Source organism: Nonomuraea sp. NPDC049152 (genome assembly GCF_040648355.1).
GTDB lineage: Bacteria > Actinomycetota > Actinomycetes > Streptosporangiales > Streptosporangiaceae > Nonomuraea.
The window spans coordinates 56,140-110,368 of the sequence record NZ_JBEZDO010000021.1; the positions used below are offsets into that span (position 1 = coordinate 56,140).

Annotated in this window: 59 protein-coding genes (2 of these 59 running past the window's edge); 21 read left to right on the forward strand and 38 right to left on the reverse strand. The window is 70.5% G+C overall.

Going from position 1 to position 54,229, the window contains the following annotated elements:
- The 7 genes from AB0B45_RS32505 to AB0B45_RS32535 all read right to left on the reverse strand — a co-directional run.
- On the reverse strand, positions 1-374 hold the 5' end (the start) of the coding sequence (locus AB0B45_RS32505; protein WP_358138382.1) for an urease accessory protein UreD. Its footprint begins 544 nt before the window's first position; the window shows 374 of its 918 coding nt (coding positions 1-374); it begins with the start codon at positions 372-374; its stop codon lies off the left edge, out of view.
- Positions 371-1,042, reverse strand: a complete 672-nt coding sequence (gene ureG, locus AB0B45_RS32510) for an urease accessory protein UreG (RefSeq protein WP_358138384.1) — start codon at positions 1,040-1,042, stop codon at positions 371-373. Before ureG ends, AB0B45_RS32505 begins: the two co-directional genes overlap by 4 nt.
- A gap of 22 nt (positions 1,043-1,064) precedes the next feature.
- Positions 1,065-1,784, reverse strand: a complete 720-nt coding sequence (locus AB0B45_RS32515; protein WP_358138386.1) for an urease accessory UreF family protein — start codon at positions 1,782-1,784, stop codon at positions 1,065-1,067.
- On the reverse strand, positions 1,784-3,481 hold the full coding sequence (locus tag AB0B45_RS32520) for an urease subunit alpha (RefSeq protein WP_358138388.1): 1,698 nt from the start codon (positions 3,479-3,481) through the stop codon (positions 1,784-1,786). Before AB0B45_RS32520 ends, AB0B45_RS32515 begins: the two co-directional genes overlap by 1 nt.
- Positions 3,474-3,785 carry an urease subunit beta gene (locus tag AB0B45_RS32525; protein ID WP_358138390.1) on the reverse strand — a complete coding sequence of 104 codons (312 nt, stop codon included), beginning with the start codon at positions 3,783-3,785 and terminating at the stop codon, positions 3,474-3,476. Before AB0B45_RS32525 ends, AB0B45_RS32520 begins: the two co-directional genes overlap by 8 nt.
- Positions 3,782-4,084 carry an urease subunit gamma gene (locus AB0B45_RS32530; protein ID WP_358138392.1) on the reverse strand — a complete coding sequence of 101 codons (303 nt, stop codon included), beginning with the start codon at positions 4,082-4,084 and terminating at the stop codon, positions 3,782-3,784. Before AB0B45_RS32530 ends, AB0B45_RS32525 begins: the two co-directional genes overlap by 4 nt.
- A gap of 63 nt (positions 4,085-4,147) precedes the next feature.
- Entirely contained in the window at positions 4,148-5,677 is a 1,530-nt protein-coding gene (locus AB0B45_RS32535) for an endonuclease/exonuclease/phosphatase family protein (protein ID WP_358138394.1), read from the reverse strand.
- Between the two features lie 178 nt (positions 5,678-5,855).
- On the opposite strand from AB0B45_RS32535, the gene AB0B45_RS32540 reads away from it, so the two are divergent.
- Entirely contained in the window at positions 5,856-6,767 is a 912-nt protein-coding gene (locus AB0B45_RS32540; RefSeq protein WP_358138396.1) for a TAXI family TRAP transporter solute-binding subunit, read from the forward strand.
- On the opposite strand, the gene AB0B45_RS32545 is transcribed toward AB0B45_RS32540, so the two are convergent.
- The 5 genes from AB0B45_RS32545 to AB0B45_RS32565 all read right to left on the reverse strand — a co-directional run bounded on the left by AB0B45_RS32545 (position 6,746) and on the right by AB0B45_RS32565 (position 11,544).
- A complete protein-coding gene (locus AB0B45_RS32545) occupies positions 6,746-8,092 on the reverse strand; it encodes a HAMP domain-containing sensor histidine kinase (RefSeq protein ID WP_358138398.1) in 1,347 nt (448 codons plus the stop codon). The genes AB0B45_RS32540 and AB0B45_RS32545 overlap by 22 nt on opposite strands.
- Positions 8,089-8,751, reverse strand: a complete 663-nt coding sequence (locus tag AB0B45_RS32550; RefSeq protein ID WP_358138400.1) for a response regulator transcription factor — start codon at positions 8,749-8,751, stop codon at positions 8,089-8,091. Before AB0B45_RS32550 ends, AB0B45_RS32545 begins: the two co-directional genes overlap by 4 nt.
- Before the next feature lie 13 nt (positions 8,752-8,764).
- On the reverse strand, positions 8,765-10,078 hold the full coding sequence (locus tag AB0B45_RS32555) for an MFS transporter (protein ID WP_358138402.1): 1,314 nt from the start codon (positions 10,076-10,078) through the stop codon (positions 8,765-8,767).
- Positions 10,079-10,226: 148 nt separating this feature from the next.
- Positions 10,227-11,225, reverse strand: a complete 999-nt coding sequence (locus AB0B45_RS32560; protein WP_358138404.1) for a GNAT family N-acetyltransferase — start codon at positions 11,223-11,225, stop codon at positions 10,227-10,229.
- A gap of 73 nt (positions 11,226-11,298) precedes the next feature.
- Complete coding sequence (locus tag AB0B45_RS32565) at positions 11,299-11,544, reverse strand: DUF2630 family protein (protein ID WP_358138406.1); 246 nt, start codon at positions 11,542-11,544, stop codon at positions 11,299-11,301.
- 38 nt (positions 11,545-11,582) lie between these two features.
- On the opposite strand from AB0B45_RS32565, the gene ddaH (AB0B45_RS32570) reads away from it, so the two are divergent.
- Positions 11,583-12,356, forward strand: a complete 774-nt coding sequence (ddaH, locus tag AB0B45_RS32570; RefSeq protein ID WP_358138408.1) for a dimethylargininase — start codon at positions 11,583-11,585, stop codon at positions 12,354-12,356.
- 139 nt (positions 12,357-12,495) lie between these two features.
- A complete protein-coding gene (leuA, locus tag AB0B45_RS32575; protein WP_358138410.1) occupies positions 12,496-14,202 on the forward strand; it encodes a 2-isopropylmalate synthase in 1,707 nt (568 codons plus the stop codon).
- Between the two features lie 52 nt (positions 14,203-14,254).
- Here leuA and AB0B45_RS32580 read toward each other — a convergent pair whose 3' ends face one another.
- Positions 14,255-14,953: a TetR/AcrR family transcriptional regulator gene (locus tag AB0B45_RS32580; RefSeq protein WP_358138411.1), complete on the reverse strand. Its 699-nt coding sequence runs from the start codon at positions 14,951-14,953 to the stop codon at positions 14,255-14,257.
- Between the two features lie 114 nt (positions 14,954-15,067).
- Here AB0B45_RS32580 and AB0B45_RS32585 point away from each other — a divergent pair, with 114 nt between their 5' ends.
- From AB0B45_RS32585 to AB0B45_RS32595, 3 genes are all read left to right on the forward strand, one after another.
- On the forward strand, positions 15,068-15,421 hold the full coding sequence (locus AB0B45_RS32585; protein ID WP_358138413.1) for a YrdB family protein: 354 nt from the start codon (positions 15,068-15,070) through the stop codon (positions 15,419-15,421).
- Positions 15,422-15,513: 92 nt separating this feature from the next.
- A complete protein-coding gene (locus tag AB0B45_RS32590; protein WP_358138415.1) occupies positions 15,514-16,425 on the forward strand; it encodes an NAD-dependent epimerase/dehydratase family protein in 912 nt (303 codons plus the stop codon).
- Between the two features lie 68 nt (positions 16,426-16,493).
- Complete coding sequence (locus tag AB0B45_RS32595) at positions 16,494-17,405, forward strand: Gfo/Idh/MocA family oxidoreductase (protein WP_358138417.1); 912 nt, start codon at positions 16,494-16,496, stop codon at positions 17,403-17,405.
- A gap of 10 nt (positions 17,406-17,415) precedes the next feature.
- Here the strand turns inward: AB0B45_RS32595 and AB0B45_RS32600 are convergent, their stop codons facing one another.
- Genes AB0B45_RS32600 through AB0B45_RS32615 form a run of 4 tightly spaced genes read right to left on the reverse strand, consistent with a single transcriptional unit; the run spans position 17,416 to position 21,799 of the window.
- A complete protein-coding gene (locus tag AB0B45_RS32600; protein ID WP_358138419.1) occupies positions 17,416-18,300 on the reverse strand; it encodes a trypsin-like serine protease in 885 nt (294 codons plus the stop codon).
- 29 nt (positions 18,301-18,329) lie between these two features.
- Positions 18,330-19,337 (reverse strand): acetamidase/formamidase family protein, encoded by a 1,008-nt coding sequence (locus AB0B45_RS32605; protein ID WP_358138421.1) that lies wholly within the window; start codon positions 19,335-19,337, stop codon positions 18,330-18,332.
- Positions 19,334-20,716 carry an APC family permease gene (locus tag AB0B45_RS32610; protein ID WP_358138423.1) on the reverse strand — a complete coding sequence of 461 codons (1,383 nt, stop codon included), beginning with the start codon at positions 20,714-20,716 and terminating at the stop codon, positions 19,334-19,336. Before AB0B45_RS32610 ends, AB0B45_RS32605 begins: the two co-directional genes overlap by 4 nt.
- A 27-nt stretch (positions 20,717-20,743) precedes the next feature.
- Positions 20,744-21,799, reverse strand: coding sequence for a substrate-binding domain-containing protein (locus tag AB0B45_RS32615; RefSeq protein WP_358138425.1), 1,056 nt, complete (start codon positions 21,797-21,799; stop codon positions 20,744-20,746).
- A 48-nt stretch (positions 21,800-21,847) separates the two neighbouring features.
- On the opposite strand from AB0B45_RS32615, the gene AB0B45_RS32620 reads away from it, so the two are divergent.
- Positions 21,848-22,294 carry a MarR family winged helix-turn-helix transcriptional regulator gene (locus AB0B45_RS32620; RefSeq protein ID WP_358138427.1) on the forward strand — a complete coding sequence of 149 codons (447 nt, stop codon included), beginning with the start codon at positions 21,848-21,850 and terminating at the stop codon, positions 22,292-22,294.
- Between the two features lie 40 nt (positions 22,295-22,334).
- Positions 22,335-22,706 carry a VOC family protein gene (locus AB0B45_RS32625; protein WP_358138429.1) on the forward strand — a complete coding sequence of 124 codons (372 nt, stop codon included), beginning with the start codon at positions 22,335-22,337 and terminating at the stop codon, positions 22,704-22,706.
- A 20-nt stretch (positions 22,707-22,726) separates the two neighbouring features.
- Here AB0B45_RS32625 and AB0B45_RS32630 read toward each other — a convergent pair whose 3' ends face one another.
- Entirely contained in the window at positions 22,727-23,206 is a 480-nt protein-coding gene (locus AB0B45_RS32630) for a cupin domain-containing protein (RefSeq protein ID WP_358138431.1), read from the reverse strand.
- Between the two features lie 56 nt (positions 23,207-23,262).
- Positions 23,263-24,540 (reverse strand): Glu/Leu/Phe/Val dehydrogenase, encoded by a 1,278-nt coding sequence (locus AB0B45_RS32635; RefSeq protein WP_358138433.1) that lies wholly within the window; start codon positions 24,538-24,540, stop codon positions 23,263-23,265.
- Positions 24,541-24,742: 202 nt separating this feature from the next.
- On the opposite strand from AB0B45_RS32635, the gene AB0B45_RS32640 reads away from it, so the two are divergent.
- The 4 genes from AB0B45_RS32640 to AB0B45_RS32655 all read left to right on the forward strand — a co-directional run bounded on the left by AB0B45_RS32640 (position 24,743) and on the right by AB0B45_RS32655 (position 28,827).
- Entirely contained in the window at positions 24,743-26,251 is a 1,509-nt protein-coding gene (locus AB0B45_RS32640) for an alkaline phosphatase D family protein (RefSeq protein WP_358138435.1), read from the forward strand.
- Positions 26,241-26,942, forward strand: a complete 702-nt coding sequence (locus AB0B45_RS32645; RefSeq protein WP_358138437.1) for a class I SAM-dependent methyltransferase — start codon at positions 26,241-26,243, stop codon at positions 26,940-26,942. The genes AB0B45_RS32640 and AB0B45_RS32645 overlap by 11 nt, the downstream gene beginning before the upstream one ends.
- A 66-nt stretch (positions 26,943-27,008) precedes the next feature.
- The gene (locus AB0B45_RS32650) at positions 27,009-27,584 is read left to right on the forward strand and encodes an RNA polymerase sigma factor (RefSeq protein WP_358138597.1); all 576 of its coding nucleotides are present in this window, start codon (positions 27,009-27,011) and stop codon (positions 27,582-27,584) included.
- Positions 27,577-28,827: a CU044_5270 family protein gene (locus tag AB0B45_RS32655; protein WP_358138439.1), complete on the forward strand. Its 1,251-nt coding sequence runs from the start codon at positions 27,577-27,579 to the stop codon at positions 28,825-28,827. Before AB0B45_RS32650 ends, AB0B45_RS32655 begins: the two co-directional genes overlap by 8 nt.
- 48 nt (positions 28,828-28,875) lie before the next feature.
- Here the strand turns inward: AB0B45_RS32655 and rocD are convergent, their stop codons facing one another.
- Genes rocD through AB0B45_RS32670 form a run of 3 tightly spaced genes read right to left on the reverse strand, consistent with a single transcriptional unit; the run spans position 28,876 to position 31,448 of the window.
- The gene (gene rocD, locus AB0B45_RS32660; RefSeq protein ID WP_358138441.1) at positions 28,876-30,084 is read right to left on the reverse strand and encodes an ornithine--oxo-acid transaminase; all 1,209 of its coding nucleotides are present in this window, start codon (positions 30,082-30,084) and stop codon (positions 28,876-28,878) included.
- Positions 30,085-30,086: 2 nt separating this feature from the next.
- A complete protein-coding gene (gene ddaH / locus AB0B45_RS32665; RefSeq protein ID WP_358138443.1) occupies positions 30,087-30,884 on the reverse strand; it encodes a dimethylargininase in 798 nt (265 codons plus the stop codon).
- A 51-nt stretch (positions 30,885-30,935) separates the two neighbouring features.
- The gene (locus tag AB0B45_RS32670) at positions 30,936-31,448 is read right to left on the reverse strand and encodes an Lrp/AsnC family transcriptional regulator (RefSeq protein WP_358138444.1); all 513 of its coding nucleotides are present in this window, start codon (positions 31,446-31,448) and stop codon (positions 30,936-30,938) included.
- 167 nt (positions 31,449-31,615) lie between these two features.
- Between AB0B45_RS32670 and AB0B45_RS32675 the strand changes: the two genes are divergently transcribed.
- Positions 31,616-32,785, forward strand: a complete 1,170-nt coding sequence (locus tag AB0B45_RS32675) for a hypothetical protein (protein ID WP_358138446.1) — start codon at positions 31,616-31,618, stop codon at positions 32,783-32,785.
- Here AB0B45_RS32675 and AB0B45_RS32680 read toward each other — a convergent pair.
- Positions 32,769-34,130 carry a glycoside hydrolase family 16 protein gene (locus AB0B45_RS32680; protein WP_358138448.1) on the reverse strand — a complete coding sequence of 454 codons (1,362 nt, stop codon included), beginning with the start codon at positions 34,128-34,130 and terminating at the stop codon, positions 32,769-32,771. The genes AB0B45_RS32675 and AB0B45_RS32680 overlap by 17 nt on opposite strands.
- A gap of 116 nt (positions 34,131-34,246) precedes the next feature.
- Here AB0B45_RS32680 and AB0B45_RS32685 point away from each other — a divergent pair, with 116 nt between their 5' ends.
- Positions 34,247-35,176: a beta-1,3-glucanase family protein gene (locus tag AB0B45_RS32685; RefSeq protein ID WP_358138599.1), complete on the forward strand. Its 930-nt coding sequence runs from the start codon at positions 34,247-34,249 to the stop codon at positions 35,174-35,176.
- Between the two features lie 86 nt (positions 35,177-35,262).
- Here AB0B45_RS32685 and AB0B45_RS32690 read toward each other — a convergent pair whose 3' ends face one another.
- Entirely contained in the window at positions 35,263-35,874 is a 612-nt protein-coding gene (locus tag AB0B45_RS32690) for a hypothetical protein (protein ID WP_358138450.1), read from the reverse strand.
- A 98-nt stretch (positions 35,875-35,972) separates the two neighbouring features.
- On the reverse strand, positions 35,973-37,247 hold the full coding sequence (locus tag AB0B45_RS32695) for a hypothetical protein (RefSeq protein ID WP_358138452.1): 1,275 nt from the start codon (positions 37,245-37,247) through the stop codon (positions 35,973-35,975).
- A 280-nt stretch (positions 37,248-37,527) separates the two neighbouring features.
- Here AB0B45_RS32695 and AB0B45_RS32700 point away from each other — a divergent pair, with 280 nt between their 5' ends.
- The gene (locus tag AB0B45_RS32700) at positions 37,528-38,808 is read left to right on the forward strand and encodes a serine hydrolase domain-containing protein (protein WP_358138454.1); all 1,281 of its coding nucleotides are present in this window, start codon (positions 37,528-37,530) and stop codon (positions 38,806-38,808) included.
- A gap of 211 nt (positions 38,809-39,019) precedes the next feature.
- Entirely contained in the window at positions 39,020-39,205 is a 186-nt protein-coding gene (locus AB0B45_RS32705; RefSeq protein WP_358138456.1) for an alpha/beta hydrolase fold domain-containing protein, read from the forward strand.
- A gap of 380 nt (positions 39,206-39,585) precedes the next feature.
- On the opposite strand, the gene AB0B45_RS32710 is transcribed toward AB0B45_RS32705, so the two are convergent.
- The 4 genes from AB0B45_RS32710 to AB0B45_RS32725 form a co-directional block, all read right to left on the reverse strand.
- Positions 39,586-40,107 (reverse strand): type II toxin-antitoxin system RelE/ParE family toxin, encoded by a 522-nt coding sequence (locus AB0B45_RS32710; RefSeq protein WP_358138458.1) that lies wholly within the window; start codon positions 40,105-40,107, stop codon positions 39,586-39,588.
- 3 nt (positions 40,108-40,110) lie between these two features.
- The gene (locus AB0B45_RS32715; protein ID WP_358138460.1) at positions 40,111-40,419 is read right to left on the reverse strand and encodes a type II toxin-antitoxin system prevent-host-death family antitoxin; all 309 of its coding nucleotides are present in this window, start codon (positions 40,417-40,419) and stop codon (positions 40,111-40,113) included.
- A gap of 318 nt (positions 40,420-40,737) precedes the next feature.
- Entirely contained in the window at positions 40,738-41,442 is a 705-nt protein-coding gene (locus tag AB0B45_RS32720; RefSeq protein WP_358138461.1) for a DUF5941 domain-containing protein, read from the reverse strand.
- Entirely contained in the window at positions 41,439-42,950 is a 1,512-nt protein-coding gene (locus AB0B45_RS32725; RefSeq protein ID WP_358138463.1) for a CDP-alcohol phosphatidyltransferase family protein, read from the reverse strand. Before AB0B45_RS32725 ends, AB0B45_RS32720 begins: the two co-directional genes overlap by 4 nt.
- Positions 42,951-43,068: 118 nt before the next feature.
- On the opposite strand from AB0B45_RS32725, the gene recO reads away from it, so the two are divergent.
- Together recO and AB0B45_RS32735 are read left to right on the forward strand one after the other, a co-directional pair.
- On the forward strand, positions 43,069-43,806 hold the full coding sequence (recO, locus tag AB0B45_RS32730; protein ID WP_358138464.1) for a DNA repair protein RecO: 738 nt from the start codon (positions 43,069-43,071) through the stop codon (positions 43,804-43,806).
- Positions 43,803-44,579, forward strand: a complete 777-nt coding sequence (locus AB0B45_RS32735; RefSeq protein WP_358138466.1) for an isoprenyl transferase — start codon at positions 43,803-43,805, stop codon at positions 44,577-44,579. Before recO ends, AB0B45_RS32735 begins: the two co-directional genes overlap by 4 nt.
- A gap of 32 nt (positions 44,580-44,611) precedes the next feature.
- On the opposite strand, the gene ligD is transcribed toward AB0B45_RS32735, so the two are convergent.
- The 6 genes from ligD to AB0B45_RS32765 all read right to left on the reverse strand — a co-directional run bounded on the left by ligD (position 44,612) and on the right by AB0B45_RS32765 (position 49,176).
- Entirely contained in the window at positions 44,612-45,562 is a 951-nt protein-coding gene (gene ligD / locus AB0B45_RS32740) for a non-homologous end-joining DNA ligase (RefSeq protein ID WP_358138468.1), read from the reverse strand.
- 7 nt (positions 45,563-45,569) lie between these two features.
- Entirely contained in the window at positions 45,570-46,118 is a 549-nt protein-coding gene (locus AB0B45_RS32745) for a CGNR zinc finger domain-containing protein (protein WP_358138470.1), read from the reverse strand.
- 118 nt (positions 46,119-46,236) lie between these two features.
- Entirely contained in the window at positions 46,237-46,626 is a 390-nt protein-coding gene (locus tag AB0B45_RS32750) for a transcriptional repressor (RefSeq protein ID WP_358138471.1), read from the reverse strand.
- A complete protein-coding gene (locus AB0B45_RS32755; RefSeq protein WP_358138601.1) occupies positions 46,623-47,459 on the reverse strand; it encodes a metal ABC transporter permease in 837 nt (278 codons plus the stop codon). Before AB0B45_RS32755 ends, AB0B45_RS32750 begins: the two co-directional genes overlap by 4 nt.
- Positions 47,456-48,211, reverse strand: coding sequence for a metal ABC transporter ATP-binding protein (locus AB0B45_RS32760; RefSeq protein ID WP_358138603.1), 756 nt, complete (start codon positions 48,209-48,211; stop codon positions 47,456-47,458). Before AB0B45_RS32760 ends, AB0B45_RS32755 begins: the two co-directional genes overlap by 4 nt.
- Positions 48,212-48,225: 14 nt before the next feature.
- Entirely contained in the window at positions 48,226-49,176 is a 951-nt protein-coding gene (locus AB0B45_RS32765) for a metal ABC transporter substrate-binding protein (RefSeq protein WP_358138473.1), read from the reverse strand.
- Between the two features lie 122 nt (positions 49,177-49,298).
- On the opposite strand from AB0B45_RS32765, the gene AB0B45_RS32770 reads away from it, so the two are divergent.
- Positions 49,299-50,831: a molybdopterin molybdotransferase MoeA gene (locus AB0B45_RS32770; protein ID WP_358138475.1), complete on the forward strand. Its 1,533-nt coding sequence runs from the start codon at positions 49,299-49,301 to the stop codon at positions 50,829-50,831.
- A 55-nt stretch (positions 50,832-50,886) separates the two neighbouring features.
- On the opposite strand, the gene AB0B45_RS32775 is transcribed toward AB0B45_RS32770, so the two are convergent.
- From AB0B45_RS32775 to AB0B45_RS32785, 3 genes are all read right to left on the reverse strand, one after another.
- Positions 50,887-51,762, reverse strand: a complete 876-nt coding sequence (locus AB0B45_RS32775) for an alpha/beta hydrolase (RefSeq protein ID WP_358138477.1) — start codon at positions 51,760-51,762, stop codon at positions 50,887-50,889.
- A gap of 75 nt (positions 51,763-51,837) precedes the next feature.
- On the reverse strand, positions 51,838-52,176 hold the full coding sequence (locus AB0B45_RS32780) for a DUF6703 family protein (RefSeq protein WP_358138479.1): 339 nt from the start codon (positions 52,174-52,176) through the stop codon (positions 51,838-51,840).
- A 9-nt stretch (positions 52,177-52,185) separates the two neighbouring features.
- Positions 52,186-52,731 (reverse strand): hypothetical protein, encoded by a 546-nt coding sequence (locus AB0B45_RS32785; protein WP_358138481.1) that lies wholly within the window; start codon positions 52,729-52,731, stop codon positions 52,186-52,188.
- 38 nt (positions 52,732-52,769) lie between these two features.
- Here AB0B45_RS32785 and AB0B45_RS32790 point away from each other — a divergent pair, with 38 nt between their 5' ends.
- Both AB0B45_RS32790 and AB0B45_RS32795 read left to right on the forward strand, forming a co-directional pair.
- Positions 52,770-53,060, forward strand: a complete 291-nt coding sequence (locus AB0B45_RS32790; RefSeq protein ID WP_358138483.1) for an antibiotic biosynthesis monooxygenase family protein — start codon at positions 52,770-52,772, stop codon at positions 53,058-53,060.
- An 86-nt stretch (positions 53,061-53,146) separates the two neighbouring features.
- A protein-coding gene (locus AB0B45_RS32795) for a glycine--tRNA ligase (RefSeq protein WP_358138484.1) crosses the window boundary here: on the forward strand, positions 53,147-54,229 show its 5' portion. It continues 303 nt past the right edge of the window; 1,083 of the gene's 1,386 nt are visible here — the first part of the coding sequence; its start codon is at positions 53,147-53,149; the stop codon falls past the right edge of the window.

A 54,229-nucleotide genomic window follows, 5' to 3' on the forward strand; every position in this document is an offset into this window, starting at 1 on the left:
ACTACCATCCGGTGCGAGCAACCGGCGGCCAGGACGGTCGGTTCGGGCGCGAAGGACAGTGTGGCGCCCTCGCCGACCCTCGCCGTGATCACCGAAAGCGACTCGCCCCGGCCCGGCAGCACCAGCGTGCCGGCGATCGAGCCGACCTCCAGGCGGGTGTGGGGGGCGACGTCGAGCTCCAGCTCGAAGCGGTCGCCGCCGAGCGGGCCCGCCGCCGTGGAGACCAGGTGTACGGTGTGCGGCCCGGTCTGGCGCAGCGTGAGCGGCGGGGCCGAGCGCAGCACGGGCAGGATGGTCTGCCCACCGGCCCGGGCGGTCGCCACGACGGCGCGGGCGTGCATGGCCCGCCGGCCGGGCAAGGCGGCGACCATCATCCGACGGGGGCGTGATCGTGCGCCCACTCGTGGACCTGCTCGGCCACCCACGCGGCGACCTCGGCCGCGCCGCCGTCCTGCCTGATGGAGGTGAAGACCACGGGTCTGCCCTCCCGTACGGCGGCCGCGTCGCGCTCCATCACGCCCAGGTCGGCGCCCACGAGGGGAGCGAGGTCGGTCTTGTTGACCACGAGCAGGTCGGCGGCGGTCACTCCAGGACCGCCCTTGCGCGGCACCTTGTCCCCGCCGGAGACGTCCAGGACGAAGATCTGCCTGTCGGCCAGCCCCCTGCTGAACGTCGCCGTCAGGTTGTCGCCTCCGCTCTCCACGATCACCAGGTCGAGCGGCCCGAACCGTTCCTCCAGCGTCTCCACCGCGTCGAGGTTCGCGGCGATGTCGTCGCGGATCGCGGTGTGCGGGCAGCATCCCGTCTCGACGGCGAGGATACGTTCGGGGTCGAGCACGCCCGCCCTGCGCAGGAATTCGGCGTCCTCGGTGGTGTAGATGTCGTTGGTCACCACGCCGAGGCGCAGCCCCGGTCCGAGCGTGCGGCACAGCGCCGCCACCAGTGCGGTCTTCCCGCTGCCCACCGGCCCGCCGATGCCCAGGCGCAGGGCGCGGCCGTGGCCGTCGGGTGCGTGATGGTGGTCCTCGTGGTCGGCGCCCATGCGGGTCCTCTCTGTCGCGGTGTCATGAGACGAACAGACGTTGGCCGGCCTGCGCGTGCCGCTCGGCGAGCAGGTCGAGCGCGGGAGCGGACGGCGCGGGGAGCGGGTCGGCGCGCGCCGCCCTTTCGGCGACGGACTCCAGGTCCGGCGCCAGGCCGGCGAGCAGGCGATGCACCTCGACCGGGTCGAGGCCGAGCAGCCGCACCGCCGCTGTGGCCGGCCCGGACACCGCGTGGTAGGCCGCCGCCGTGGCGGCGTCCTCGGGTGGCACGCCCGCCGCGTGCGCCGCCGCGCCGAGGGCGACGGGATGGTGCGGGTGCGGTACGGCCAGCGCCAGCGCCTCCAGCGGCTGCGACGGCCAGATCCGTCTGGCCACCCGGAGCAGGAGCCTGCCCTGGTGCCTGGCCGCGTCCCGCTGGGCAGGCGAGGCGGTGACCGCGTCGGCCTCGGCATCGAGCTCGGCCCAGCTCAACGGGTCACCTGGCACGCCCGCCGTGCCGTCCGCGGGGCCGGCGCCCGCTGTTCCGTCCGCGGGGCCGGCGCCCGCCGTACGGCATGCGGCGGCGGTCAGGGCCGCTGCGACCAGGCCCGTCGTGCGCAGGCGGCCCACGAGGAAGGCGCGCAGGGACGCCACGTCGTGCACGGCCCCCGTCCTGACGGCCTGTTCCGTGCCTCCGGAGTGCGCGTGACCACCGGCGGGCAGCCGCGAGTCGGCCAGGAGCAGGAGGGCGGCGGCGTTCATCAGAACAGGAAGTAGCGCTGCGCCATGGGCAACTCCACGGCCGGCGCGGGCTCGATCAGCTCTCCGTCGACCCGCACCTCGAAGGTGTCGGGCGACACCTCGATCCTGGGCAGCGCGTCGTTGAGCGGCATGGCGTCCTTGCCGCGCCGCCGTACGTCGGCGACGGGGACCAGGCGGCGGCCCACATTCAGCCGGTCGGCCAGGCGGGCCTCCAGTGCGAGAGGGGAGACGAAGTGCACGGAGGTGGCGGCGGCCGTCACGGGGGCGGCGCCGAACATCGGCCTGGGCATGACCGGCTGTGGCGTGGGGATGGAGGCGTTGGCGTCGCCCATCTGCGCCCACGCGACGACGCCGCCCTTGAGCACGAGCGTCGGCTTCACCCCGAAGAAGGCGGGGTCCCACAGCACGAGGTCGGCGAGCTTGCCCACCTCGACCGAGCCGACCTCCGCCTCCAGCCCGTGCGCGATGGCGGGGCAGATCGTGTACTTGGCGACGTAGCGGCGGGCGCGAAGGTTGTCGTCCATGCCGCCGCGGCGCCCCTTCATGACGTGCGCGGTCTGCCAGGTACGGATGATCGTCTCGCCGACGCGGCCCATCGCCTGGGAGTCCGAGCCGATCATCGAGATCGCGCCCATGTCGTGCAGGACGTCCTCGGCGGCCATGGTGGACGGCCTGATCCGCGACTCGGCGAAGGCGAGGTCCTCGGGGATCGACGGGCTCAGGTGGTGGCAGACCATGAGCATGTCGAGGTGCTCGTCGAGCGTGTTGACGGTGTGCGGCCTGGTCGGGTTCGTGGAGGAGGGCAGGACGTTGCGATGGGCGGCCACGCGGATGATGTCGGGCGCGTGCCCGCCGCCCGCGCCCTCGGTGTGGTAGGCGTGGATCATCCGGTCGCCGATGGCCTTCAGCGTCGACTCGACGAACCCGGCCTCGTTGAGCGTGTCGGTGTGGATCGTCACCTGCACGCCCGTCGCGTCGGCGACCGTCAGGCAGGCGTCGATCGCGGCCGGCGTGGTGCCCCAGTCCTCGTGCAGCTTGAAGCCGGACGCGCCGGCGCGCAGCTGTTCGAGCAGGCCCTCCGAGCTGACCGTGTTGCCCTTGCCGAGCAGCGCGATGTTGATCGGGAAGGAGTCGAGCGACTCCAGCAGGTGGCGCAGGTACCAGGCGCCGGTGACCGTGGTGGCCTTGCTGCCCTCGACGGGGCCCGTGCCGCCGCCGACGATGGTGGTGACGCCCGAGCCGATCGCCTCGGTGAGGATCTGCGGGCAGATCAGGTGGACGTGGGAGTCGACGGCACCGGCGGTGAGGATCTTGCCGTTGCCGGCGAGGATCTCCGTCGAGGGGCCGATGACGATGTCGACGCCGTCCATGGTGTCGGGGTTGCCCGCCTTGCCGATGGCGGCGATCCGGCCGTCCCTGACCGAGACGTCGGCCTTGATCACGCCCCAGTGGTCGAGGATGACGGCGCCGGTGATGACCAGGTCGGCGGCGCCCTCCGCGCGGGTGGCGCGGGACTGGCCCATCGACTCGCGGATCACCTTGCCGCCGCCGAACACCGCCTCGTCCCCGGCGCCCGCGGGGCCCAGGGAGCGGTCCTCGGTGACCTCGATGAACAGGTCGGTGTCGGCGAGCCTGATCCTGTCGCCCGTGGTAGGGCCGTACAGCGCCGCGTAGCGGGCGCGGGAGAGCTCAGGCATCGAGCGGCCCCGCCCACTCGGGACGCAGCCCTGCCACGATCCGCCGCCCCGCCAGCGGGACCAGCGTCACGTCGCGTTCGACACCCGGCTCGAACCTGATCGCGGTGCCGGAGGGAACGTCGAGCCGCATGCCCCATGCCGCCTTCCTGTCGAAGTCCAGGCCGGGGTTCGCGGCGGAGAAGTGGTAGTGCGAGCCGACCTGGATCGGGCGGTCGGCGGTGTTGACCACGCGCACGGTCAGCCGGTCCCTGCCGGGGTTCAGCGGGACGCCGCCCGCCGGGTGCTCGTACTCGCCGGGGATCACGGGATCGGCCTGTGCACGGTGACGAGCTTGGTGCCGTCCGGGAAGGTGGCCTCGACCTGCACCGAGTCGAGCATCTCCGGCACGCCGTCCATGACGTCGGAGCGGGCCAGCACCTGCCGGCCCGCCTGCATCAGATCGGCGACGGTGCGTCCGTCTCTTGCCCCTTCCATCAGGAACGACGCGATGAGCGCCGTGGCCTCGGGGTGGTTGAGCCGCAGGCCTCTGGCCCGCCGGTCGCGCGCGACCCCGGCGGCGACATGGATGAGCAGGCGTTCCTGCTCGTGTGGGGTAAGCCGCATGGCCGGACATTAGAAACGCGCGGTTTCCTGAGCGTTGCGCGACCGTGTCGGGCAGGTTTCCGGCTACTCGAGTGTGAAAACCGTCACCACCGCCGCGTGGTCGGAGGTCCAGGCGTTGTCCTTGTGGCCGGGGATCGGCGCGGGAGTGCCCTCGACGACCGCGGCCGAGCTCCGGACGCGCAGGCCGCCCTTGTAGTGGATGAAGTCGATGCGGTCCTGCGGCTCAGGCTCGCCCTTGTGGGAGTCGTGCCCGTAGCCGCCGGTGAACGTGGTGTAGATCGGCGACCAGGTGGTGCCGGGCTCGGCCACGGGGTCGGGGTGGGCGACGCGGAAGGAGTCCTGCAGCCCGGCCCGCTCGGGGACGACGGAGGTGGGCCACGCCACCGAGTCGTAGCCGCACTTCTTCGCGGCGGGCGTCCAGTCGAGGTGGGACGGGGCGTTGAAGTCACCCATGAGCAGGACGGGGGTGCGCCTGGACGCGGCCAGGTCGCCCTGCATCGCCTTGATGACGCCCTCGATCTGCGCGGTACGGCCGGACTCGGCCTCCCTGGCCATGAGCCTGTCGACCGGGTACTTGCCGAAGCACGCGTCGTAGGGGCCGTAGGGGGTGTAGCCGAGGTGGACGTTCCACAGCGCCACCTCGCCGCCCCGCCGGTCGTCGACCCTGACCTTCACGTTGGAGGCGGGCAGTCCCGACTCCGACGGCAGCGGGCCGCGCGAGGTGATCGGGTAGCGGCTGATGACCCCGACGTCGGGGCCGGCCTGGTGGTAGTCCCAGCCGAGCGCCTCGCCCAGGTCCCTGGCCGAGCCGCCCTCGCTCTCCTGCACGCCCACCACGTCGATGTCGTGGTCGAGCAGGAACTTCAGCTGCTTCTCCCTGCCGCCGCGCACCTGGGTGCCGCCGTGCCACAGGTTCCAGCTGAGCGCTTTCAGCTCGGGCACGAGTGGCGCGCCAGGCGGCCTGACCTGCACGCTGACCTGGGTGGTTGCGGTCTCGCCCGCGGCGTTGGCGGCCTCGACGGTGGCGGTGACGGTCTTGGCCGAGGCGGAGGCGGGCGGGGCGCCGGTGATGGCGCCGTCCTGGCCGACGTCGAGCCAGCCGGGCCCGCTGACCTTGCGGAAGCCGGTCGCCTCCCCCCTGACCAGGCCGTGGACGGTCGCGCTGTAGGGGCTTCCCGCGCGGGCGTTGCGCAGCGGGATCGACCCGGTGACGAAGTGAAGGGGTTCGCTGCTCACGATCCTCAGCTTGGCGGGATCGGCCAGCCACTGGTAGCCGTCCTTGGCCAGCGCGTAGGCGACGTAGTTGCCCGGCTCGAGACCGTCGGTGTCGAGAGAGGCCGTGCCGCTGCCCTGCGGAACGTAGACCCACTTCAGCGAGGGGCCGACGTACTTCTGGTCGACAGGGCCGTTGCCGGGGTCGGTGTAGAGGCCGATCCAGTTCTTCGGGTCGGGCGCGGGGGTGGAGTAGCGGAGCTGGATGGGGTCGCCCGCCTTCACGGAGGCGGAGACGGGGGTCAGCGTGCCGTCTGGGGCGGCCGCGGTGAGGGAGACGGCGGCCAGGAGGGAGGCCGCGATGGAGAGAGTCCTGCGCATGGAGGAAGCATCCATGACCAGAGTAAAGCCCAGATGTACGCAAATTGACCAGACTCCCTTGCCTCCACCGGGACAAGTGTGCACAGCTTGTCTGAACAAGCCCTGGTAGTTGTGTTCCGGCGCCGCGAACGGGCCGAGCGGAGAGGAGGTCAGCCGTCTGACCGGATACCTTGGGGACATGTCCGTCACCCGCCGCGCCTTTCTCGCCATGGCGGCGGGGCTGGCCGGGGGCTGTGCGGCCGGCACCGACGAGACGGCCAGGCTGCGCTTCGCCACCGGACCCGTCGGCGGCCCCTACGAGGTGCTGGGCGACCGGCTCGCCACCGAGCTGCGCCGGCGTGGCTTCGGCGTCACGGTGCTGAGGACCGCCGCCAGCATCGAGAACCTCGCGATGCTCGCGGACGGCAGGGCCGACCTGGGCCTGTCGCTGGCCGACAGCGCCGACGAGGCGGTCCGGGTGCGCCACGAACCCGTCTCCGCGCTGGCCAGGATGTACATGAACTACGTCCACCTGGTCGTCCGCAAGGACTCGGGCATCACGCGGATTCAGGACCTGGCGGGCCGGGCGGTCTCGACGGGCGCGGACGGCTCGGGCACCGCGTTCACCGCTGAGCGCGTGCTGGCCAAGGCCGCGCTCAAGGAGCGCGCCCGGACCTCGCGGCTCGGCCTGGACGAGTCGCTCAGGGCGCTGGCCGTCGGCGGCGTCGACGCCTTCTTCTGGTCGGGCGGCGTGCCCACGCCCGCACTGGCCACCAGCGCGCTCCCGATCAGGCTGCTGCCGCTCGACTCGCTGGTCGGGCCGCTGCGCAGGCAGTACGGCCCGCTCTACGAGAGCGCGATCGTCCCGGCGGAGGAGTATGCCCAGCCGGGCCCCGTGCCGACCGTCGGCACCCCCAGCTACCTGGTGTGCAGGACCGGGCTCGCCGACGAGATCGCCTTCTCCGTCACCGAGACCCTCTTCGCCAGCCGCGACAGGCTCGAAGCCCCGGACGCGCCCGGCGGGCGGCTCGACAAGCGCTACGCGATCGGCACGGGCGCCGTCTCCCTGCACGAGGGCGCCGCCCGCTACTACAGGTCCGTGTACGGCTGAGCCGGCCGCAGCTCCACCACCAGCCCCCGCGGCTCGTTCGCCTCCAGCGCCAGCGTGGCCCCGCACGCCCTGGCCAGCTCGGCCGCGATGGCCAGGCCGAGCCCGCTGCCCGGCACGTTCGCGTGCGCGCCGGCCCGCCAGAACCTGCCGAGCGCCTGCGCCCGCTCCTCCTCCGGCAGTCCTGGGCCGTCGTCGGCGATGCGCAGCACGCCGTCCCTCAGTGTGACGGTGACGGAGCCCCCCGGCGGGACGAACTTCTGCGCGTTGTCCAGCGCGATGTCGGCCACCCTGGCGGCCGCCTCGGGCACCGCGGCGTCGTCCTGCCCCAGATCGACGTCGAGTCTGAGGTCCTTGGCCGTGTAGACCTCCCGCCAGCCCGCCAGCCGCGGGCCCAGCGGGGTGACCGCGTCGAGCCGCAGGGACACCGCGCCCGCCTCGACCCTGGCCAGCGCGAGCAGGTCCTCCACGAGGCCCGCCAGCCGGTCCACCTCGGTCAGCGCCTCCTCGAACTCCATCGAGCCCTCGTCCTTGAGGTGCGGCTCCAGGTTCTCCAGCCGCAGCGACAGCACGGTGAGCGGGGTGCGCAGCTCGTGCGAGGCGTCGGCGACGAAGGCCCGCTGGCGGTCGAGCGTCGTGGAGACCGCGTCGGCCATCGCGTTGAACCGCTCCTCGAGCCGCCGCAGCTCGGTGGGGCCCACCCCCGGGTGGGCGCGGGCGTCGAGATGACCCTCGGCGATCGCCTGCGTGGTGCGGTCGAGCTCGGTGACGGGCCGCAGGATCCACCTCGCCAGCCCCCTGGCGGCCAGCACCGAGTAGCCGAGCGCCACCAGCGCGCCGAGCGCGAGCCCCGCCCACACCAGCGACACGTCGGCGCGCGCCTGCGTGGTGGGCGCGCGCAGCAGCACCACGCCCGACAGCTGCGCGTCGCGGCCCGCGGGTTCGGCGATGAGCACCTGGTCCGGCCCGAACGGGCTGATCGTCGGCAGGTCCTCTGTCGTCTGACCCGACAGCGCAAGGCGGACCGCGGCCGAGGTGTCGGCGCTCATGCCGCCCGCGTCGACCAGGCTCGTGCCGTCGCGGTTCTTGACCTGTACGGCGGCGCCGTACAGGTCGGCGTAGCGGATGACCTCCGCCGTCAGCGCCGTCCTGTCGCCCTCGCGCGCAGCCTGGTCGGCCAGCTCGGCGAAACGGGTGGCGTCGGCGCGGCGGTCGAGCAGCAGCCGGTTGGTGCGGTGCGAGGCGTAGGCCATCCCCAGAGGGACGGCGAGCGCCGCGATCATCAACACGATCAGCGTGGTGAACGTGACGACCAGGCGGTGTCTCACTGCCCGCCCAGCCGGTAGCCGGTGCCCCGCAGGGTTTCGACCAGGCCGGGCCGACCGGTCTTGGACCGCAGGCCTGCGACGTGGACGTCGAGCGAGCGGGACGCCGACAGCAGCGGGTCGCCCCACACCTCGTCGAGGATCTCCTCGCGGCTGCGCACCACGCCGGGCTGTCTGGCCAGCAGCGCGAGCACGTCGAACTCTCGCCTGGTCAGGGTCACCGGCTCGCCGCCCACGCTCACCTGGCGGGTCTCCAGGTCGATCCGCACATCGCCGACCGTGACCACGTCGTCCCTGGCCCGCATGGGGCGGGTGCCGCGGCGCACGACGGCCTCCATGCGGGCCATGAGCTCGGCCGTACGGAACGGCTTGACCAGGTAGTCGTCGGCGCCGGAGCGCAGGCCGCGCAGGATCTCGCGCTCGTCCGTGCGGGCGGTGACCACGATGATCGGCACTGCGGAGACCCGGCGGACGCGGCGCAGCGCCTCCAGCCCGTCCATGTCGGGCAGGCCGAGGTCGAGCAGGACGAAGTCGACGCCCCCCGCCAGGCGGAGGGCGTCGACCGCGAGCCCCGCGCGCACGATCTGGTGACCGTGCCTCGACAGGGCCGTGGTCAGGGCGGCCGCGAGCCGGTCGTCGTCTTCGACCAGGAGCACTCGCATGTCACTCAGGGTATTAGGCGCGAACGAGCTCCGGTCCCGTCTTCTCACTGGACGACAGGGCCGCGTCGCGGGTCTCGCGCATCGTGAAGTAGACGATGAGGGAGACGGCCGCGCAGCCCGCGACGTACCAGTAGAAGCCGGACTCGATACCGGAGTCCTTGAACCACAGCGCCACGTACGGCGCGGTGCCGCCGAACACCGCGTTGGCGATCGCGTACGGCAGCGCCACACCCAGTGCCCGCACGTTCGTCGGGAACAGCTCGGCCTTCACCACCGCGTTGATCGAGGTGTAGCCGGTGATGATGATCAGGCCGACCAGCGACAGCACCAGCGCGCCGCCGAAGCCGGTGACGCCGGACAGCGCGTACATGAGCGGCACCGTGCCGAGCATGGACCCGAAACCGAAGGTGATCAGCAGGGGGCGGCGGCCGATCCTGTCGGACAGCGCTCCCGCCAGCGGCTGGATGCACATGAAGATGAACAGCGCGGTGAAGCTGACCAGCGTCGCGGTGGACTTCGGCAGCCCCGCGGTGTTGGACAGGTAGGTCGTGAGGTAGGTCGTGTAGGTGTAGTACGCGACCGTGCCGCCCATGGTGAGGGCGATGACCAGGAAGAACTCGCGCTTGTGCGTGAACAGCTGGCGCAGGGTGCCGCGCTCGCGCTGGGCCTCCTTGGTGTCCTCGTCGAAGACCGCGGTCTCCATGAGGCTGCGGCGCAGGTAGAACACCACGGCCGCGGCGAGCGCGCCGATGATGAACGGGATGCGCCAGCCCCACGAGGTCAGCGCCTCCTCCGACATCGTGTTCTGCAGGACGATCTGCAGCCCGAGGCCGACCAGCTGGCCGGCCGTCATGGAGACGTACTGGAAGCTGGAGGCGAAGCCGCGCTTGCCCGCGGGGGTGGCCTCGGTCAGGTAGGTGGCGCTGGCGGCGTACTCGCCGCCGACCGAGATGCCCTGCAGGAGGCGGGCCACCAGCAGCACCACGGCACCGAAGTAGCCGACCGCCTGGTACGTCGGGGCGATGGCGATCAGCAGCGCGCTGGCCGACATCAGCGTCACGGTCATCGTGAGGGCCGCCTTACGGCCCTTCCTGTCGGCGTAGCGGCCGAGCAGCCATCCGCCGACCGGCCGCATGAGGAAGCCGACCGCGAAGATGCCCAGGGTGTTGAGGAGCTGGGCGGTGGCGTTGCCCTTGGGGAAGAACGAGCTCGCGAAGTAGACGGCGAAGCTGCTGTAGACGAACCAGTCGTACCACTCGACCAGGTTGCCGATCGAACCGCCGAGCACCGCCTTCCAAGGGGTGCGCGCGGATGCGTGTGTCGTCAAGGGGGACCTCCTGCGAGAGCCGTTGCAGGTCGTAGGCTCTCTGCGGAAGGTTGCTCCGTCCAGGGGGATGACCGGTTATCTAACGTCCGCTTAACACAACGGAAATCACCCGAATGTAGGATGAATTCTTTTCGACCCGGTCACGAGGTCAGACCTCGCGCTGCCACTGGTTCCACTCGTCGAGCAGCTCGAAACCCATCGCCTCGTTGATCGCCAGCATGTGGGCGTTGGATCTGGCGTTCCACGTGATGACGCGTTCGACGTCCGGCTCCATCTCGCGGAGCCACAGCAGGTTCGCCAGCTTCAGCACCAGCCCGAGCCGGTGGCCCCGGTGCGCGCGCAGCACCACGGTGTCGGCCTGGCGGCCCCAGCCGTCGGGCTCGGCGAGATCGACGTAGATGCGGGTATAGCCCGCGACGGCGCCGTCGGAGACCCGTCTGGCGATCATGGAGTAGGTCTGGTGCATGAACTCGGCGTCCATCGCCTCGCCCGTCCTGATGCGCTCGGCGTCCCACTTCATGCCCTCGACGTCGTCGCTGTGCGGCGCGTCGTTCATGCCCTCCATCATCAGCGCCAGGTCCGCGTGCAGCTCGGGTTCGGCCGGACCCGCCCATCGTTCGAGCCGGTAGCCCGCGGCGCGCGGCTCGGCCTCCGCGAGCATGCGCCGGAGCTCGTCCCAGTCGGCTTCGCGCAGGTCGAACACCCTTCGCGCCTCGCCGAGCGTGGAGGTGAACCCCGTCGCGAGGGCGAACCCGTCGGCGTGATCGCTCGACTGGGCCTCGGCGGTCAGCAGGCGGCGGCCAGCCGTACGGATCCTGTCGGCGGCATGGGCGACCAGCGCCGTGCCGATGCCCCTGCGCCGCCGCTCGGGCACGACCATGGGCGAGAGCATCACCCCGAGGTGGGTGTTGTCGGTCATCGGCAGGCTCAGGCCGAAACCGGCCACGATCCTGCCGTCCTCGACCACCGCCCACGCCTCCGTCCGGTCGCCGGGGGCGCCGCGGGACACCATCCTGGTGAAGCTCCGCAGCGACATGCGAGGCCCTGGGAGATGGGCGTACGCGGCCAGATGTGCCTCGTGGAGCCCGGTCAGCAGGCCGCCGGGCGAGTCGAGGTCGATGCGCTGGATGTCCATGAGGTCAGGCAACCGCACAGGCTGGGGCCGCCGCCAGCGAATTTCGGCCGACGCCCCTTCGGCTGGAAGGCGCCGGCCGGGTGCGCTACTGCTGATAGTTCTCGACCTCGTCGACGGGGCGCGGCGCGGCGTTGTCGGGGTTCTCGCCGATGCCGCGGCGGGCCCTGCGCTGCCGCAGGAGGTCCCAGCACTGGTCGAGCGACACCTCAAGCTCCTTGACCCGGGCGTTCTCCTCGTCGGAGGTCACCTCGCCCGAGGCGAGCCTGCTGCGCAATTCGTGCTCCTCGGTCACGAGGGAGCTGATCCTGCTGAGAATCTCGTTGTCCTGCATGGATCAGACTCTAGCCACCACGTGGTAGAAATCGTCCCATGTCTGGTATTGCGCTGGTCAGAACGCCCGGCCCTCGTCTGGCCGAGGGCATCGTCACGAACATCGAGCGCGAGCCGGTGGACGCGGCGCTGGCCGCGCGCCAGCACGCCCGCTACGTCGAGGCCCTCGGCGCGTACGGCTGGCAGGTCGAGCACGTCGAGCGCGCCGACGACCTGCCCGACGGGGTCTTCGTCGAGGACGCGGTCGTCGTCAGCGCCGGCACCGCCGTGCTGACCAGGCCCGGAGCGCCCGAGCGGCGGCCCGAGGTGGAGACGGTCGCGGCGGCCGTGGGCAAGCTGGACCTGGAGATCAGGCGTATCGAGGGGCCCGGCACGCTGGACGGCGGCGACGTCCTGCAGGTCGGCTCGCGCGTCTACGTCGGCAGGTCGGCCAGGACCAACGACGAGGGCATCGCCCAGCTCGCGGCGCACCTGCCCGAGCGCGAGGTCGTGCCCGTCGAGATGCGCGGCGTGCTCCACCTGAAGTCGGCCGTCACCGCGCTGCCCGACGGGACGCTCATCGGCGACCCTGCGTGTGTCGACCTGCCCGGCCTGCTCGTCCCCGAGGAGGAGGCGGGCTCCCACCTCGTGCTGCTCGGCGGGAACCGGGTGCTGATGGCCGCCTCCGCGCCCGCGACCGCCGCGGTACTCGAACGGCGGGGGCTGGACGTGGTCCAGGTGGACATCTCCGAGTTCGAGAAGCTCGAAGGCTGCGTGACCTGTCTGTCCGTACTCGTGTCTCGCGATGTGAGACCTTGGCACAAGCGTTCCTGAGCGTCTGGTAGCGTGCTTGACATGCTGCATGGACTGCTTCTTAGCTGCCGCGGCGGGGGCCTCTAGTAGGCCGGCTCCCTCGTCGCGGAGCGAGTCATGCGCGTCGGCCGCTTCCTTCCGACCGACGAGGACCGTGAAAATGACCGCTCAGCAGCCCAGCTCCATGCCCGTCCAGCGCTACCAGCCGTTCCAGCCCGTCAGGCTGACCGACCGCACCTGGCCTGATCAGGTCATCACCAAGGCGCCCCGCTGGTGCGCCGTCGACCTGCGTGACGGCAACCAGGCGCTGATCGACCCGATGGACTCCCACCGCAAGCTGAAGATGTTCGCGCTGCTGGTACGGATGGGTTACAAGGAGATCGAGGTAGGTTTCCCCGCCGCCTCGCAGACCGACTTCGACTTCGTCAGGCAGATCATCGACGAGGGCCTGATCCCCGACGACGTGGTCATCCAGGTGCTGACGCAGGCCAGGCCCGAGCTGATCGAGCGGACCTTCGAGGCCATCCAGGGCGCCAAGCAAGCCATCGTCCACCTCTACAACTCCACCTCCACGCTGCAGCGGCGGGTCGTGTTCGGGATGGACAGGGAGGGCATCACCGCGATCGCCGTCGAGGGCGCGAAGCTGGTGCGCAAGCTGGCCGAGGCCTCCGACGTCGACGTCCGCTACCAGTACTCGCCCGAGTCGTTCACCGGCACCGAGCTGGAGTACGCCGTCGAGGTCTGCGACGCGGTCAACGAGGTGTGGCAGCCCACCCCCGAGCGCAAGGTGATCATCAACCTGCCCGCGACGGTCGAGATGGCCACCCCCAACATCTACGCCGACCAGATCGAGTGGATGCACCGCAACTTGGCCCGCCGCGACTCCATCATCCTGTCGCTGCACCCCCACAACGACCGCGGCAGCGCCGTGGCCGCCGCCGAGCTGGGCTACATGGCCGGCGCCGACCGCATCGAGGGCTGCCTGTTCGGCAACGGCGAGCGCACGGGCAACGTCTGCCTGGTGACCCTGGGCATGAACCTGTTCTCGCAGGGCGTCGACCCCGAGATCGACTTCAGTGACATCGACGAGATCCGTCGCGTCACCGAGTACTGCAACCAGCTGCCCGTGCACCCGCGCCACCCATGGGGCGGCGAGCTGGTCTACACCGCCTTCTCCGGCTCCCACCAGGACGCCATCAAGAAGGGCTTCGAGCACCTGGAGGCCGACGCGGCCATCGCGGGGGTGCCCGTCGACTCGTTCACGTGGGCGGTGCCGTACCTGCCGATCGACCCCAAGGACATCGGCCGCAGCTACGAGGCGGTCATCAGGGTCAACAGCCAGTCGGGCAAGGGCGGGGTCGCCTACATCATGAAGGCCGACCACCAGCTCGACCTGCCGCGCAGGCTGCAGATCGAGTTCTCCAAGGTCGTCCAGGCCCGCACCGACGCGGAGGGCGGCGAGATCTCGCCCGCCGCGATGTTCGAGATCTTCACTGACGAGTACCTGCCGAACCCCGCCAACCGCTGGGGCCGTCTGGGCCTCATGGCGCACCGGCACGAGTCGACCGTCGACGAGAAGGACCGCATCAGCGCCGACGTGCGGGTCGACGGGGAGATCCGTGAGGTCTCCGGCACGGGGAACGGGCCCATCTCGGCGTTCATCGACGCGATCTCGTCGCTCGGGGTCGAGGTGCGGGTGCTGGACTACGTCGAGCACGCGATGAGCGCGGGCAGCGACGCCAAGGCGGCGTCCTACCTGGAGTGCGACGTCAACGGTGAGGTGCTGTGGGGCGTGGGCGTCGACGGCAACACCACGACGGCCTCGCTCAAGGCGATCATCTCGGCGGTCAACCGCGCATCGCGCTGACCCGGCCACTTCTGAGGGGTACGGCTCGCCGAGCCGTGCCCCTCCGTCGTCTTCAGCGCAGTCCCGCGTAGTGCGCCATCGAGAGGGCGCCGTGCTCGAAGGTGGCCGCCCTGTCGGTGATCACGTTGTTGTACATCCCGAACAGCTCGAAGTTGACCGCCCCGTAGACCCACGTCCATGCGTGGATTCCCCGCAGGATCCCCTCGTCGGGCACTCCCACGAAGACCGTCTCGCGGAGGGCGGCCGCGTCGCCGTGGAACTGCGCAGGTACCGGAGTGTCGCCGGGCAGCTGGATCGTCCCCGCGGCCTGGGCGTCGGTGAACAGTCTGGCGAACATGATCCCGTCACGCGACGCGGGATCGATGGTGTCGTCCGGCGCCTGGTAGCCGGGCACGGGCGTGCCGTGGATCAACGCGTACTCGTGCGGATGCGCCAGCGCCCACGCCCTGATCGCCCTGCACATCTCCATCCAGCGCCCGATGAAGTCCTCCCGCGCGCACCCCGCGTCGGCGTGTTCGACCGCCTCGCCGACCGCGTTGTAGGCGTCGATGATGAGCGCGGTCAACAGGTCATCCTTCGTCGGGAAATAGCGATAGATGGCCGACGAGACCATCCCCATCTCCCGTGCGACGGCCCGCAGTGACAGGCCCGCCGCGCCCTCGGTGGACAGGTGGCGGCGCGCGATGTCGGTGATCTCCCTGATCAGCTCCGCGCGGACACGTTCTCTGGCGGTACGGCTAGCGGTCATCATGCGAAGCACGCTACCAGAGCGCCGCCAAAAAACGAGAGCACTGCTCTTGACGACAGCCGCTCTCTTGAGAGAGCATTGATCTCGTAAGCGAACGGCACTCACGAAGAGGTTCACATGCTCGCCATCGCCAAGGGCGCCAACCTGGCCCTGATGTTCGTCCTGGAGCTCAGCGTTCTGGTGGCGACCGGCTACTGGGGCTTCACCTTCGGCTCGAACTGGGTCCTGAAGCTGGTGGCGGGGATCGGGGCACCTGTCCTGTTCGGAGTGCTGTGGGGGCTGTTCGCGGCCGGCGGCGGGGCCAACGCCACCTACCCGCTGACGGGGATCGCCAGGGGCCTGTTCGAGGTCGCCTGGTTCGGTGGCGGCGCTCTCGCGCTCTACGCCGCCGGCGCGCTCACCCCGGCGGTGATCTTGGGCGCCGCCTTCGTCGTCAACGCGGTCCTCCGCCTGGCCTGGCACCAGTCCTGACCCTCGGCCCCGCCCGGTCGTCGGCGCCTGCCGCGCCGACGCATCCGGGAAGATCGATTATCGTACGTCTATCGTCTGGAAGCAGGTTGATCATGGGTAAGCACATCGTCGTCGGTGCGGGTCAGGTCGGTCCGCACGTCGTTCGCCGGCTGCTGGCGCAGGGCCACGAGGTCGTGGTCGTCACCCGTTCGGGCAGCGGTCCCGAGGGCGCCACCAAGGTCGCGGCCGACGTGGCCGACGCGGCCAGGCTGGCCGAGATCGCCAAGGGCGCCGACGCGATCTACAACTGCGTCAACCCGCAGTACCATCGCTGGCTCACCGACTGGCCGCCGCTGGCCGCGTCGTTCCTGGCGGCGGCGGAGGCGAGCGGCGCGGTGCTGGTGGCGTCGGGCAACCTCTACGGCTACGGTCCCGTTCGCGGGCCGATGACCGAGGATCTGCCGGCGGCCTCCAGCAACCCGAAGGCTCAGGTCAGGGCCAAGATGTGGGCGGACATGCGGGCCGCGCACGAGGCGGGCAGGATCAGGGCGGCGGAGGTGCGCGGCTCCGACTACTTCGGTCCTGGCAGCACCGACCAGTCCTACCTGGGTGACAGGTTCATCAAGCCGCTCAGGGCGGGGAAGACCATCCCGCTCGTGTGGCCCGCGGACGTGCCGCACAGCTGGACGTACCTGCCGGACGTGGCCGAGGCGCTCGTCGTCGCGGCGGCGGACGAGCGGGCATGGGGCAAGGCGTGGCACGTGCCGACGAGCGAGCCGCTGACGTTCCGGCAGATGGGCGACAGGATGGCGGCGATCCTGGGCATGCCCGCGCCCAAGCTGGGCCGGCTTCCGTGGCCTGTGGTGCGGGCGGTCGGGCTGGTCAGCCCGATGCTCGGCGAGCTGCGGCACGTCCGCTACCAGTTCGTGGAGCCGTTCGAGCTCGACTCGTCGGCCTTCACCGCCACCTTCGGGGTCAAGCCCACCCCGATCGAGGACGCCCTCCGCGCGACGCTCGGCGTGTGACGCCGCCCCTGCCCTTCCTCGTCGCACGAGGAGGTGGGGCGATGGGGCCGGCGCACTACGCTCGGTGCATGAAGATTGCCATGATCGGCCTCGGCGACATCGCGGAGAAGGCCTACCTTCCCGTGCTGTCCGCCCAGCCCGGCCTCGACCTGCACCTGTGCACGCGCAACGAGCGGACGTTGCACCGGCTCGGAGACGCGCACCGCGAGGCCGGGCGGTACACCTCGGTCGAGGAGGTGATCAAGGCGGGCGTCGACGCGGCGTTCGTGCACGCGGCCACCGAGGCGCACCCCGCGATCGTGGAGCCGCTGCTCAGAGCGGGGGTGCACGTCTACGTCGACAAGCCCGTCGCCTACACCCTCGAAGAGACCGACCGGCTGGTACGGCTGGCCGCCGACGAGCACGTCTCCCTCATGGTGGGCTTCAACAGGCGTCACGCCCCCGGCTACGCGGGGATGCTCGACCTGTCGCGGCACCTGGTGCTCATGCAGAAGAATCGCCCCGTCATGCCGGACACGCCGAGGAGGGTGGTCTTCGATGACTTCATCCACGTGGTCGACACGTTGCGCTTCCTCGCGCCGGGCCCGGTGACGGAGACGCGCATCCGCACCAGGATGCGTGAAGGACTGGTCGAGCATCTGGTGCTGGAGCTGGCGGGGGAGGGGTTCATGGCGCACGGCGTCATGAACAGGGTCGGCGCCGCCTCGGAGGAGAGCCTGGAAGTGCTGGGCGAGGGCGTGAAGCGGCGGGTGGTCAACCTGGGCGACGTCGTCGACTACGGCCCCGCGGGGGAGACGCTGCTGCGGCGGCCGGACTGGGTGCCGGTGTCGAGGCAGCGCGGGATCGAGCAGGTGACCATGGCGTTCGTGGACGCGGTGCGGGCGGGCGAGGTGCTCGGCGCGGAGGACGCGCTGGCCACGCACGAGGTGTGCGAGGAGATCGTCGCCGCCTGCGAGCGCGAGGCGGCCCCGGTCTCCTGAAAGCCGGTGGTCAGGACCGGTGGGTGAAGGTTCGGGGGCGCATGGCGCGGTCGGCGGCGGCGAGCAGCTTGCCGAACGGCCGGGAAGTCAGCCGCGTCATCACCGTGAACCCCGCAGGGTCCCGCAACGGGCTGGACGACGACACCACGCCCGCCACCGCCCCGTCGTACAGGGCGGGCCCTCCGCTCGTGCCGGGGGCGGCGTGGCAGTTGTGGGTGACGAGCACCCCTGGCCCGCCGGCGCCACCCTCGGTGGCGTCGCCGACGCAGCGGTACATGTCGGTGCCGGGGTAGGTGCCGCTGATCGGGTAGCCGAGCAGTTCGAGGCGCGACATCGAGTCGCCCTTGCGGGTGAGGTACGGCCTGAGCCCGGGCCCCGTGACCTCCTCCAGTTGCCGGGCGCCGTTGGCCACACCGACCAGGCCGACGTCGTAGGGCAGCTGGGCGGTGGAGTACCGCCTGGCACGCCACCGCTTGGGCACCCATACGCGCACGGCGGGCCAGACGCCGAGCGTCGCCTGCTTCGTGCCGTCGCTGTTGTAGGCGGGCAGGAAGGCGACGCGGTCATAGCGGTGGCCGTTGCCGTACAGGCAGTGGGCGGCCGTCAGCACCAGGCTGTGGCTGCGCGACCTGAGCACCACGGCCCCGCACACGAGGTCCGTGCCGGTGACGGGGTCGTGGCTGACCAGCATCCCCGCCAGCTGGCGCGAGCCCTCGTACGGCCTGGCGACCGGCGCGTAGCCGAGCCGGTCGCCGCCCGTGGTGAGGACCCGGCGAGTCGGCACCGAAAGGGTGGGCGCCGTGGGAGACGCCCAGCCGACCGTGTCCTTCACGTCCATGGCGGGAACCTCTCCCGCCGACAGGAACAGTCCTGCCGCCACCACGAGCCTGAGCACCCGTCCCCCAAGAATTGATCTTGCGAACTCTATCGGGCGCTGTAGCGTTTTGCCAGGTCGCGCAGCGTGGCGTGGGCCGCGCCGTAGACCCTGGGGTGCTTGAGTACCACCTTGGGGACCTTGGCGACCATTGTGTAGTTGGTGTCGCAGACGTTGCCGACGGGCGCTTCGCCCGCCTGGCTGATGAGCTGATAGGCGTCCAGCTCGTCCAGGCCCGTCAGGGAGGCGGACCAGGTGACCAGGTCGTGCTGGCTGATGCGGTAGGCGTCCTCCAGCGGCCTGGCCGAGCCCGTGGACATCAGGTGGTGGTCGTCCTCGAGGCGCGGCCACGGGGTGGCGACGCCCTTGATCAGCTCGACCGCGACGACGGTCCTCATCGCGGCCTCGATCCCGGTCCCGCAGACCTCGCCGTGTCCCTGCCGGGCGTGGCCGTCGCCGATGGAGAACAGGCCGCCCTCGACGTTGACACCCAGGTAGAGCGTGACGCCCGTGCGCAGTTCGGGAGTGTCCATGTTGCCGCCGTGGGCGTCGGGCGTGATGGTCATCCTGACCTCGTTCGCCGCGGGCGCGACGCCGACCGTGCCGTGCATCGGGTCGAGCGGCAGCTCGACGCTGAAGTCGCTGTTGCGCGCCCGGTAGACCGCCACCCCCCTGGCCAGGTCGAGGTCGTAGCGCCAGACGCGCTCCTCCAGCGGAGGCTGGAGCATGGCGGTGGTGTGGGTGCCGGTCAGCGCGCCGAAGTGCGGGAAGGTTGTGGAGACCGCCCAGTCGCGGGCCGGGGTGATGGAGACGAAGTGCAGCGCGAGCGTGTCGCCCGGCTCGGCCCCCTCGACGTGGAACGGGCCCGTCACGGGGTTGAGGTAAGGGAACTCGCACACCTGCGACGGCAGGTCGTCGACCGACACGACCCTGCCGCCGAAACAGTCCTCGGTCGACAGCTCCAAAATCGTGCCGGGCCGTACCTTGCCGACCGCCGCCCTGCCGCCGAAGGTGTAGCTCAGCTCGTCGGCGGTGGGCTGGTAGGAGACGATGTTCACGACACCTCCGATGGAAGGGTGGGCCTGCGGCCCAGGGCGTAGCCGGCGAGCAGGACGAGCAGGCCGAGGCCGAGCCACGCGAAGCCGAGCGTCTGCGCGGCCACGCTGGCGTTGATCACCACGAAGAGCAGGACGACGAAGCCGAGGACGGGCACGACGAGGTGGGCGAGCAGGTTCCTGCTGCGCTGCCGTACGAGGTAGTGGACGATCACCGACACGTGCAGGACGAGGAACGCGGTCATCGCGCCGAAGTTGACCAGCGAGCTGAGCAACGGGATCCCGTCCTCGCGCGTGCTGAGGTAGACGCCGAGGATCAGCGAGACGGCGGCGACGGCCAGCGTGGCGTTCACCGGCACCTTGTGCCGAGGGTCGACGCGGGCCAGGAAGGACGGCAGCTGCCGGTCGCGGGCCATCGCGAACAGCAGCCGCGAGGTGGCCGCCTGGGCGACAAGGGAGTTGGCGAACCCCCAGGCGACGGCGGTGGCGACGGCGGTCAGCACGCTCAGCCACGGGCCCGCCGCGTAGCGGGCGGCGTCGTAGAACGCGCTGCCGGTCGGGTCCCCCTCCGCGATCAGCTTCGGCCCGTCGACGACGAGCAGCGCCGCCACCCACGTCTGCACCACGAAGAGCACCGCGGCCAGCGCGAGAGCGGCCACCATGGACCGGCCGAGCGTGCGGGCGTCCTCCTTGCTCTCCTCGGCGAGCGTGGAGATGCCGTCGAAGCCGAGGAACGACAGCACGGCCACGGAGGCCGCCCCGAACACCACGGTCAGCGAGAAGGTGGCGGGGTTGAAGATCGGCGTCAGGAACCCGGCCGTGCCCCTGCCCATGGCCAGCGCGATCGCGCCGAACACCAGGAAGATGGCCAGCACGATGAGCTCGGCGACGAGCATGACGCGGGTGATCCGCGCGGTCATCTGGATGCCCAGGTAGTTGACGACGGTGTTGAGCAGCACGAACCCGATCAACCACGCCCACACGGGTACGGCGGGCACGAACGAGTTCATGGCCGCGCTCGCCACCAGGTAGAGCAGCGCGGGCACGAGCACGTAGTCGAGCAGGATCGCCCATCCCGCCATGAATCCCACGGGCGCGCCGATGCCGCGGCCCGCATAGGTGTAGACGGAGCCCGCCATCGGGAAGGCCTGGGCCATCTGCGCATAGGACAGGGCGGTGAAGGCCATGGCGACCAGGCCGATGATGTACGCGAGCGCCACCATGCCGCCGGAGGCCTGGTAGACGGTGCCGAAGATGCCGAAGGGCGCGATCGGCACCATGAAGATCAGGCCGTAGATCATCAAGTCGGCGAAGCTCAGCGAGCGTTGCAGCTCCTGGCGGTAGCCGAACTTCTCAATGGATTCTTCAGGGGGTGTGGTCATACCCAAAAGCTTTCCACAGAAAAGGTTTCATCGTGAAGAGACAATGTGGAAGTCGAGGCCCTCTGCCCTGGCCAGGTGCACGGGCCGGCGCACCTGCCTGCCGTACAGGGTGATCAGACCGCGCCCGCTGGTGATCGTGGTGCCGTCGGCGACCGCGTCCAGGTCGGGTACGGCGAGCGTGCCCGCCCTGGCGGCCAGTGCGGCGAGCATGGCGACCGCCTCGTAGCAGCCGTGGCCGTGGCCGTTGAGCATCGGCGCGTCGGGGCCGAACCGGCCGGTGTAGCGCTCGGCGAAGGCGAGGCCCGCGTCGGTGGTCAGCCCGTGGAAGTAGCCCATCGAGGCGTAGAGCTCGCCGGTGGCGTCACCGCCGACGCCGAGCAGGCCGTGCTCCTCAAGAGCGCCGCAGAGCCTGGCCGCGGTCAGCCCGCTCTCGGCGTAGGCGCGGTTGAACTGCACCAGATCGCTGCCGATGAGGCTGAGCAGGATGGCGTCGGGTCTGAGCCTGGCGATCTCGTCGAGGGCGGTGGTCGCGGTGCCGTACGGGACCAGGCGCTCGCCCGCGATCGCGGCGCCGAGCCTGCGGCGGGCGGCGGCGTGCACCAGGCGGGGCCACACGTAGTCGTTGCCCAGCAGGAACCACCTGCGCCTGCCGCGCAGGTGCCTCAGCCCAAGGCCGAGCTGTTGCGCGGGCGTCTCACCGAGGAAGTAGATGCCGGGCGCGCCCCCGATCCCCTCGTACGGCGGCGCGTACACGAACGGCACCCTGGAGGCGATGGCCCTGGCGACGCTCATGCGGACATCGGAGGCGTGGGTGCCGACGACGGCCTCGATCGTCCCCGTGGTGATCAGATCGCCCACCTCGCGCGCGACCTCGCGCGGCGGCCTGCCGCCGTCGATCAGCACCAGCTCGATCGGCCTGCCGTTCACCCCCGACCTGCTGGCCTCCTCGGCCGCCAGCACCGCGCAGTTGATCGCGCAGGGACCGACCAGGCCGAGCACCCCCGACACGGGGACCACGAGCCCGACCCTGAGGGCGCCGGTCTCCAAGAGCCGAGCTTCGACGGGAGCGATGGTCCCTGCCACGCGGACGAGTATCCTCCCTGGTAGGTGGCGGGCGAAAGGGGCATTCGGATGGTGACGACCGGGTTGGGCTCGTCCCTCTCCTATCTCCTCAGTCGCGCCGAACGCCTGGTCAACAGGGGTCTTGCGGCCTCGCTCGCCTCCGAGGACGTCACGGTGGAGCAGTGGCGCATCCTGCGCGCGCTAGCCGACGGTCTCGGCCACTCGATGGGCGACCTCGCGGCGGCCGTGCTGATGCCGCATCCGACGCTCACCAAGGCCGTCGACAGGCTCATCGACCGCTCGCTCGTCTACCGGGGGCCCTCGGCGGGCGACCGGCGCAGGGTGGCGGTGTTCCTGTCCGAGCGTGGCGGGGACCTGCTGGCCAGGGTGGAGGGCAGCGTGGCCGAGCACCACCGCCTCATCACCACGGCCTACGGCGACGACGGCACCGAGCAGCTGATGTCGCATCTGGAGGGCCTGGTGCGGGCGCTGGACGGCGCGGGCCCGCAACCCTGAGGGCATTGCCATGACCGGTGATCGGTGGTGCGGTGGAGACATGGCTGTCGACCTGAACCACACGATCGTGCCGAGCAGCGACAAGCAGGCCTCGGCCGAGTTCATCGCGGGCATCCTGGGCCTGAAGGTGGGCCCCCAATGGGGCCCGTTCGTTCCCGTCGAGACCGCCAACGGCGTCACGCTCGACTACCACGACTCCGCGGACTTCCGCGCGATCCACTACTGCTTCATCGTCAGCGAGCCCGAGTTCGACGAGATCTTCGCGCGGATCAGGGAACGCGGCCTGGACTACTGGGCCGACCCCGCGCACAAGAAGGCGGGGCAGATCAACCATCTGTACGGCGGCCGCGGCGTCTACTTCGACGACCCCGACGGCCACAACATGGAGGTCATCACCGCCCCCTATGCGTAGCCGCCGGGTGGGGGCGGCGCTCAGAGCCAGTAGTTGTCGTGGCGCAGGTAGAACTCGGCCTTCTCCTCGTCGCTCATGCTGGCCATGTCGAGCAGGCCCTCGAAGTAGCCCTCACGCGGCGCGCCGGGCGAGAAGTGCAGCAGCATGGAGGCGGGCTCGCCCGACTCGTTGCGGAAGCCGTGCACGCCGCCCGCGGGGACGTGGACCCAGTCGCCCGGCTTGGTGTCGAGCCAGCGGTCACCGTTGTAGATCTTGATCGAGCCTTCGAGCACGAAGAAGGACTCGGTGATCGTCTTGTGGAAGTGCGGGCCAGGCCCGCTCGGCGTGGTGCCCATGTTCCAGCGGTAGAGACCGAACAGGCCACCGGTGGAGGCGCCGGTGGCCAGGTAGTCGACGGTGTTGCCGGTCGGGTACACGAGGTCGGCCTCGGTCCCCGCCGGACGGTAGACGGCGCTGTTCTCGCCCTTGTCGTCGAAGTAGATCGGATCGGGATATGTCATAGACCAGATCCTATGAGCGGCGGCGCCGACCTCCATCCGCGCCGCCGCGACATGCGTCAGGGGTAGAGACCGCGCATCTGGTGGGCCTCGGCGACCCTGCCCACGCCGATCACGTGCGCCGCCTGGCGCAGGGTGATCCCGCGCGCCGCCGCCACCGACCTGACCTCGGTGAAGGCGCCTTCCATGAGGTCGCGCAGCCTGACCTCGACCTCGTTGGCGCTCCACGAGTAGGCCTGCATGTTCTGCACCCACTCCAGGTACGACACGATCACCCCACCGGCGTTGGCCAGGATGTCGGGGACGATCGTGGTGCCCTGCGCGGCGAGGATCTCGTCCGCCTCCGGCGTGGTCGGCCCGTTGGCGCCCTCGACGATGAGCCGCGCCTTCACCCGTGACGCGTTCTCGGCGGTGATCGCGCCCTCGAGCGCGGCGGGAACCAGGACGTCCACGTCCAGCTCCAGCAGCGCGGCGTGCTCCATCGCGTCGCCGTGGCGGTAACCGGCGACGCCGCCGGTCTCCGTCACCCACGCGCGCAGGTCGGCCACGTCGAAGCCGGAGGAGTTGTGGACCGCGCCGGTGACGTCGGAGACCGCGACGACCTTCGCGCCCGCGTCGGACAGGTATTGCGCGGCCAGCGCGCCCACCTTGCCGAAGCCCTGCACGGCCACCGTCACACCCTCGGGCGAGCGGCCGAGCGCGGACAGCGTGGCGATCTGCACACCCCTGGAGGTCGCTCCCGTACGGCCGAGCGACCCGCCCAGCGTCATCGGCTTGCCCGTGACGACGCCCGGCACGGAGTAGCCGGCGTTGACGCTGTAGGTGTCCATGATCCAGGCCATGGTCTGCTCGTCGGTGCCGACGTCGGGCGCGGGGATGTCCTTCTCCGGCCCGATGAGCGGGAGGATCTCGTTGACGTAGCGGCGGGTCAGCCGCTCCAGCTCCCTGGTGGTGAGCGCGGTCGGATCCACGGAGACGCCGCCCTTGGCGCCGCCGTACGGGATGCCGACCAGCGCGCACTTCCACGTCATCCACATGGCCAGCGCGGTGACCTCGTGGATGTCGGTGGCGGGGTGGAAGCGGATGCCGCCCTTGGCGGGGCCGCGCGAGACGTTGTGCTGGACACGGAAGCCCTGCACGACGTCCATCCTGCCGTCCTCACGACGGACGGGGACGGAGACGGTCAGCGAGCGGCGCGGCGTGGCGAGCATCGTGTGCAGGCCGTCGTCGAGGCCGAGCTGCGCGGCCGCCTGGTCGAGTTGGTGGAGAGCGGAGTCGAGGGCTTGTCGCCCGGGCGTGATCAGGGCCGGCGTCCTTGACGGCACCATGACGGTCATGGAAGGAATTCCTCCTGTTATGTACGCCCAAAAGCGGGAAAAGCGCCATTGCTTAGCCCATGGGCGGTTCTGTAGAGATCAGCGTAACCCGGAGCTGATCCTCATGGTGAAGAATCCAAGCCGGAGATCGACGCGAGGGGAACGTGCCACTCTGGCAGTCTTGAGACTCGCACCACGCCGAAACGTCACACCAAGGGGACGAATGCCTGATCTGGTCGTCGGTCCGATGCTCCGCTACGTCGATTCCACGAGGGCCTCCATCTGGATGGAGACCGACCGTCCCGGCGTGGTCACGGTGTGCGGGCGATGGGACACCCCCACCTTCTCCGTCCACGGCCACCACTACGCGATCGTCGACCTGGAGGGCTACGAGGGGGAGTACACCGTCGAACTGGACGGCGAGCGGGTGTGGCCTGTCGACAGGCCCAGCCGCATCAGGCTGATGCCGCCCGAGGGGCCCTCGCGGGTGATGTTCGGGTCGTGCCGTACCAGCGTGCCCCACGACGCCGTGCACACCGCGACGCACGGCGTGGACGTGCTGCACGCCTACGCCGGCAGCGACAAGCCGCTGCCCGACCTGCTGTTGATGATCGGCGACCAGGTCTACGCCGACAAGCCCTCGGCGCCGATGCTGGAGTTCATCGCCGCGCGCAGGAAGCCGGGCGAGGAGCCCGCCAAGGAGATCGCCGACTTCGAGGAGTACGCCGAGCTCTACCGTCAGGCCTGGACCGACCCCGACATCCGGTGGCTGCTGTCGACCGTGCCCACCGCCATGATCTTCGACGACCACGACCTGCGCGACGACTGGAACACCTCCAAGGACTGGCGGGCCGAGATGGCGCGGACGTCGTGGTGGCAGCGGCGCGTGGTCTCGGGGCTCGGGGCCTACTGGATCTACCAGCACCTGGGCAACCTGTCGCCGGACGAGCGCGCCGACGACCCGCTGCTGGTCGCGCTGAAGCGCGGCGAGGGCGCCGAGGCGCTCGACGGCTTCGCCGCGCGGGCCGACGCCGATCCGAGCAGCAACAGGTGGAGCTACGCCCGTGACCTCGGACACTCCCGGCTGATCATCGTGGACACCAGGTGCGCGCGCCAGCTGACCCCCGGCGACCGCAGGATGCTCGACCCCGGAGAGTGGGCCTGGCTGGAGGAGCAGATCGCACAGACGAGCGGTCGGCTGATCATCGGCTCGTCGATCCCCTTCCTGCTGCCCGAAGGCGTCCACTACGTACAGAACTGGAACGAGGCGCTGTGCGACGGCAAGTGGGGCAGGCTCGTCGCCTGGCTCTCGGAGAGGTTCAGGCAGGCCTTCGACCTGGAGCACTGGGGCGCGTTCCGGCGCTCGTTCGACGACCTGGCGCGGCTGCTGGTCGAACTGCGCCGGCCGGTGCTGATCCTGTCGGGCGACGTGCACTACTCCTACCTGGCGCAGGCCCCTGGGCCGATCTACCAGATCGTCTGCTCGCCCATCCGCAACCCGCTGAGCAAGGCGCTGCGGCTGGCCAACATCGTCACCCAGTTCGGCGTCGCCACGCTGATCGGCGGCGCGCTCGCCTCGCTCGCGCGCATCCCGCGCCCGCCGTTCCGCTGGCGGGTGACCAAGGGGCCGCTGTTCCAGAACGCGCTGGCGTCGCTGGAGTTCGGCGAGCGGGTGACCGTGGTGTGGCACGGCGAGTCGCTGGACCCGCTAGAAACAGTGCATGACCTTTGACCAGTACGCCGTGGCCGTACCCTTCTATGACCTGTGGCACGAGGACGGCCACGTGCCCGAGGTGCGGGAGAAGCTCCCCTCACTCGTGAGGGGGTCCGTGCTGGAGATCGGCGCGGGCACCGGCCTCATCACCGAACTGATCGCCGCCGCCACCGACGGAGAGATCTTCGCCCTCGAACCTTCGCTCGGCATGCGCTCGGTGCTGGTGTCCAGGATCGCGGGCCGTCCCGATCTCCTGGAGAGGGTGACCGTCCTGCCGTACGGCGCGCTCGAGGTCGATCTCGACGAGCCGGTGGACATGGTGGTGATGATCGCCGTCCTCTACGCGATCGAGGACAGGGCGAAGCTGTGGGAGACGCTGGCCCGCCAGCTCGTCCCCGGCGGCCGCCTGGTGTTCAACTACGCCGAGCGGCCCATGCCGACACCTGGCGAGCCCGCTCGGATGGCCGCCTACCAGGTGGGCAGGCACACCTACGAGATCTGGGGCCAGACGCACGCCGTGGAGGGCGAGAAGGTCCAGGCGAGCTTCACCTACCGGATCAGGCACGCGGACGCCGTCATCAGCGATGACGTCGTCGAGAGCGTCACCCATCGGCCCTCGGCGGCGACCCTGCGCGCCGAGCTGGCCGCCGCCGGGTTCGTGCCCGACGAGGCGCCCGAGGGACTACAGGCGTGGAGGCTGGCAAAGTAGGTGGAACCGGACTCCGGACTGCGGTCAAGTACAGGGTGACCGCAGAAAGGAATCCCTCCCGTGGTGATGGCGCAGGCGTTGGACGACGCGACGCTGGTCGGGCAGTCAGTGAGCGAACCTGAGTTGTTCGCCACCCTGTTCGACCGGCACGCCGATGAGATCTTCAGGTACGCCGCGCGGCGGCTCGGCCCCGAACTGGCCGAGGACGCCGTGGGCGAGGTGTTTCTGGCCGCCTTCCGCGGCAGAGCGCGCTACGACCGCTCGCGTTCCGACGCCAGGCCATGGCTGTACGGCATCGCGACCAACATCGTGGCGCAGCACCGCAGGGCCGAGCGCCGCCGTACCCAGGCCATGACACGCCTCGCGCCCGACCGGCCTGGGTCCTTCGACGAGCGCAGCGCCGACAGGGTCACCGCGGAGCAACTTCAGCCCAGGCTCGCCAAGGCGCTCACCCGCCTGTCGGCGGCCGAGCGGGACCTGTTGCTGCTGGTGGCGTGGGCGGATCTGACCTACGAGGATGTGGCGCTCGCACTCAACATCCCCGTAGGCACCGTTCGCTCGCGCCTTCACCGGCTCAGGACGAAGGTGCGCAGGGCCCTCGGCGGCATCGATCCCTTCCAGGAGGAGCCCGAGCATGGATGACGAGATCAGGATCTTCGCCGAGGGGCGCCCAGCCGCCCCCTCGTACCCGCAGGAGGCGCGGGAGGCCGCCCGCCGCCGCCTGCTACAGGAGGCCACGACCGGGCGCGGTTTCCGGTTCCGGTTTCCCCGGATCGGCTGGCAGGCGGCGGGAGCCTTCGGGCTGACCGTGGCACTGGTCGGCGGAGTGGCGTTCACCCTCTCCTCGACGTCGCGGGACGGCACGGCGGCCCGCCCCGCGACGGCGGTCATGGTGGGCGTGAGCGACGAGCTCACGCCGAAGCCTGGGCAGTTCGTGCTGGTGGAGTCGCAGACGATGTACGGCTCCTACTCCATGGGCAAGCAGGAAAGCCGCTACCTCTACCGGACCAAGCGGCAGCTGTGGCGTTCGGCGGACGCGAGCGCGGACGGCCTGATGTCGATCGAGGGGCTGGAGCCCAAGCCGTTCCCCGGCTGGCCGATGCCGGAGGAGGCCAAGAAGTGGCAGGGCAAGAGCTGGACTCAGCTGTCCTCCTGCCCTGACCGGCTGGGCGGCTTCCGCAACGACTACGCCTTCCTCGCCGCGCTCCCCACCGACCAGGAAGGCATGCGCGCCTTCCTGGAGAAGCGGGCCAAGGAGACCAACAACAACGTCGTCTTCGGCGTGGTGGGCGATCTGCTCAGGGAGGCGTACGCGCCGCGGGCACAGCGCGAGGCGCTGTTCATGGCCGCCAAGTCCCTGCCGGGCGTGGAAGTCGCCGAGGGCGTGGAGGACGGCGCGGGCCGCAAGGGAACGGCGCTGGGCCGCAAGTCGCAGCAGGGGACGCTCGATCAGCTCATCTTCGACCCCACGACGTTCATGTTCATGGGGGAGCGAGGGACGGTCGTCGACGAGAAGGTCGCGGGCGCACCCGTCGGGTCGCTGCTCGCGCTGACCGCGGAGACCTCCGTCTCCGTCGTGGACGCGCTACCGGCGGAGGCCGCCGGCGCCGATCAGGACAGCACCTGCGAAGACATGGATGGGCCGACGGCCAGCGTGTCGCCGACGCCGATACCGTCCGACGAGCCCACGGCGACCGTGACGCCGGTGCCGGACGGCGAGGCGGGACCGACCGACGTGCCCACCACGTCGTCCCCTCCGACGTCCGTTCCCGAGCTGCCGGCGAACGTGCCCGGCGATCCGTCGGCGGTCCCCGCTGATCCGTCGGAGGCTCCCGTCGCGACCGTGACCGCGACGTTGACCGCGACGCCGAAGCCCACCCGCTGATCAGCCGGTACGGCTCGCGCCGCGCGGCGCGAGCCGTACCGGGGGGAACTACCTGAACGAGGCGATCGCGTCGGCCAGCTGGTCGACCGCGTGCAGCAGGTCCTCCTCGGAGATCACGATCGGCGGGGCGAGCCTGATCGTGGAGCCATGGGTGTCCTTGGCCAGCACGCCACGCTCCATCAGCGCCTTGGACACCGCACGCCCCGTGGCCAGCGACGGGTCGATGTCGACGCCCGCCCACAGCCCGCGCCCGCGCACGGTCACCACCCCGTTGCCGATCATCTCGCCCAGGCGACGGTGGAGCAGCTCGCCGAGCCTGGCCGCGCGCTCCTGGTACTCGCCCGTGTTGAGCATCTCGATCACCGCGTTGGCGACCGCGCAGGCCAGCGGGTTGCCGCCGAACGTCGAGCCGTGCTGGCCTGGCTGGATCACGCCGAGCACGTCCTGGTTCGCCGCGATGGCCGAGACGGGGACCACGCCGCCGCCCAGGGCCTTGCCCAGCACATAGATGTCGGGCACCACGCCCTCGTGGTCGCAGGCGAAGGTCTTGCCCGTACGGCCGAGCCCCGACTGGATCTCATCGGCGATCATCAGGACGTTCTTCTCCGTGCACAGCTCGCGCACCTGGGTCAGGTACCCGTCCGGCGGCACCAGCACGCCCGCCTCGCCCTGGATCGGCTCGACCAGCACGGCCACCGTGTGGGCGTCGATCGCCTCGCGGATCGCCTCGACCGAGCCGTACTTAACGATCTTGAAGCCGGGCGTGTAGGGCCCGAAGTCCGCGTGAGCGTCGGGGTCGGTGGAGAAACTGACGATCGTGGTGGTGCGGCCGTGGAAGTTGTCCTCCATCACGATGATGTTGGCCTGGTCTCTGGCCACGCCCTTAACCAGGTAGCCCCACTTGCGGGCGACCTTGATCGCGGTCTCGACCGCCTCCGCGCCGGTGTTCATCGGCAGGACCATGTCCTTGCCCGTCAGGTCGCCGAGTCCCGCGCAGAACGCGGCGAACTGGTCGTGGTAGAACGCCCTGCTGGTCAGCGTGAGGTTCTTGAGCTGCTCCTGCGCCGCCTCGATGATCTTCGGGTGGCCGTGGCCGAAGTTGAGGCTCGAATATCCGGACAGGAAGTCCAGGTACCGCCTGCCCTCGACGTCGGTCACCCAGGCGCCGTGCGCCTCATGGATGACGACCGGCAGCGGGTGGTAGTTGTGGGCGCTGCGGCGCTCGCTTACCTCGATGAGTTCTGCGCTGGTGGTCATTGTCAGTTCTCCCCCCTGATTTCCAGTGTGCAGCACTTGGGACCCCCGCCTGCCTTGCGGAGCTCGTCGAGCTCGACGGGGATGACCTCGTATCCGCGCCGCTTGAGGTCCAGCTGGAGGTCGTGCGCCTCCGAGTTGATCACGATGTTCCTGCCGTCGCTGACGGCGTTCAGGCCGAGCACCTCGGCGTCGTCGGCGCCCGCGATCACGGCGTCGGGGAACATCCTGCGCAGGACGCTCCGGCTCCCCTCGGAGAACGCTCCGGGATAGTAGGCGATATTCCGCCCGTGCAGCGGGAACAGCGCCGTGTCGAGGTGGTAGAAGCGCGGGTCGACCAGCTGGAGCGAGACGACGGGGCGACCGAGGAACTCCTGCGCCTCGTTGTGCGCCTCGCGCGTGGTGCGGAAGCCGGTGCCGGCCAGGATCACCTCGTCCATCGCGAGGAAGTCGCCCTCGCCCTCGTTGACATGGACGGCCTCGTGCGTCGGATAGCCGCGCTCGGTGAACCAGCGTAGGTAGGCGGGGCCCTCCGCGGCCCGCTCGGGGAAGGCGAAGCGCGCGCCGTACACCCTGCCGCCCGCCACGAGGGCGCCGTTGGCGGCGAAGACCATGTCGGGCAGACCCTCGATCGGGTCGATCAGGCTGACCTGGTGGCCGAGCTCCTCGTAGGCGGCCTTCAATCCTTCCCACTGCCTGACGGCGACCTCGCGGTCGGCGCCCGCGTCGGGGTCCATCCACGGATTGATCGCGTATTCGACCGAGAAGAAGTCAGGACGGCACATCAGGTAGTGCTTGGGCATGCTGCGGCTCCAACTCGTCAGAGGGGGACGTCAGCAGCCTAGGAACAGCGTTTACGCAGGCCAAGCGCCCGATATTGCGTGTTGGGGCGGGTCTGTTGCGTCTTGGGGCGCTGCGGCCCCGATCCGTTGCGCCTCGTCCACCAGCCGGGACAGGACGATGGAACTCTTGGTGCGGACGACGAACGGTTCGGCCGCGATCCGCTCGATCACCCGCTCCACGTGGCGCACGTCGGTGGCCCTGATGTGCAGCAGCGCGTCGGCCTCACCGGTGATCGTGCAGGCGGAGACCACCTCCGGATGCCGGGCGATGGCCAGGCCGATCGCGGCGGGGGAGGTCTTGCCCTGGCAGAACAGCTCCACATAGGCCTCGGTGGTCCAGCCGAGCGCCTGCGGGGCGATGCGGGCGCTGAACCCGGTGATCGCTCCGGCGTCCCGCAGGCGGTCGACGCGCCGCTTCACCGCCGACGCCGACAGGCCGATGCGCTGCCCGATTTGTGCATATGTCGCTCGGGCATCGTCGACCAGCGCCCCGATGATGTCCCGATCCAACCGATCCAGTTCCACGACCCCTGTATACAGCCTGTCCTGTACGGCGAGCGGCCCGAGACCCCCACGGGGGTGCTCGCCTGGGGACTTCGCGCCGCGCCGGGCGATAACGCGGGCCGACACATCCGTCGCGGGTGCGAAGTCAGCGTTTAGCATCAAAGTACGCGGACCGCGTTGGAGGCCTGATGCGCTTCAAGGACCAGCCTGCCGAGCAAGGAGAGGTCACGCGCATCGCGCCCGCCGTGGCCTACGAAGGCGATCTCTACCACCTGCCCGACTGGGCCGCCCGCCGCGCGGAGGAACGCGAGCTCGGCAGGGCACACGCCGAAGGGGGACACCTCGACACCCTCACGCTGGAGACCGGCAGCGTCCCCCGCTTCCACGAGCTGGAGGACGAGCGGCTGGCCGAGCTGAGCAGGATCGAGGACGCCACCGAACGCGAGGTGCAGCGCGACCGCGCCGAGTTCGAGTCGCAGAAGATCAAGTTAGCCGAGTCGCAACGCCGTTTCGCCGAGGCCCGCCGTACCCTCGACGACACCCAGCACCGCGTCACCGAGCTGGAGCAGCCGAGCAGGCGGCCCGGCGACGGCAGGCCCAGCTCGATCGCCCTGTCGGGCAGCCGCTGGCCCGCGATCCGCCGCTGGCTGCCCGCCGCGGTGCTGCTCCTGCTGCTGGTGATCGTCGAGGTGCCCATCCTCTACCAGGTCATCCTGGCGTGGGGCGACAGCGTGGAGATGACCGCGCTGATCGCCACGGGCGCCGCCCTGATCATGCTGGTGGCCCCGCACATGTACGGCAGGGCGTTCCGTACCTGGCAGGAGAACGGCAGCCCCGCGCGCGGCAGGTGGCTGCTGATCGCGGTCGCGCTGGTCTGGGCAGGGCTGATCGTCGCGGTGGCGGTGCTGCGCAGGGACGCCCTGGTCAAACCGCTCGTCGTGGACGGCCAGGACATCGGCCCCACCTCCGAGGGCGTGAGCCAGCTGCCCACGATGATCCTGCTGCTCGCCCTGCTCGTCGCCACCGCGCTGATCGCCGCCGATCTCGGCAGGCGCATGCACAACCCCAACGACAGGCGGCTGCGCGAGCTGCGCGCCAAGCGCGACCACGAGCAGCGCGCCTGCGCCCAAGCCCAGTCCGACTACCAGCGCGACGCCGGCTACGCCGAGAGCATCGGACAGCACCTCCAGGCCGCCGACCGTCGCCGCGCCAGCAGGGTACGCCAGGTGGACAACGGCTTCGAGAGCCTGGCCACCGCCTACCTCGGCGGAGTGGTCGAGGGTCTGCGCGACCCGGAGGCTGCCAGCTGGGCCGAGCGCATCCTGGCCCGGCGCCGCGCCGCTAAGTCGCGAACGTGAACCAGTTGAGGTTGACGTAGTCGGCGGGCTGGCCGCTGCTGAACGTCAGGTAGACCGTGTGCGTGCCGGTCGTCGGCGCGATGTTGGCGGGCACGGTTCGCCAGCTCTGCCAGCCGCCGGTACCGGCGATCGCGAAGTCGCCGATCGGCGCCGCCGTCGGGCTGTCCAGCCGTACCTGGACCAGGCCGCTCACTCCGCCCGCCGCGCCCGAGGCGACCCTCGCGTTGAACTGCCGCGCGGGCGTCCCGCCGAAGTTCACGCCGTCGAAGCGGAGCCAGTCGCCGTTGGCGATCGCGCCGACGTTCTGGCCGCCGCCGGTGTCGGTCGTCGTCTCGACCATGGTGCCCGACTGCGCCTGGTAGCGCTCCGCCTGGATGGTGGAGCGGGCGTCGACCCCGCCAGGCGGGTCGGTCGGCGGGTCGGTGGGCTGGGTGCCGCCGCCGCTCTGCCAGACGGCCACGTAGTCGACGACCATCGGCCTGCCCGACACGGTCGCCGCGGTCGGCGTCGGCCCGGCGAGCGCGTTGGGGAAGGCGCCGCCCATGGCCACGTTGAGCAGGAGGAAGTAGCCGGCGTGACCGGTCATGTTGTTCCACGTGCCCGCGTCGAACTGCGCCTGGCTGATGCTGTGGAACTGCTGCCCGTCGACGTACCAGCGCAGCTGGTTGGGCGAGACGCTGCGGTCCCATTCGAAGCGGTAGGTGTGGAAGGCCGACTGGCAGGTCGAGCCGGGACACGCCCTGTTGGCGCCGAGGCCCGTGGTCTCGTTGCAGGGGCCGCCTGGGTTGACGCCGCAGTGCAGCACGGCCCAGACCGCGTTGATCCCGTTGACGTTCTCCATGATGTCGAACTCGCCGATGCCCGGCCAGTTCCAGTAGTTCCCCCTGTACGGCGAGCCGAGCGCCCAGAAGGCGGGCCAGTAGCCGAGCGCCGCGTCGCCCGTGACGTTGGGCATCTGGATCCTGCCCTCGATACGCAGGACGCGCCCGTCTGCGGGCTTGAAGTCGGCGCGGCGGGTCTCGATGCGGGCCGAGGTCCAGTTCTGCCCGCTGCCGAGCGGGGTGATCCGCAGATTGCCCGAGCCGTCCAGGCTGAGGTTCGCGGGGTCGGCGGTGTAGTTCTGGATCTCGCCCGTGCCCCAGTTGCCCGGTCCTCCAGGGTAGGCGTGGCCGGTGTCGATGATCCAGTTGCTCGACGACGGCAGCGACCCCGACGGGCCGTTGAAGTCGTCGGCCCACACCAGGCTCCAGCCGGTGGGGGTCGGTGGCACGGCGGCGACGAGGGCTCCGGCGCCTAACAGCGCGACCACGGTCGCGGCCAGGCGTTTGAGGTACTTCGAAGACATGGCGGTTCTCCCGGCGAACGGGGGGTGAATATTGAGAGAGCGCTCTCTTTGATTGATGTGAACATGATGTTTCGGCGCTGTCAATGCCTTATTGACAAGGATGCAGGCAGGTGCGGATGCTATGGGAGAGCGCTCTCGGGAACATGTCGTTCACGCTGGCCCAGGCCCCGACCGTGAACATCCCCAGCCGCATCGAGGGCGCCAGGATGTACATCTCGCTCGGCTCGCCGATGTACATCCCGATCTCACCCGACAACCGCGGCTGGGGCGGGCCCGACCTCGCCAACCCATCTGACCCGAACCAGGACGTCCACTTCGACTGGTACGAGTTCACCTACGCGCACGGCGCCATCCCGTTCGGCGGCAACACCACGCAGGTCGACATGTTCGGCTTCCCGATGACCGCCAGGCTCCAGCAGAGCGCCATCGGCTACGACCAGACCGTCGGCATCACCCTCACCCGCGACCAGGTGCGCTCCCGCTACACCGGCGCGGTCGGCTCGCCGTTCCGCCCGCTCGTCAACGACTACCGGATCGTCGCCCCGCGCTCCTCGCCGCTGTTCCGGCAGTCCGAGCACCTCAAGGCGGCCATCGACCAGGCGTGGAACCACTACACCGCCAACCAGTTCACGCTGAACCGCCTCGGCGTCACCTTCACCGGCCGGGTCGTCGGCGGACGCCTGCAGTTCACCAGGAACGGGGCAGGGCCGTTCTTCCTGAACAAGCCCACGACCAAGGACATCGTCGAGTGCTCGGGGGCGCTGGCCTCCGCCGGGATGAGGACGGTCGAGCTCGAACTCGGCGCGGAGTTCTGCGCCGCGTTCAACAGGGGCGTCGCGCTGAACCCGGCTGCCTGGTGGGGGCCCTCCTCGGGCTACTATCCGGCCGGGGTCGCCAAGAACGACTACGCCGGCTTCTTCCACACCGTCGGGCTCCAGGGCCGCGCCTACGGCTTCGCCTACGACGACATCAACGACCAGAGCAGCGTCAAGATCCTGCCCAACGCCAACCCGCCGACCCGGCTGACCATCGGCATCGGCTGGTGAACCCGCCCTCCCCGGTACGGCGGTCGGCTCCCTCACGGGCTCGTCGGAGAGCAGCCCGTGCCGCGAGCCGCCGCCGTACTGGGGAGTCAGAGCAGATCCACCGAGACGGCGCCCGCCGACTCGAGCGCCTCCGTCCAGAAGCTCTCCAGCAACGGGAAGCGGTCCGGGTTCGAGCCCTTCTTGCGCAGGAAGCCATGGACGGCCACCTCGTACCCGGTCAGATCGGGCAGCAACCGCGCGTCCCTGAGCTCCTTGATCTTCTGCTTCCTGGCAGCCTCGCCCAGGTCCAGCTTGTTGACGTTCAGATCGCCCCTGTTGTTGATCAGATCGCTGAACACGATGATCCGGTGCGCCTTGTCAGGCTGCCGCCGGGCGCCCATCTGCTTCACCACGTACCGGAGGGACCCGAGCACGTCCGACCCCTCGCCCTCGGCCGGGCAGTCGAACAGCTTGGCCGCGCGGGGCTGCACCTGCGTCACCCTGTGCTCGCGGATCCGCTCCTCCACGACCGGGTTGTCGTTCGGGTTCTCCCTCGCGGACGCGGCCACCGCGACCGGGTCCTCGCGGCACGTGCTGCTCTCCGACGAGCCCGTGACGGCGGCGAAGCCCACCCAGTCACACCCGTCCACGAAGGCCGGCAGCTTGGAGCTGACATCGGTACGGCTGGCCGCGGGGTCGGCGTAACTGGTGGAATCCACGATGACCCCGCACACCGCCCTCGCCTCCGTCCCACAACCCGCTACCCCCATGCCGACCAGCCCGACGGTCACCAACCCGGCAACCCACCGCCCCCGCCTCATCGCTCTCCCGCCGCCTCGCCCGCCCTGAACGCATCCCCACGCCCGCCCCCCGACTCGGGGCCGGATCCCCGCGGGTCCTCACTCCAGCCCCTCGGATCTCGGCCGGGGCCTCGCTCTGCCTCGTCTCGCGGGTTCTCGCGCCAGCCCCTCGGATCTCGGCCGGGGCCTCGCTCTGCCTCGTCTCGCGGGTTCTCGCGCCAGCCCCTCGGATCTCCGTCGGGGCCCGGGCCCGCCTCGTCCCGCGGGCCGCCGCCGTCCTTCTGCGCGGCGCCGCCCTGCGGGTGCTCGCCTACCTGTGGCCTCTCGCCACCTTCGTCTTCCGGGAGGTCGGCCGGAGCCCCCGGTGGAAGCTCGCGCCACCCCCGCCCTCGGGGAAGCTCACCCACCCCCCGAACCTCGCTGTGCCAGATCTCGATCCGGTGCTCGACCTCCTCCAGCAGCCCCCCGATCTCCTCCCTGGACGAGACGGCGGTGACCCCGTCCCCCACGGAGTCCATCGCCACCACCTCGCCCTTCCACAGCGAGGGAATCTCCTCCCGGCGCGGATGCGCCCCCATCACCCCACGCCGGTAGGCGGCGATCACCTGCTGCGCCCACGCGTGGATCGCCTCCACCTCGTGGTTGCGCTCCACGAGCATGCCGTCCCACTCCCGCGCCAGCTGCTCGATGCGCGACCGTGCCCCGTGGATCCGATCGGACGCCTCCCGCAGCGCCTCCCGCCGCGCCCGCTCGGCCCGCCGCCACCGGGCCTCGGCGATGGAGATGAACGGATCCTCCTCGGCCCCACCCACCCGCCCGCCATCGCGGGACGTACCACCGCCGCCGTCAGCAGCCGACCTCCCCACACCAGTGGCCGACCTCCCCACACCACCAGCCCCCGGATCGCCACCAGGCCCCGCATGGTCGCCCTCGGCTCCAGGACGACCACCCTCGAAAGCCCGGCCGCCTGCCGCCCAGCCGTTCGGCGACACCCCTGGGTAGAGATCCGCCCTCCCCGTCTCCCTGAACACCGTCTCCCGCGCCAGACTGACCTCCCGTAACAGGTCCGTACGGCGAGCCGCCACCTCCTGGTCCACCCGCGCGATCCGCTCCCGCGCCCGCGACCTGACCTCGAAGAGGAAGGCGGGCTGGCAGTCAGGGTCGGTGAAGTGCCGTAACGGGTGCTCCCTGGCGTCTCTCGAGCCCTGCCGGTGAGCCTCTTCCCGCTCGCGATCACGCTCGGCGAGCGGGTCGCCCGACCCCCGCTTGAACAAGCGTGACAAGAACGCCATCCGCGTCTCCCGGCTCTGCCGGAACGGTCTCCGGCCCGAGTGTCCCTAGATCCCCACACTAATCGGTCATCCTGCGCCCACAGCATGAAATTTGGCGGCTTGTCTGACGTGAAGGGTCACCCGGTGACGTGAGTGGTCCTCTCCAGGTCTTCGTCGTTTCCGCCGGGAGAGCAGCCGGTCGCGCCGCGAGCGCAGCGTGCGTATGTTGCGCGCACACATTCTGCTGCGTACAGTGTTCGCGTAAAGAGAACGGCGTACGCCGAGCTGAAGGAGAAGTGCCATGTCGAAGTCGGCCAGCTGGAACATGAAGGGCACCTGGGACCAGAAGGGCGCCTGGGAGACCCAGGGCCGCTGGGAGGAGAAGGGCACGAACGCGGGCCTGTCTCAGGCGGGGCTGCGCCGGATGCGTGAGGTGCTGGCCGGGCACGTGGACTCGGGAGCGGTCCCCGGGCTGGTCGCCCTGGTCGGCCGGGGCGACGAGACCTACGTCGAGGCGATCGGCACGATGCGCATCGGCGGCGGCGCGCCGATGCGGAGGGACACGATCTTCCGGATGGCGTCACTGAGCAAGCCGATCACCGCCGCCGCGGTGATGATCCTCATCGAGGAGTGCAGGCTGCGGCTGGACGACCCGGTCGACACCTGGCTGCCCGAGCTGGCCGACCGGCGGGTGCTGACCCGGATCGACGCCCCGCTGGACGACACCATCCCCGCCCACCGGTCGATCACCGTCCGCGACCTGCTGACCTTCACCTTCGGCTTCGGCGTGGTCCTGGCCCCGCCGGACACCCATCCCATCCAGGTCGCGATGCGCGAGCTCGGTATGGACGGCACCACGCTCGCCGCGGGACCCGACGAATGGATCGCAGGGCTCGGCAGCCTGCCGCTGATGTACCAGCCGGGCAAGCTGTGGCAGTACCACACCGGCTCCGACGTGCTCAGCGTCCTGATCCCGAGGGTGGCAGGCCAGCCGTTCGGCACGTTCCTGCGCGAACGGCTGCTCGACCCGCTCGGCATGACCGACACCGGCTTCCACGTACCCGCAGACAAGATCCACCGCCTGCCCACCAGCTACGCCCACCAGGAAACCGGCGAGCCGGTGGTGTGGGACGAAGCCGAAGGCGGCAAGTACAGCCGGCCCCCTGCGTTCGAGGCGGGCGGCGACGGGCTGGTCTCCACCGTCGACGACTACCACGCCTTCTACCGGATGCTGCTCAACAAGGGCACCCACGGCGGCGAGCGCATTCTCTCCAGAGCCTCGGTCGAACTGATGACCATGGACCACCTCACCCCCGAGCAGAAGGTCGAAAAGGACGCCTTCGGCGACCACTTCGGCAGGCACGGCGGCTACGGCTTCGGCATGGCCGTCCGCACCCACCGCCGCGACCTGGCGTCCGTGGGCCAGTTCGGCTGGGACGGCGGCCTGGGCACCACCGCCTACGCCGACCCGGCCGAAGGACTCACCGGGATCCTGCTCACCCAGGCCGCGATGGACTCGCAGGACACGCCCCGCCTGCACCGCGACTTCTGGACCACCGCCTACCAGACGCTCGACGATTGATCGTCGCTGCCGTCCGCGCACCGACAAAGGAGCGATGTCGAAGACCATGAGCCTGGTCGCGGACGGCGGGTCGGACGAGGAGAGCCCGCGGCCGTCACGGGTTCACCGAGGCGCAAGGCCGGAGGCCCGGTCCGGCGCATCGGTCGCGGCCTGGCCTGGGCGCTCTGAGTACTGATCGTTCTCGCGCCGACAGTGCCCCCTGGTTCCGCGGATGGCCGATCCAAGCGTGACCGTCTTCTCCGCCGAGTACCGCCTCGCGCCACCGCCGCGCCGGCAGGACGCGATCGAAGACGTCAAGTGCGCGCTCGGCTGGATCCGCGCCACGGCGGGGGAGTACGGCGTTGCGCCGTCGAACGTGTCGATCGCCGGTGACTCCGCGGCGGCCAGCTCGCCCTGATCGCCGCCACCACTCTCGGTCCCGGGCAGTTCCGCCCGGCCTGCGACGTCCCCGAGGCGGGCGTCCCGGCCACGGTTGTGACCATCCCCTGGGCCGAGCACAACTTCACCGGCCACTGGAGCAGCTGGGGCTCCCAGCTCCTACGGCCACTGGTCTAGAAGTTCCTGCGGGAACACGCCCTCGACCGGTCCTGAGCCAACGGCCCACACAAGCGGCCGCCGAAGAGGAGCGGACGATGATGCCCCGCACCTCGCTCTCTTCTGGTCTGCCGGGATCATGGTCAAACGTCGCCCGATCTCCCGCCCGGGACTGCGGCGGGTCTCAAGCGTTCCAACAGCATGGCGATGGAGCTGCTGGAAGCAGTTCATCTCAGGCATGCACTATTCGCGCGGCTTCGAGACGTAATTGGTCCAGAGATCGACGGCCTCTTGCAGATCGAGAGCCGCTACGGTTTCCCGGGCCATACCCACCGTGTGCACCAGTCGATCTGCGAGCCAATCCGGAACAGGCTCGCGTGTAGGCGGCTCATCTGCCGCGACGCCTCCGGCTAGTTCACCGAGCCGTTCGATCACAGTAGTTAGCTTGGCGAACTCAGGACGGTTCGAACCAGCAGCGAGCGCACGCTCAGCGGCCTCGGTGTAGATTTCCGCATCAGCGCGGGCTCCCACTGCCCATACCTCGCAGATCTCCACCGCCTTGTCCTCGGTGATGCGATAAACGATGCGCCAGGTGTTTCGGCCGACCACGCGCTTGCGATAACCCGTCAGATCTCCCCCGAGGGGGTAACCGGCTTCGGGGTTGTCGAGAAGGAGCAACACTTTCTTCAAGACCTTGGGCGCCACGTCGGGACCCAGCCGGCGAAGGTCGTCGACGGCGGCGTCAGTGAAGACGATCTCGGCCATCGGTCACTCGTCGTCAGGCAGAGACGCCAATGACTCGCGAGTATGGCCAAAGGCGGCGATCACCTCGTCAAGGGGAGTGCGGTGACCTGTGTCTGTTGCCGCGCGCGCGAGTACCAGGGCCAGGTCGCGGAGATCAGCGGCGGCCTCTTCCAGCTCTGTCAGGCGGCGGATGCTGACTACGGCCGCCACAGGCTGGTGGCGGCGGGTCACCACGAGGTCCGCCCCATGCTCGGCATCCGCTACGAGCTTGGCCACCCCACGCTGCGCCGCCTCCGTGACAGTTAGCTCGCGAGCATGATCCAGCATTGCCATGAGAGAAACTGTACAGAAATCTATACAGTTCGGCATGGGGCCCTCTGGGGCTTCCTCCCGGTCACCCGTTTCCTCAAATCCTCAAGCCCGGGATGTAGCAAGGGGGCAACTCACGCCCACCCGCGATACCCGCACACCTCATGGGAAGGGAAGCGGCATAGGGGCGGCGCGGGTAACCGGCCGCGCGACCGGGGGGTCCGGGGGCGGGCAGGCCCTCGGCGAGGGGAACGGGGGAGCTCGGCTCCCCCGTAGGACCAGCCCGAAGCGTCACGACGCGCGAAGCGCGCCTCTAGCGAAAGGCCACGCCTTGGCGGCGGGTCAGCCCTTCTCCGCCTCGCCGGTCGCCTGCTCCAACGCCTCCTCGGGCGAGGCCTCCAGGTCCTGCTCGGCGTCCGCGCTCGCCTGCGCCGAAGCCTTGTCCAGCCGTACCCAGCTGGTCACGCTCTCCACCGCGAACAGCACGAGCAGGTAGCCGGTGAGCACGTACAGGACAGGGGTCAGGATGCCCAGCGCCGCGCCGGCCGTGATGATCAGCAGGCGGACCTCCCAGCCAAGGCCGGCCATGAACACCCAGGTGGGCGGCCAGATGCTCTGCCTGGTCCGGTAGACGGTGTCGTAGGTGTGGTAGCCGACGACGTACAGCAGCACGAACAGCAGCCACTTGGGCGCGTCGTAGGTCAGGCCGATCAGGATGAGCGCGAGGAACTCGGTGCCGCGCAGCAGCGGCGGCACCAGCCAGTCGAGGCGGCCGAGGTGGTCGCGGGCCCCGGTGGGGAGCACGAGCACGATCATGACGCCGACGGAGATCAGCGGCGACAGGCCCGCGACGGCCAGGCCGATGGTCGCGAGGAGCGCGATCAGCAGCATGGGGACCGGCGGGAAGCCCTTGCCGAGGCGGGGGGCGAGGGCGTGGACCAGCGGGCCGTCGTCGCGGTAGGCGAGCAGCCTGGCGGTCTGGATGCGCCGCCGTTCCTCGTCGGGGTCGGGAACGGCGGTGGCGTTGGCCTGCGGCTGAGTGATCATGCGAGTGACCTCATGACGCGTCCTGTGACGGTGTAGGCGGCGGCGACGCTTCCCCAGATCAGCAGGGTGATGAAGGTGACCCGGGCGTCGAAGAGGGCGGCGGTGATCGCGATGGCCGCGAACCGCTCGCCGATGGGGAACACGACCATCTTGCGCGCCCAGTAGACGAAGCGGAACCTGCCCGCCTTGGACCACATCTTGAGCAGGCCGCGGATGCCGGAGCTGCGCTCGACCTTGCGCCGCTCCAGCGCCTTGCGCAGGCCGCTGTCGTCGGGCGCGGTCAGCGGGGTGGTGGGCAGCGGGGACGGCGGCTTGCGCCGGTTGGCCGCGCCGAAGGAGAAGTCGAGCAGGTGCTTGACCGACTGCAGGGCGAGCGCGGCCAGCGCCAGGATCCAGATGTCCTCGCTGTGGCCCGCGACCACGTAGCCGACGGCCAGTCCGGCGAAGACGACGTACTCCTTGAACCGGTCGAACGTCGCGTCCAGCCACGCGCCGAGCACGCCGAACTTGCGGGCGTAGCGGGCGACCTGACCGTCGACGCAGTCGAAGACGAAAGCGAAGTAGATCAGCACGCCGCCGGCGACCATGCCGAGCCGCTGGCCGGTGGCGAAACAGGCCGCGGCGGCCACGCCGAGGAAGATGGAGATCAGCGTGACCTGGTTGGGCGTCAGCCCGCGCCGCGCCGCCCAGCGGGCGATGAAGCGGGAGTAGGTGCTGACGAAGTAGGTGGTGAAGAAGCCGTCGGCGCCCTTGACCGCGTTGTTGAGCCTGGCGCGGTCCTCGTCCATGCCGTGCATCTCGCTGGCGGCCTCGTTGGCCTCCGCCTGGGTGGTGATGCGGCGGAAGAACAGGTCGCGGCGGCCGCGGATGCCGACGGAGACGCCCTTGCGGACCAGGCCGAAGACGACCAGCTGGACCAGGTCGTCCTCGGGGCCGAACAGGTGGGCCAGGTCGGCGAGCTCGCGGCAGGTCTCGGCGAGCACGGGCGCGTTGCGCGCGGTGAGGTGGAGCGGGCCGAGCAGGACCGCGTTGGGCCTGGTGACGGCGTGGTGGGCGGTGCCGACCGAGATGACGCGCGACTTGCCGACGCGGGTGCGGACCATGAGCCCTTCGAGGCTGGCGTGGCCGATCTCGGGTTGGGCATCCTCGATGGGGACGTCGTAGGCGATCCGCTCGCCGTTCTCGTCCTCCTCGCGCGGCTCCTTCGCCACGAGAGCGATGGCGCCGCGCTTCGCCTTGGTGATCTGGTAGATCAGCTCGTCGTGGACGGCCGAGTTGGTGGGCAGGAGGAGGAGGTTCTCCTGGGCCGACTCGGCGACCTCGGCGAGGGCGCGCAGGGCGGTGGCGAGATCGGTGCGCTCGATCAGAGCCGGCTGCGGGTCGAGCGAGAGCGCCTGGTCGCGCAGTCGCTCGCCCACGGTGGGCGAGCCGGGTAGAGCGGCCAGCCTGAGGCCGGTCGGAGCGGTGTCAGGGCCGGGCGAAGAGCCCAGCAGGACCACGCGGGTCATGTCACCCTTTCGAGGCAGTTGCGGGGGGTCGAACAACAGGTAAACCAGGGGCAGGCGTCAAAGTCTAGTGAGACTTCGGCAAAGCCGGTCCACCCCAAGGTCACCCTAGACTGGAGCGGTGAGCCTCTACCGTGACGAGGGCGTCGTCCTGCGAACCCAGAAGCTGGGTGAGGCAGACAGGATCGTGACCCTTCTCACCAAGCGCACGGGCAAGGTGCGCGGCGTCGCCAAGGGTGTGCGCCGCACCACCTCCAGATTCGGCGCGCGCCTTGAGCCTTTCACGCATGTCGATCTCCAGTTGCACGTGGGGCGCACACTGGACGTGGTCACGCAGGCGGAGACCATCCACCCGTACGGCGAGTCGCTGGCCCACGACTATCCCCGCTACACGGCGGGCAGCGCGATGCTGGAGACCGCCGACCGCCTCACCCAGGGGGAGAAGGAGCCGGCGCTCAGGCAGTTCCTGCTGCTGGTGGGCGGGTTGCGCACGCTGTCCGACGGCAGCCACGAGCCCAGGCTGGTGCTCGACGCCTATTTCCTGCGCTCGCTCGCGGTCGCCGGTTACGCGCCCGCGCTGCAGGAGTGCGCCAGGTGCAGGGCTGAGACGGTGCGGGCGTTCGCCATCGTGGCGGGCGGAGCGGTGTGCGGGGCGTGCCGTCCCGCGGGCGCCGCCGTACCCGCTGGAGAGACCCTCGCCCTGATGACGGCGCTGCTGCGCGGCGACTGGGCCATGGCGGACGCCTCGGAGGCGCGCCATCGCACGGAGTGCAGCGGACTGGTCGCCGCCTACCTGCAGTGGCACCTCGAACACGGCATCCGTTCTCTCCGCCACGTAGAAAGGGAACCAGCACGGTGAACGTCCGTCCTCCCACCCCGCACCCCTCGGGTGCGGTGCCCCCGCCCATCCCGCGGGACCTGGTGCCGAAGCACGTCGCGATCGTCATGGACGGTAACGGCCGATGGGCCAAGCAGCGCGGCCTGCCGAGGACGGAGGGGCACAAGGCGGGCGAGGCGTCGCTGTTCGACGTCATCGAGGGCGCGCTGGAGCTGGGCGTCCCGTACCTGAGCGCCTACGCCTTCTCCACGGAGAACTGGAAGCGCTCGCCCGACGAGGTCCGCTTCCTCATGGGCTTCAACCGTGACGTGATCCGCCGTCGCCGCGACGAGTTGAACGCGATGGGCGTGCGGGTGCGCTGGGCGGGCAGGCCTGGACGGCTGTGGAAGAGCGTCATCTCCGAGCTGCAGGACGCCGAGGAGATGACCAGGAACAACCGCACGCTCACCCTGCAGTTCTGCGTCAACTACGGCGGCCAGGCCGAGATCGTCGACGCCGCGGTCAAGCTCGCGCACGACATCGCGGCGGGCAAGGTCAAGCCCGGCAAGGTGACCGAGAAGGTGTTCGCCCGCTACCTCGACGAGCCCGACATCCCCGAGGTCGACCTGTTCGTCCGCTCGTCCGGTGAGCAGCGCTTCTCCAACTTCCTGCTGTGGCAGTCGGCCTACGCCGAGATGGTCTTCCTCAACAGGCTCTGGCCCGACTTCGACCGCAGGGACCTGTGGGAGGCGTGCGAGATCTTCGCCAAGCGCGACAGGCGATACGGCGGAGCGGTCCCCAACCAGGTGGTGTGAGGCCGGGCGGCGCCCGGCTGACGCGGGGAGAGTCAGCCCCGGCGGGCGCGGGCCCTGCGCTTGCCCTCGTGCATGGCCTGCACCCTGGCGACGGGGATGGTGTGCCCCTCCTCGACGAGGTCGGCGGGCAGCCGCTGCGGCTCGGGCATGAGCTCGGCCCACGGGTCGCCGTCGCCGGCCAGTTCGGCGGCGGTGCGGACGGTGAAGTCGGCGGGTGTGACCCGATCGAGGTCAGCCCATGCCACGGGGAACGACACGGTCGCTCCAGGGCGGACGCGCGGGCTGTAGGCGGCCACGACCGTCGCCCCGCCCGCCCTGGTCGAGTCGAGGAAGACCTTGCCCTCGCGGTCCTCCCTGATGAAGGCCGTGGTGGCGAGGGCGGGGTCGAGGCGCTCGGCCCGCGCGGCGAGAGCCCGGGTGGCGGCGGCGACATCCGCCATCGCCATGCCCTTCTCGAGCGGGACGAAGACGTGCAGTCCCTTCGCGCCGCTGGTCTTGACCGCCCCGGACAGCCCGGCGTCGTCCAGCGCCTGGCGGATCAGCCCGGCGGCGCGCACCACCATCGGGAAGTCGTCGGCGACCGGCGGGTCGAGGTCGAGCACGAGGTGGGTGGGGTGCTCCCAGTCGTCCGCGCGCACCAGCGTCGGGTGGTACTCCACCGCCCGCTGGTTGGCGAACCACAGCAGGGTCCTGCGGTCGTCGCACAGGGCGTAGGAGACCTCCCTGCGCGACGTCTCCGCCCACAGCGTGACCCTGCGAATCCACGAGGGCGCGTAGGACGGAACATTCTTCTGCATGAACGGCGCCTGGCCCGCCCGTACCCTGACCACCGACAGCGGTCGCCCCCGCAGCGCGGGCACGACGCGGTCGCGCATGGCGTCGAGGTAGTCGACCAGATCGCGCTTGGTCACGCCCGCGTCGTCGAACAGCGGCTGGTCGAGATTGGTCAGCGAGACCTCGTCCCTGACCTCGTCGGTGGTCACCTGATCATCATGCCCGGCGCCGCGCCCGGTATGCGGCGACATGCATGCGGTTGCCGCACGTACGGCTGTCGCAGTAGACGCGTGACCTGTTGCGCGACTCGTCCACGAAGACGTGGTCGCAGTCGGGCGCCGAGCAGGTGCGCAGCCGCTCCCACTCACCCTCGACCAGCAGGTGCGCCAGCGCGATACCGCAGTCGGCGGCCAGGTGCTCGGCCAGCGAGGCGTCGGGCGCGAAGTAGTGCATGTGGAGCGGATGACCGTCGTGCTCGGTCAGGCGCGGAGTGATGCGCGTGTCCGCGAGCAGCGCGTTGACCAGCCGCAGCGCGGTGGCCTGCTCGGTCGCGGTGAAGACGCGGTGAAGGTCCTCGCGCAGCATCCTGACCTGCCCCAGGTCCTTGGGGGTGAGGGTCTGGATGCCGCTGACCTGGCGCGCCCTGACGAACTCGGCGAGGTCGTCGAGGTCGCTGAGGCCTTCGTCGCCTCCGGTCGCCGGTGAGGTGTTCACCAGGTCGACGACGGTGGCGAGCGAATACACCATGTCATGGCCAAACGGCATGTCAGCTCCTGTCGTGGCCTACTCCAGCGTGGGGGCACAGCGTATCTCCCGCGCGGGGTGCCAGGGGGCTTCCTCTGGTTCACATACCCGTTTCCGCGCCCTTCGGACCGCCGCGGACTCAGGAGGCGCGTACGGCGGCCGAGCAGGAGGCGCAGGTGCCGAAGACCTCGACGGTGTGGGTGACCTCGGTGAACCCGTGATCGGCGCCGACGGCCTCGGCCCAGCGCTCGACATCGGGCCCGGCCACCTCGACCGTACGGCCGCAGCGGCGGCAGACCAGGTGATGGTGGTGGTCGCCGCTGGCGCAGGCCCGGTAGACCGACTCCCCGTCGTCGGTGCGCAGCACGTCGACCTCGCCGCCGTCGGCCAGCGCCTGGAGCGCCCGGTAGACCGTGGTCAGGCCGATCTTGGCGCCGTCGGAGCGCATCTCGGCGTAGACGTCCTGCGCGCTGCGGAAACCGTCGCTCCTGCGAAGGGTGTCGTGAACGGCATCGCGACGAGTGGTCATGGGTTGCTCTCCTGGGTTCGGCCTCGCCGTACGAATCTACCGACCCCGAGGGCCAGCACGAAGCCGGCGAGAGCGAGAAGCACGATGGCGGCGCCCGGCGGCACTTTGGCGGAGAAGGTGGAGCTCAGCAGCCCGCCCACGGCCGCCACGACGCCGAAGACCATCGACAGCAGCATGGTGGCCCGAAAGCCCCTGGTGAACTGCTGGCTGGTGGCCACAGGGATCACCATGAGCGCGCTGACCAGCAGCAACCCCACCACACGCATGGCGATCACGACGGTGAGCGCGGCGGTGACGGCGATGAGCAGGCTCAGGAACCGCACGGGCAGTCCGCTGGCCTTGGCCACCTCCTCGTCCTGGCAGAGCACGAACAGCTCCCTGCCGAAGACCGCCACGACCGCGATCACGGCGACGGCCAGCGCGCCGATGACCCACAGATCCTCGCCGGTCACGCTGGCGATCGCGCCGAACAGGTAGGAGGTCAGCTTGGAGTTGCTGCCCCCTGGGGCGATCGAGATCAACATCACCCCGCCCGCGATGCCGCCGTAGAACAGCAGCGCCAGCGCGACGTCACCACTGGTACGGCCGCGCGCCCGCACCAGCTCGATGGCCACCGCGCCGACGACCGACACCAGGACGGCGGTCAGCACGGGCGCGGTCCCGGTGAGGAAGCCGAGCGCCACGCCGGTCAGCGCCACGTGGCCGATGCCGTCGCCGAGCAGGGCGAGGCGGCGCTGCACGATGAAGGTGCCGACGAGCGGCGCGCAGAGCCCGACCAGCAGCGCGGCGATCACCGCCCGCTGCATGAAGGGAAGCTGGAGCAGCTCGATCACGCCTCTGCCCGCCATCCCGCCAGCGGGCCCCCGACGGGCTCCTCGGCGTGGGGGTGGACGTGCTCGTGCCCCGGTTTGGCGCAGTCGCCCTCGGGCCGCGGCGGCACCCCGTCGTGGGCGATCACGCCGTCGCGGACGACGACGCCCCTGGTGATGAGCGGCTCGAGCGGGCCCAGCTCGTGCATGACGAGCACGATCGTCCTGCCTTCGGCCACCAGCGTGGTGAGGGTGTCGGCGAGCAGCCGCTGGCTGCCGGCGTCGACGCCGGCGTTGGGCTCGTCCATGACGTACACGTCGGGCTCGCCGGCGAGCGCGCGGGCGATGAGCACCCGCTGCTGCTGGCCGCCCGACAGGTTCTGGACCGAGTCGCCCGCCCTGTCGGCCAGCGCCACATACTCCAGCGCGTCCTCCACGGCCCGCCGGTCGGCGGCGGTGGTCGGGCGCAGGCGGCGCTGGCGCGCGATCCTGCCGGACGCGACGACCTCGCGGACCGTGGCGGGCACGCCGCCGCCCACCTGGAGCCGCTGGGGCACGTAGCCCACGCGCCACCACTCGCGGAACCTCGCGGGCGGCCTGCCGTACAGGAGGGTCTGGCCCCCGGACAGGGGAGTGAGGCCGAGCATGGCCCTGACCAGGGTGGACTTGCCCGATCCGTTGGCCCCCATGATGGCGACGACCTCGCCGGAGCAGACGGTCAGATCCACGCCGCGAAGCACGGACCGGCGGTCCAGGGTCACCTGACCGCCGGTCATGTCGAATACTGCTGTCACGCTGTGCATCCCAGTGCGGTTCGCAGGGTCGAGAGGTTCTGTCGCATGGCCGACAGATAGTCGCCGCCGGACGGCCGGCTCTCCATGGGGTCGAGCACCGCGGTCTTCGCCCCCACCTCATTGGCGAGGACCTCGGCGACCTTGGGGCTGACGAGGGCCTCAGTGAAGATGGTAGTGACGTTCTCGGCCTTGGCGACCTTGGAGACCTCGGCGATGCGGGCGGGGGACGGCTCGGCCTCGGGGTCCATCGTGATGCCGACCTGCTTGAGCTTGTAGCGGTCGGCCAGGTAGCCGAACGCCGCGTGCGCGGTCACGATCGACCTGGTCGAGCAGGTGCCCAGCCCTTTGGCGTACTCCTGGTCGAGAGCGGTGAGCGCGGCGACGGTCTTGGCGGCGCGGTCCTTGTAGGCCTGGGCGTGCGCGGGGTCGATCGCGGCGAGCCGCTCGCCCAGCTTGGTGGCGACCCCCGCGAACCTGCTCGGGTCGAGCCACAGGTGCGGGTCGTAGGCGACCTCGTGCTCGTGCTCGTGCGCCTCCGCGCCCCCGTCCGCTGCCTCCGCCTCCGTCGCGGGCAGCGTCTGTACGGCGGCGGCCGCGTCGAACCCCTTGTCGCCCGCGTTCTGCTCGACCGCCTCGTCCACCGCGGGCTGCAGGCCCTTGACGTAGGCGGTGAGCGTGGCCCCGCCGACGTCGGCGACCTGCTGCGGCGTCAGCTCCAGGTCGTGCGGCTCGACGCCGGGCGCGGTCAGCGTCTCGACGGAGACGGCGGAGCCTGCGATCTGCTCGGTCAGCCACTGCAGCGGGTAGAAGGCGGCCACGACCTTCGCCTTCTCGCCGGGCTTCACGGCGGCGGGGGAGGTCTCGGCGGCGCCTGACCCGCAGGCGGCGGCGGTGACCAGGAGCGTTCCACCGGTCAACAGGGTGAGAAAACGGGTCTTAAGGGGCATCACATCCGTCAGTATGGACCAGAATGAAAATGGTTGTCAAAGTCCCCGTGGAGTGCCGGCGGGGGCCCGGCGCGTAAGGTCAAGGGAGCCTTCATGCTCGTGTGCATGGCAAGGTTCGTCTCGTGAGCACGAACGCAGCAGGCCACCCGACCGGCGGCCATGGGCACAGCGGAAGCGTGAGCTGGCCCGAAGCACGCGCCATCGCACTGCGCGCCGCGCCCGCGTGGCCGGTGGCGGAGGTGCCTCTGCCCATGGCGTACGGCTGCCGCCTGGCCCGTCCGCTACGGGCGCTCGCCGCGGTGCCCGGTGTGGACGTCTCGGCCATGGACGGCTACGCGGTCGCGGGGGAGCAGGGCCCGTGGCGCGTCGTCGGCAGGGTACTGGCTGGAGGGCACGCGCACGCCGAGGTGCTGAAGCCGGGATGCGCGGTGGAGATTGCCACGGGAGCGCAGGTCCCCGAGGGCGCGACCGCGGTCCTGCAGTACGAGGCGGCCGTCGAAACCCCCGCACCCCCGCGAGATGCCGCGCCCGGCAGGGGCTCAGCCGCGGGCAGGACGTCGGCTGTCTCGGGTGATGGAGGGGAGGCCCCGCCGGATCGGGAGGCGGCCGGGCCGGAGGCTTCCCGTGAGGCCGAGGTACTGGTGCACGGGGTGGTCGAGGAGGGGCGGCACATCCGCCGGCGCGGGGAGGACATCGGGCTGGACGAGGTCGTCCTCGCGGCCGGGACCACGGTGACGCCCGCGGTGCTCGGGCTGGCTGCCGCGCTGGGGCACGATGTGCTCGCCGTCCATCGACGTCCCGAGGTGGCGGTGCTGGTGACGGGGGACGAGGTGGTGGACGAGGGCCTGCCCGAGCCGGGACGGGTGCGTGACGCGATCGGTCCGTTCCTGCCCGGGCTGGTCGAGTGGGCGGGGGGCAGGACGGGCGCCCGCCTCAGGCTCCCGGACGGCGTCGCCCCGCTCCAAGCCGCCCTCCGCCGCCATCCGGAAGCCGCAGGAGGCGGCCAGGTGGGAGGCGCGGGCGAGGCGGAGGTGATCGTGGTGTGCGGGGCCTCGTCCAAGGGACCTGCCGATCACCTGCGTGCCGTGCTGGACGAACTGGGCGCTGACGTGCTGGTCGACGGTGTCGCCGTGCGGCCGGGCCATCCGCAGCTCTTGGCCCGCCTGCCCGGTGGACGGCTGGTCGTCGGCCTGCCGGGAAACCCGTTCGCGGCGCTGGCGGCGGCGTTGACGCTGCTGGTCCCTGTCCTCAAGGGCGAGCGGTACGAGCCGGGCGAGCGCACGACCCTCGCTGGAGCGGCGAAGGCACGACAACCGGCCACCGACAGCAACCGGGGCGCAGCGGTTCAGCAGGGTCCAGGTCAGCAGGGTCCAGGTCAGCGGGGCTCAGTTCAACAGGGTTCTGGGCAGTTGGGGGAGGCTCGGCAGGGTTTCGGTTGGCAGGGGCCGGACATTCGGGAGGGGCTGCGGGCCCGCGGGTTGGCGCATCACAAGGACACGCGGTTGGTGCCCGTGCGCAGGTCGGGGAAGGGGGCCGTGCCTGTTGGGCACGATCGTCCCGGCTCGCTCTGGGGGGCCGCGCTCGCCGACGCGTTGGCCGTGATTCCGCCCAGGTGGGACGGCGAGCCGGTGGAGTTGCTCGACCTGCCGGACTGACACGGACGCGGTGACAGGGATGGCCAACGCCGCTGCGGTTCGCTGGTGCGGGCCGTCACCCAAGGGCAGCAGGGTGAGCGGCTGCCCGGCAACTTCCCGAACTACACGATGCTCTCCCACTGAGCGCGATGGAGGTGACCGCGTCGAGGGTGGCGCTGCCGGGACGCAGGTAGTCGTTGTGGCCTCCGTCGCCCCCGTCGAAGACCCTGGCGCCGAACCCGTCGCCGACGGGATCGGCGCCGAAGCCGATGGGGCCGAGCCGTACTCCCGCCCTGAACACGTCGTCCTTCCTGGACAGCGTGGCCCACACCCTGGCGGGCGTGCGCAGCTCGGCCCTGGTGGCCACGCCCATGCCGGGGCTGCCGAGCGCGACGATGTCGTCGACGGGCAGTCCGGGCGCGGCCTTCCCGCACACCACCGTGCCGTAGCTGTGGCAGACCAGGGTGATCCGCTTCCTGTCGCCCAGCGCCGTCACCAGCGTGCGCAGCGCCTTGGCGCCCTTGGCGGCGGGCAGCGTGGTGAGCACGTCCCAGTCGGTCATCTCGGGCGCGTCGTAACCGAGCCAGCCGATGACGGCCACCTTGCCGCCGGGCTCCAGCGCCGCCGCCCTGGCGTGCAGCGCCTTCGCCGCACCGGCGGGGGAGGCGGAGGCGCCGTCGAAGTCGCGCAGGCCGAACCCGGTGCCGGGGACGAAGACGATCACCTTCGTGGCCGTGGCCAGATCGCCGACCACCTCGATCGCCCGCCCGTCGCCGGCCTGGTCGTAGGCCAGCAGCTGGCGGCCGGGCCCTGCGGCAGCGGCGTTGGCGGTGTAGCGCTCGCCCAGTGCCGCCGCCGTCATCGCGGGCAACTCCAGCGGGCTCGTGCCGGGCAGGCAACCGGCGCCTGTGGCGCACAGCACGAGCACGACACCGACCAGAAAACGACGCATGACTCCGGACCGTACGTCACCGCGACGCTAGCTCGCGTCACGCTCAGGTCGGATCCCCGGGGTGGGCCTTCAGAACTAGAAGGCGCCGAACCTGTCGGCCGCCACGAGGATGAGGAAGGTCAGCATCACCACGCGCAGCAGCTTGCCGCCGACGCCGAGCGAGGGCCACGACAGGTAGGCCAGCCACCCGATGAACGCGGCCACCGGCAGCACCGCGACCCCGCCGAGCCAGCTGTCGAGCACGAACCCCGCCAGCAGCAGGATCACCAGCAGCGCGGGCGCGACCCAGCGCGGCACCTGCGTGAACAGGAACGTGATGGGTACGGCGCTGCGCTGCTCGACCGCCTTGCGCACGCCCGTGGCGCCAGGCGTGAAGAACTGCTCGCCAGGCGGGAGGGGCTTTCGAGTGGCCACCTGACGAGCCTAGCGCGGCACCCGCCCGCCCCTGAAGATTCGCCACAGAACCCACGCCTGGATCATCCCGATGGGCAGCAGCGAGCCCGGCAGGTAGGACGCGACGAGCGAGAGGGGGAGCGCGAGCGGGATCCAGTAGACGAGGGCGAAGCTGCCCGCCTCGTAGGCGGACGCCACGATCCCGAACACCGCTGCCGAGGTCACGAGCAGCAGGTAGACCATGGAGACGACCAGCGCCACCCGCCCTCGCCGGTAGCCGTCCGCCCGGTCGCCGAGCGTCTCGGCGGGACTGCGGCCCCTGATCAGCAGCCAGACGAGCACCGCCTGCACGATGCCCGCGATCGTGTAGGCGCCGGCGGCCGAAGGCAGCAGCCCCAGGCGGCGCAGGCCGTAGGGGAGGAGGGAGACGGGTGAGGTGAGCTCCCCCAGCGGGCCCTCGCCGCTGAGCTCGTCGACCTGCCCCGTGAGGGTGGCGACGCTCAGATAGCCGACCACGGCGAGGTAGGCGGCCGCGGCGGCGAGCGCGAGCTGGGAGCGGCGGATCCTGAAGAGCACGCATCAGGATAGGCCTCTTGTCTGACATCCTGGATCGCGTGCTCGCACTGATTCGCTACACCGTCCCCGAGGCGCGCTCCCAAGAGTTCCTCAAGCAAGGCCAGGAGATCATCGACGTGCTCGCCGCGCAGCCAGGCTACGTGCGCGGGCGCCTGTGCCGCTCGGTCGACGAGCCCAACCTGTGGGCTCTGGTCAGCGAGTGGGAGGGCGCGGGCTTCTACCGCCGCGCGCTGTCGGCCGCCAGGATGGCGATGTATCCCCTCATGATCCTCATGGTCAACGAGCCCAGCGCCTTCGAGGACGTCTACGTTTCCGTAAGAGACGAATAGTCGCGCGCGGGGGCTGCCGGATGTCCCCTAAGCTGGGATCTCATCAATTCCACTCGCCGACCTCCAGCCGGAAAGAGATTCAGCCAATGGCACGCCGGACCGACGTCATGGACACGATCGTCAGCCTCGCCAAGCGACGGGGGCTCGTCTACCCGTCGAGCGAGATCTACGGAGGCCTGCGCGCGTCGTGGGACTACGGTCCGCTGGGCGTGGAGCTGAAGAACAACGTGAAGCGCCAGTGGTGGCTGTCGATGGTGCAGGCCCGCGAAGACGTGGTCGGCCTCGACTCCTGCGTCATCCTGGCCCCCGAGGTGTGGCAGGCCAGCGGCCACGTCGAGACCTTCACCGACCCGCTGACCGAGTGCCAGTCCTGCCACAAGCGCTTCCGCGCCGACCACCTCACCGAGGCCTACGAGGAGAAGCACGGCAGGCCCCCCGAGAACGGCCTGGCCGACATCACCTGCCCCAACTGCGGCAACAAGGGCGGCTTCACCGAGCCGCGCCAGTTCAGCGGCCTGCTGAAGACCTACCTCGGCCCCGTCGAGGACGAGTCGGGCCTGGCCTACCTGCGCCCCGAGACCGCGCAGGGCATCTTCATCAACTACGCCAACGTGCAGCAGTCGGCGCGCAAGAAGGTGCCGTTCGGCATCGGCCAGATCGGCAAGTCGTTCCGCAACGAGATCACGCCGGGCAACTTCATCTTCCGCACCCGCGAGTTCGAGCAGATGGAGATGGAGTTCTTCGTCAAGCCCGGCACCGACGAGGAGTGGCACCAGTACTGGATCGACGAGCGCTACCGCTGGTACTCCGACCTGGGCATCAACAAGGACAACCTCCGGCTCTACGAGCACCCGAAGGAGAAGCTGTCCCACTACTCCAAGCGCACCGTCGACGTGGAGTACCGCTTCAACTTCGCCGGCTCCGAGTGGGGTGAGCTCGAGGGCATCGCCAACCGCACCGACTTCGACCTCAACGCTCACTCCAAGGCGTCGGGCGTCGACCTGTCGTTCTTCGAGCAGGACACGGGCGAGCGCTACGTGCCCTACGTCATCGAGCCGGCCGCCGGTGTCGACCGCGCCACGCTGACCTTCCTGCTCGACGCCTACACCGAGGACGAGGCGCCCAACGCCAAGGGCGTCATGGAGAAGCGCACGGTGCTGCGCCTCGAC

What these genes read in the sequence shown, in the direction of transcription:
- ureG (WP_358138384.1), bottom strand. Translation starts at nt 1,042, where the DNA reads ATGGGCGCCGACCACGAGGACCACCATCACGCACCCGACGGCCACGGC.
- AB0B45_RS32515 (WP_358138386.1), bottom strand. Translation starts at nt 1,784, where the DNA reads ATGAACGCCGCCGCCCTCCTGCTCCTGGCCGACTCGCGGCTGCCCGCC.
- AB0B45_RS32520 (WP_358138388.1), bottom strand. Translation starts at nt 3,481, where the DNA reads ATGCCTGAGCTCTCCCGCGCCCGCTACGCGGCGCTGTACGGCCCTACC.
- AB0B45_RS32530 (WP_358138392.1), bottom strand. Translation starts at nt 4,084, where the DNA reads ATGCGGCTTACCCCACACGAGCAGGAACGCCTGCTCATCCATGTCGCC.
- AB0B45_RS32535 (WP_358138394.1), bottom strand. Translation starts at nt 5,677, where the DNA reads ATGCGCAGGACTCTCTCCATCGCGGCCTCCCTCCTGGCCGCCGTCTCC.
- AB0B45_RS32540 (WP_358138396.1), top strand. Translation starts at nt 5,856, where the DNA reads ATGTCCGTCACCCGCCGCGCCTTTCTCGCCATGGCGGCGGGGCTGGCC.
- AB0B45_RS32550 (WP_358138400.1), bottom strand. Translation starts at nt 8,751, where the DNA reads ATGCGAGTGCTCCTGGTCGAAGACGACGACCGGCTCGCGGCCGCCCTG.
- AB0B45_RS32565 (WP_358138406.1), bottom strand. Translation starts at nt 11,544, where the DNA reads ATGCAGGACAACGAGATTCTCAGCAGGATCAGCTCCCTCGTGACCGAG.
- ddaH (WP_358138408.1), top strand. Translation starts at nt 11,583, where the DNA reads ATGTCTGGTATTGCGCTGGTCAGAACGCCCGGCCCTCGTCTGGCCGAG.
- leuA (WP_358138410.1), top strand. Translation starts at nt 12,496, where the DNA reads ATGACCGCTCAGCAGCCCAGCTCCATGCCCGTCCAGCGCTACCAGCCG.
- AB0B45_RS32580 (WP_358138411.1), bottom strand. Translation starts at nt 14,953, where the DNA reads ATGATGACCGCTAGCCGTACCGCCAGAGAACGTGTCCGCGCGGAGCTG.
- AB0B45_RS32585 (WP_358138413.1), top strand. Translation starts at nt 15,068, where the DNA reads ATGCTCGCCATCGCCAAGGGCGCCAACCTGGCCCTGATGTTCGTCCTG.
- AB0B45_RS32590 (WP_358138415.1), top strand. Translation starts at nt 15,514, where the DNA reads ATGGGTAAGCACATCGTCGTCGGTGCGGGTCAGGTCGGTCCGCACGTC.
- AB0B45_RS32595 (WP_358138417.1), top strand. Translation starts at nt 16,494, where the DNA reads ATGAAGATTGCCATGATCGGCCTCGGCGACATCGCGGAGAAGGCCTAC.
- AB0B45_RS32610 (WP_358138423.1), bottom strand. Translation starts at nt 20,716, where the DNA reads ATGACCACACCCCCTGAAGAATCCATTGAGAAGTTCGGCTACCGCCAG.
- AB0B45_RS32620 (WP_358138427.1), top strand. Translation starts at nt 21,848, where the DNA reads ATGGTGACGACCGGGTTGGGCTCGTCCCTCTCCTATCTCCTCAGTCGC.
- AB0B45_RS32625 (WP_358138429.1), top strand. Translation starts at nt 22,335, where the DNA reads ATGGCTGTCGACCTGAACCACACGATCGTGCCGAGCAGCGACAAGCAG.
- AB0B45_RS32630 (WP_358138431.1), bottom strand. Translation starts at nt 23,206, where the DNA reads ATGACATATCCCGATCCGATCTACTTCGACGACAAGGGCGAGAACAGC.
- AB0B45_RS32635 (WP_358138433.1), bottom strand. Translation starts at nt 24,540, where the DNA reads ATGACCGTCATGGTGCCGTCAAGGACGCCGGCCCTGATCACGCCCGGG.
- AB0B45_RS32640 (WP_358138435.1), top strand. Translation starts at nt 24,743, where the DNA reads ATGCCTGATCTGGTCGTCGGTCCGATGCTCCGCTACGTCGATTCCACG.
- AB0B45_RS32645 (WP_358138437.1), top strand. Translation starts at nt 26,241, where the DNA reads ATGACCTTTGACCAGTACGCCGTGGCCGTACCCTTCTATGACCTGTGG.
- AB0B45_RS32650 (WP_358138597.1), top strand. Translation starts at nt 27,009, where the DNA reads ATGGCGCAGGCGTTGGACGACGCGACGCTGGTCGGGCAGTCAGTGAGC.
- AB0B45_RS32655 (WP_358138439.1), top strand. Translation starts at nt 27,577, where the DNA reads ATGGATGACGAGATCAGGATCTTCGCCGAGGGGCGCCCAGCCGCCCCC.
- rocD (WP_358138441.1), bottom strand. Translation starts at nt 30,084, where the DNA reads ATGACCACCAGCGCAGAACTCATCGAGGTAAGCGAGCGCCGCAGCGCC.
- ddaH (WP_358138443.1), bottom strand. Translation starts at nt 30,884, where the DNA reads ATGCCCAAGCACTACCTGATGTGCCGTCCTGACTTCTTCTCGGTCGAA.
- AB0B45_RS32675 (WP_358138446.1), top strand. Translation starts at nt 31,616, where the DNA reads ATGCGCTTCAAGGACCAGCCTGCCGAGCAAGGAGAGGTCACGCGCATC.
- AB0B45_RS32680 (WP_358138448.1), bottom strand. Translation starts at nt 34,130, where the DNA reads ATGTCTTCGAAGTACCTCAAACGCCTGGCCGCGACCGTGGTCGCGCTG.
- AB0B45_RS32685 (WP_358138599.1), top strand. Translation starts at nt 34,247, where the DNA reads ATGCTATGGGAGAGCGCTCTCGGGAACATGTCGTTCACGCTGGCCCAG.
- AB0B45_RS32695 (WP_358138452.1), bottom strand. Translation starts at nt 37,247, where the DNA reads ATGGCGTTCTTGTCACGCTTGTTCAAGCGGGGGTCGGGCGACCCGCTC.
- AB0B45_RS32700 (WP_358138454.1), top strand. Translation starts at nt 37,528, where the DNA reads ATGTCGAAGTCGGCCAGCTGGAACATGAAGGGCACCTGGGACCAGAAG.
- AB0B45_RS32705 (WP_358138456.1), top strand. Translation starts at nt 39,020, where the DNA reads ATGGCCGATCCAAGCGTGACCGTCTTCTCCGCCGAGTACCGCCTCGCG.
- AB0B45_RS32710 (WP_358138458.1), bottom strand. Translation starts at nt 40,107, where the DNA reads ATGGCCGAGATCGTCTTCACTGACGCCGCCGTCGACGACCTTCGCCGG.
- AB0B45_RS32715 (WP_358138460.1), bottom strand. Translation starts at nt 40,419, where the DNA reads ATGGCAATGCTGGATCATGCTCGCGAGCTAACTGTCACGGAGGCGGCG.
- AB0B45_RS32720 (WP_358138461.1), bottom strand. Translation starts at nt 41,442, where the DNA reads ATGATCACTCAGCCGCAGGCCAACGCCACCGCCGTTCCCGACCCCGAC.
- AB0B45_RS32725 (WP_358138463.1), bottom strand. Translation starts at nt 42,950, where the DNA reads ATGACCCGCGTGGTCCTGCTGGGCTCTTCGCCCGGCCCTGACACCGCT.
- AB0B45_RS32745 (WP_358138470.1), bottom strand. Translation starts at nt 46,118, where the DNA reads ATGCCGTTTGGCCATGACATGGTGTATTCGCTCGCCACCGTCGTCGAC.
- AB0B45_RS32750 (WP_358138471.1), bottom strand. Translation starts at nt 46,626, where the DNA reads ATGACCACTCGTCGCGATGCCGTTCACGACACCCTTCGCAGGAGCGAC.
- AB0B45_RS32760 (WP_358138603.1), bottom strand. Translation starts at nt 48,211, where the DNA reads ATGACCGGCGGTCAGGTGACCCTGGACCGCCGGTCCGTGCTTCGCGGC.
- AB0B45_RS32765 (WP_358138473.1), bottom strand. Translation starts at nt 49,176, where the DNA reads ATGCCCCTTAAGACCCGTTTTCTCACCCTGTTGACCGGTGGAACGCTC.
- AB0B45_RS32775 (WP_358138477.1), bottom strand. Translation starts at nt 51,762, where the DNA reads ATGCGTCGTTTTCTGGTCGGTGTCGTGCTCGTGCTGTGCGCCACAGGC.